Annotated in this window: 50 protein-coding genes, 3 tRNA genes and 2 pseudogenes; 28 read left to right on the plus strand and 27 right to left on the minus strand. The window is 67.8% G+C overall.

Annotated elements, in window-relative coordinates; all coding sequences use genetic code 11:
* From pdhA to BJQ90_RS06320, 4 genes are all read left to right on the plus strand, one after another.
* Positions 1-963, plus strand: a 963-nt coding sequence (pdhA, locus tag BJQ90_RS06305) for a pyruvate dehydrogenase (acetyl-transferring) E1 component subunit alpha (RefSeq protein ID WP_226759449.1), incomplete at its 5' end; no start/stop codon positions are given.
* A complete protein-coding gene (locus tag BJQ90_RS06310) occupies positions 960-1940 on the plus strand; it encodes an alpha-ketoacid dehydrogenase subunit beta (protein ID WP_226759450.1) in 981 nt (326 codons plus the stop codon). The genes pdhA and BJQ90_RS06310, both read left to right, overlap by 4 nt.
* Positions 1933-3393, plus strand: coding sequence for a 2-oxo acid dehydrogenase subunit E2 (locus BJQ90_RS06315; protein ID WP_226759451.1), 1461 nt, complete (start codon positions 1933-1935; stop codon positions 3391-3393). The genes BJQ90_RS06310 and BJQ90_RS06315 overlap by 8 nt, the downstream gene beginning before the upstream one ends.
* A gap of 41 nt (positions 3394-3434) precedes the next feature.
* Positions 3435-3677, plus strand: a complete 243-nt coding sequence (locus BJQ90_RS06320) for an acyl carrier protein (protein WP_226759452.1) — start codon at positions 3435-3437, stop codon at positions 3675-3677.
* A gap of 85 nt (positions 3678-3762) precedes the next feature.
* Here the strand turns inward: BJQ90_RS06320 and BJQ90_RS06325 are convergent, their stop codons facing one another.
* A complete protein-coding gene (locus BJQ90_RS06325) occupies positions 3763-5004 on the minus strand; it encodes an FAD-dependent oxidoreductase (protein WP_226759453.1) in 1242 nt (413 codons plus the stop codon).
* Positions 5005-5221: 217 nt separating this feature from the next.
* Here BJQ90_RS06325 and BJQ90_RS06330 point away from each other — a divergent pair.
* Together BJQ90_RS06330 and nadE are read left to right on the plus strand one after the other, a co-directional pair.
* Positions 5222-5407 (plus strand): annotated as a pseudogene (locus tag BJQ90_RS06330) (substrate-binding domain-containing protein); the annotation flags it as partial.
* Between the two features lie 242 nt (positions 5408-5649).
* Complete coding sequence (gene nadE, locus BJQ90_RS06335) at positions 5650-6471, plus strand: ammonia-dependent NAD(+) synthetase (protein ID WP_226759454.1); 822 nt, start codon at positions 5650-5652, stop codon at positions 6469-6471.
* Between the two features lie 53 nt (positions 6472-6524).
* On the opposite strand, the gene BJQ90_RS06340 is transcribed toward nadE, so the two are convergent.
* On the minus strand, positions 6525-7310 hold the full coding sequence (locus BJQ90_RS06340; RefSeq protein ID WP_226759455.1) for an IclR family transcriptional regulator: 786 nt from the start codon (positions 7308-7310) through the stop codon (positions 6525-6527).
* 198 nt (positions 7311-7508) lie between these two features.
* On the opposite strand from BJQ90_RS06340, the gene BJQ90_RS06345 reads away from it, so the two are divergent.
* From BJQ90_RS06345 to BJQ90_RS06355, 3 genes are read left to right on the plus strand one after another with little or no spacing between them, the layout of a single operon-like run.
* Positions 7509-8252 (plus strand): CoA transferase subunit A, encoded by a 744-nt coding sequence (locus tag BJQ90_RS06345; RefSeq protein WP_226759456.1) that lies wholly within the window; start codon positions 7509-7511, stop codon positions 8250-8252.
* A gap of 32 nt (positions 8253-8284) precedes the next feature.
* On the plus strand, positions 8285-8983 hold the full coding sequence (locus BJQ90_RS06350) for a CoA transferase subunit B (protein WP_226759457.1): 699 nt from the start codon (positions 8285-8287) through the stop codon (positions 8981-8983).
* A complete protein-coding gene (locus BJQ90_RS06355; RefSeq protein WP_226759458.1) occupies positions 8980-10164 on the plus strand; it encodes an acetyl-CoA acetyltransferase in 1185 nt (394 codons plus the stop codon). Before BJQ90_RS06350 ends, BJQ90_RS06355 begins: the two co-directional genes overlap by 4 nt.
* A gap of 103 nt (positions 10165-10267) precedes the next feature.
* On the opposite strand, the gene BJQ90_RS06360 is transcribed toward BJQ90_RS06355, so the two are convergent.
* On the minus strand, positions 10268-11128 hold the full coding sequence (locus BJQ90_RS06360; protein ID WP_226759459.1) for a 3-hydroxyacyl-CoA dehydrogenase family protein: 861 nt from the start codon (positions 11126-11128) through the stop codon (positions 10268-10270).
* Between the two features lie 11 nt (positions 11129-11139).
* A complete protein-coding gene (locus BJQ90_RS22445; protein WP_264197014.1) occupies positions 11140-11268 on the minus strand; it encodes a hypothetical protein in 129 nt (42 codons plus the stop codon).
* A 49-nt stretch (positions 11269-11317) separates the two neighbouring features.
* On the opposite strand from BJQ90_RS22445, the gene BJQ90_RS06365 reads away from it, so the two are divergent.
* The 5 genes from BJQ90_RS06365 to BJQ90_RS06385 all read left to right on the plus strand — a co-directional run bounded on the left by BJQ90_RS06365 (position 11318) and on the right by BJQ90_RS06385 (position 17809).
* Positions 11318-12373 carry a zinc-dependent alcohol dehydrogenase family protein gene (locus BJQ90_RS06365; protein ID WP_226759460.1) on the plus strand — a complete coding sequence of 352 codons (1056 nt, stop codon included), beginning with the start codon at positions 11318-11320 and terminating at the stop codon, positions 12371-12373.
* Between the two features lie 166 nt (positions 12374-12539).
* Positions 12540-12857, plus strand: a complete 318-nt coding sequence (locus BJQ90_RS06370; RefSeq protein ID WP_226759461.1) for a hypothetical protein — start codon at positions 12540-12542, stop codon at positions 12855-12857.
* A 9-nt stretch (positions 12858-12866) separates the two neighbouring features.
* A complete protein-coding gene (locus BJQ90_RS06375) occupies positions 12867-15584 on the plus strand; it encodes a PEP/pyruvate-binding domain-containing protein (RefSeq protein WP_226759462.1) in 2718 nt (905 codons plus the stop codon).
* Between the two features lie 93 nt (positions 15585-15677).
* On the plus strand, positions 15678-16796 hold the full coding sequence (locus BJQ90_RS06380) for an alpha/beta hydrolase (protein WP_226759463.1): 1119 nt from the start codon (positions 15678-15680) through the stop codon (positions 16794-16796).
* A gap of 74 nt (positions 16797-16870) precedes the next feature.
* Complete coding sequence (locus BJQ90_RS06385; RefSeq protein ID WP_226759464.1) at positions 16871-17809, plus strand: alpha/beta fold hydrolase; 939 nt, start codon at positions 16871-16873, stop codon at positions 17807-17809.
* Here the strand turns inward: BJQ90_RS06385 and BJQ90_RS06390 are convergent.
* Positions 17794-18549, minus strand: coding sequence for a glycosyltransferase family 2 protein (locus tag BJQ90_RS06390; RefSeq protein ID WP_226759465.1), 756 nt, complete (start codon positions 18547-18549; stop codon positions 17794-17796). The two genes, BJQ90_RS06385 and BJQ90_RS06390, sit on opposite strands and share 16 nt — an antisense overlap.
* A gap of 158 nt (positions 18550-18707) precedes the next feature.
* Here BJQ90_RS06390 and BJQ90_RS06395 point away from each other — a divergent pair, with 158 nt between their 5' ends.
* A complete protein-coding gene (locus BJQ90_RS06395) occupies positions 18708-18911 on the plus strand; it encodes a cold-shock protein (protein ID WP_013599688.1) in 204 nt (67 codons plus the stop codon).
* Between the two features lie 126 nt (positions 18912-19037).
* Here the strand turns inward: BJQ90_RS06395 and BJQ90_RS06400 are convergent, their stop codons facing one another.
* A complete protein-coding gene (locus tag BJQ90_RS06400) occupies positions 19038-21014 on the minus strand; it encodes an amino acid transporter (protein WP_226759466.1) in 1977 nt (658 codons plus the stop codon).
* 166 nt (positions 21015-21180) lie between these two features.
* On the opposite strand from BJQ90_RS06400, the gene BJQ90_RS06405 reads away from it, so the two are divergent.
* Entirely contained in the window at positions 21181-23877 is a 2697-nt protein-coding gene (locus tag BJQ90_RS06405) for an ATP-binding protein (protein WP_226759467.1), read from the plus strand.
* A complete protein-coding gene (locus tag BJQ90_RS06410; protein WP_226759468.1) occupies positions 23874-24548 on the plus strand; it encodes a response regulator in 675 nt (224 codons plus the stop codon). The genes BJQ90_RS06405 and BJQ90_RS06410 overlap by 4 nt, the downstream gene beginning before the upstream one ends.
* Positions 24549-24584: 36 nt before the next feature.
* Here BJQ90_RS06410 and BJQ90_RS06415 read toward each other — a convergent pair whose 3' ends face one another.
* Entirely contained in the window at positions 24585-25718 is a 1134-nt protein-coding gene (locus BJQ90_RS06415; protein WP_226759497.1) for an acyl-CoA dehydrogenase family protein, read from the minus strand.
* Between the two features lie 265 nt (positions 25719-25983).
* Here BJQ90_RS06415 and BJQ90_RS06420 point away from each other — a divergent pair, with 265 nt between their 5' ends.
* The 3 genes from BJQ90_RS06420 (at position 25984) to BJQ90_RS06430 (ending at position 29198) form a co-directional block, all read left to right on the plus strand.
* Complete coding sequence (locus tag BJQ90_RS06420) at positions 25984-27720, plus strand: AMP-binding protein (RefSeq protein WP_226759469.1); 1737 nt, start codon at positions 25984-25986, stop codon at positions 27718-27720.
* Between the two features lie 36 nt (positions 27721-27756).
* Complete coding sequence (locus BJQ90_RS06425) at positions 27757-28263, plus strand: MarR family winged helix-turn-helix transcriptional regulator (RefSeq protein ID WP_226759470.1); 507 nt, start codon at positions 27757-27759, stop codon at positions 28261-28263.
* Positions 28264-28343: 80 nt separating this feature from the next.
* Entirely contained in the window at positions 28344-29198 is an 855-nt protein-coding gene (locus tag BJQ90_RS06430; RefSeq protein ID WP_226759471.1) for a helix-turn-helix transcriptional regulator, read from the plus strand.
* A 107-nt stretch (positions 29199-29305) separates the two neighbouring features.
* Here the strand turns inward: BJQ90_RS06430 and BJQ90_RS06435 are convergent, their stop codons facing one another.
* Positions 29306-30703 (minus strand): MFS transporter, encoded by a 1398-nt coding sequence (locus BJQ90_RS06435; RefSeq protein WP_226759472.1) that lies wholly within the window; start codon positions 30701-30703, stop codon positions 29306-29308.
* 187 nt (positions 30704-30890) lie between these two features.
* Between BJQ90_RS06435 and BJQ90_RS06440 the strand changes: the two genes are divergently transcribed.
* Positions 30891-31319 carry a DUF1761 domain-containing protein gene (locus BJQ90_RS06440; protein ID WP_226759473.1) on the plus strand — a complete coding sequence of 143 codons (429 nt, stop codon included), beginning with the start codon at positions 30891-30893 and terminating at the stop codon, positions 31317-31319.
* 171 nt (positions 31320-31490) lie between these two features.
* Here BJQ90_RS06440 and BJQ90_RS06445 read toward each other — a convergent pair whose 3' ends face one another.
* The 4 genes from BJQ90_RS06445 to BJQ90_RS06460 form a co-directional block, all read right to left on the minus strand.
* Positions 31491-32270, minus strand: a complete 780-nt coding sequence (locus tag BJQ90_RS06445; RefSeq protein WP_226759474.1) for an enoyl-CoA hydratase — start codon at positions 32268-32270, stop codon at positions 31491-31493.
* Positions 32271-32333: 63 nt separating this feature from the next.
* Positions 32334-33296, minus strand: coding sequence for a 3-hydroxyisobutyrate dehydrogenase (gene mmsB / locus BJQ90_RS06450; protein WP_226759475.1), 963 nt, complete (start codon positions 33294-33296; stop codon positions 32334-32336).
* Positions 33289-34362: an enoyl-CoA hydratase/isomerase family protein gene (locus BJQ90_RS06455; RefSeq protein ID WP_226759476.1), complete on the minus strand. Its 1074-nt coding sequence runs from the start codon at positions 34360-34362 to the stop codon at positions 33289-33291. The genes mmsB and BJQ90_RS06455 overlap by 8 nt, the downstream gene beginning before the upstream one ends.
* Positions 34362-35861: a CoA-acylating methylmalonate-semialdehyde dehydrogenase gene (locus BJQ90_RS06460; RefSeq protein WP_226759477.1), complete on the minus strand. Its 1500-nt coding sequence runs from the start codon at positions 35859-35861 to the stop codon at positions 34362-34364. The genes BJQ90_RS06455 and BJQ90_RS06460 overlap by 1 nt, the downstream gene beginning before the upstream one ends.
* 165 nt (positions 35862-36026) lie before the next feature.
* Between BJQ90_RS06460 and BJQ90_RS06465 the strand changes: the two genes are divergently transcribed.
* Positions 36027-36833: an exodeoxyribonuclease III gene (locus BJQ90_RS06465; protein WP_226759478.1), complete on the plus strand. Its 807-nt coding sequence runs from the start codon at positions 36027-36029 to the stop codon at positions 36831-36833.
* Between the two features lie 31 nt (positions 36834-36864).
* Positions 36865-37776, plus strand: coding sequence for a hypothetical protein (locus BJQ90_RS22865; RefSeq protein ID WP_226759479.1), 912 nt, complete (start codon positions 36865-36867; stop codon positions 37774-37776).
* Positions 37777-37788: 12 nt separating this feature from the next.
* Here BJQ90_RS22865 and BJQ90_RS06475 read toward each other — a convergent pair.
* The 15 genes and pseudogenes from BJQ90_RS06475 to BJQ90_RS06545 all read right to left on the minus strand — a co-directional run.
* Positions 37789-38835: pseudogene (locus tag BJQ90_RS06475) on the minus strand (LacI family DNA-binding transcriptional regulator); the annotation flags it as partial.
* 156 nt (positions 38836-38991) lie between these two features.
* Positions 38992-39246, minus strand: coding sequence for a hypothetical protein (locus BJQ90_RS06480; RefSeq protein ID WP_226759480.1), 255 nt, complete (start codon positions 39244-39246; stop codon positions 38992-38994).
* A gap of 10 nt (positions 39247-39256) precedes the next feature.
* Positions 39257-40144: a carbohydrate ABC transporter permease gene (locus BJQ90_RS06485; protein ID WP_226759481.1), complete on the minus strand. Its 888-nt coding sequence runs from the start codon at positions 40142-40144 to the stop codon at positions 39257-39259.
* Positions 40141-41178, minus strand: coding sequence for a carbohydrate ABC transporter permease (locus tag BJQ90_RS06490; RefSeq protein WP_226759482.1), 1038 nt, complete (start codon positions 41176-41178; stop codon positions 40141-40143). The genes BJQ90_RS06485 and BJQ90_RS06490 overlap by 4 nt, the downstream gene beginning before the upstream one ends.
* Positions 41179-41185: 7 nt before the next feature.
* Entirely contained in the window at positions 41186-42481 is a 1296-nt protein-coding gene (locus tag BJQ90_RS06495) for an ABC transporter substrate-binding protein (RefSeq protein ID WP_226759483.1), read from the minus strand.
* Between the two features lie 248 nt (positions 42482-42729).
* Positions 42730-43341 carry a hypothetical protein gene (locus BJQ90_RS06500; RefSeq protein ID WP_226759484.1) on the minus strand — a complete coding sequence of 204 codons (612 nt, stop codon included), beginning with the start codon at positions 43339-43341 and terminating at the stop codon, positions 42730-42732.
* The gene (locus BJQ90_RS06505) at positions 43338-44012 is read right to left on the minus strand and encodes a hypothetical protein (protein ID WP_413463647.1); all 675 of its coding nucleotides are present in this window, start codon (positions 44010-44012) and stop codon (positions 43338-43340) included. Before BJQ90_RS06505 ends, BJQ90_RS06500 begins: the two co-directional genes overlap by 4 nt.
* A complete protein-coding gene (locus BJQ90_RS06510) occupies positions 44009-44389 on the minus strand; it encodes a hypothetical protein (RefSeq protein ID WP_226759485.1) in 381 nt (126 codons plus the stop codon). The genes BJQ90_RS06505 and BJQ90_RS06510 overlap by 4 nt, the downstream gene beginning before the upstream one ends.
* Positions 44386-44577, minus strand: coding sequence for a hypothetical protein (locus BJQ90_RS06515; protein WP_226759486.1), 192 nt, complete (start codon positions 44575-44577; stop codon positions 44386-44388). Before BJQ90_RS06515 ends, BJQ90_RS06510 begins: the two co-directional genes overlap by 4 nt.
* Positions 44574-45038 carry an Asp23/Gls24 family envelope stress response protein gene (locus tag BJQ90_RS06520; protein ID WP_226759487.1) on the minus strand — a complete coding sequence of 155 codons (465 nt, stop codon included), beginning with the start codon at positions 45036-45038 and terminating at the stop codon, positions 44574-44576. Before BJQ90_RS06520 ends, BJQ90_RS06515 begins: the two co-directional genes overlap by 4 nt.
* A 188-nt stretch (positions 45039-45226) precedes the next feature.
* Positions 45227-45302: transfer RNA gene (locus tag BJQ90_RS06525), tRNA-Phe, on the minus strand.
* 48 nt (positions 45303-45350) lie between these two features.
* Positions 45351-45424, minus strand: a tRNA-Asp gene (locus BJQ90_RS06530).
* A gap of 96 nt (positions 45425-45520) precedes the next feature.
* Positions 45521-45593, minus strand: a tRNA-Glu gene (locus BJQ90_RS06535).
* Positions 45594-45752: 159 nt separating this feature from the next.
* Positions 45753-46391, minus strand: coding sequence for an FMN-binding negative transcriptional regulator (locus BJQ90_RS06540; RefSeq protein WP_226759488.1), 639 nt, complete (start codon positions 46389-46391; stop codon positions 45753-45755).
* A 54-nt stretch (positions 46392-46445) separates the two neighbouring features.
* The gene (locus BJQ90_RS06545) at positions 46446-47048 is read right to left on the minus strand and encodes a LysE/ArgO family amino acid transporter (RefSeq protein ID WP_226759489.1); all 603 of its coding nucleotides are present in this window, start codon (positions 47046-47048) and stop codon (positions 46446-46448) included.
* Positions 47049-47117: 69 nt separating this feature from the next.
* On the opposite strand from BJQ90_RS06545, the gene BJQ90_RS06550 reads away from it, so the two are divergent.
* The 5 genes from BJQ90_RS06550 to BJQ90_RS06570 form a co-directional block, all read left to right on the plus strand.
* Positions 47118-47999: an ArgP/LysG family DNA-binding transcriptional regulator gene (locus tag BJQ90_RS06550; protein ID WP_226759490.1), complete on the plus strand. Its 882-nt coding sequence runs from the start codon at positions 47118-47120 to the stop codon at positions 47997-47999.
* A 97-nt stretch (positions 48000-48096) separates the two neighbouring features.
* Positions 48097-49098: a DMT family transporter gene (locus BJQ90_RS06555; RefSeq protein WP_226759491.1), complete on the plus strand. Its 1002-nt coding sequence runs from the start codon at positions 48097-48099 to the stop codon at positions 49096-49098.
* A gap of 21 nt (positions 49099-49119) precedes the next feature.
* Positions 49120-49608: a metallopeptidase family protein gene (locus BJQ90_RS06560; RefSeq protein WP_226759492.1), complete on the plus strand. Its 489-nt coding sequence runs from the start codon at positions 49120-49122 to the stop codon at positions 49606-49608.
* A gap of 10 nt (positions 49609-49618) precedes the next feature.
* Positions 49619-50551 carry a cation diffusion facilitator family transporter gene (locus BJQ90_RS06565; protein WP_226759493.1) on the plus strand — a complete coding sequence of 311 codons (933 nt, stop codon included), beginning with the start codon at positions 49619-49621 and terminating at the stop codon, positions 50549-50551.
* A 205-nt stretch (positions 50552-50756) separates the two neighbouring features.
* Positions 50757-51741: glycoside hydrolase (locus BJQ90_RS06570; RefSeq protein WP_226759494.1), on the plus strand; the 985-nt coding region annotated here is incomplete at its 3' end.

A 51741-nucleotide genomic window follows, 5' to 3' on the forward strand; every position in this document is an offset into this window, starting at 1 on the left:
CGCGTCCGGCGGCTGGAGGAAAAGTGCGTCGAGCTGTATAGCGCCGCCAAGATCCGCGGCTTCCTGCACGTCTACATCGGTGAGGAAGCGGTGGCGGCCGGCGTCCTGGAAACCCTCGCTCCGGAGGACGCCGTCCTGGCCACCTACCGGGAACACGGCCACGCCCTGCTCCGCGGGGTTGCCGCCGGGGCGATCCTGGCCGAAATGTACGGCCACGTCGAGGGCTGCTGCCGGGGCCGGGGCGGTTCCATGCATCTGTTCGACGCCGCCACCCGCTTCTACGGGGGCAACGCGATCGTTGCCGGTGGCCTGCCGCTCGCCGTCGGCATGGCTCTCGCGGACAAGATGTCCGGCCGCTCCCGCGTCACCGTGTGCTTCTTCGGCGAGGGCGCCGTCGCGGAGGGTGAATTCCACGAGAGCCTCAATCTCGCCGCACTCTGGCAGCTGCCCGTGCTGTTCTGCTGCGAAAACAACCTTTACGCCATGGGGACCGCGCTGGGCCGCTCGGAATCCCAGACGGACATCGCACTCAAGGCCGCGAGTTACGAGATCGCGGCGTGGGCCGTGGACGGCATGGACGTCGTCGCAGTCGAAGACGCCGCCCGCCATGCCGTCGAGGCAGTCCGTGCCGGCGGCGGACCGCATTTCCTGGAGCTGCGCACCTACCGTTTCCGGGCCCATTCGATGTTCGACCCGGAACGGTACCGTGACAAAGCCGAAGTCGCCCGCTGGCTCGAGCGTGACCCCATCAACCTGCTGCGCGCCGCGATGGAGGCCGCCGGCCAGCTCACCGCCCAGGAGTGGGAACAACTGCAGTCCGACGCCGACGCCGAGGTAGCCGCCGCCGTCGACTTCGCCGAGGCCGGGACGCCCGAACCGCTGGAGGACCTCACCCGTTTCGTCTACAGCGAGCGCGCCGGGAACACCGGAACAGGCGCTGGGAGCGGGCGGAGCGGGCCATGAAATCCAGCTACCGCGAGGCGCTCCGTGCCGGGATCCGCGACGCCATGCTCCGCGACGAACGGGTCTTCCTGATGGGCGAGGATGTGGGCTCCTACGGCGGGTCCTTCGCTGTGAGCCTGGGGCTGCTGGAGGAGTTCGGCCCGGAACGCATCCGCGACACTCCACTCTCGGAGTCCGGTTTCGTGGGTGCCGGAATCGGTGCGGCCCTGGCCGGAATGCGCCCCATCGTGGAGATCATGACCGTCAATTTCAGCCTGCTGGCCCTGGACCAGATCGTAAACAACGCGGCGAGCCTGCTGCACATGTCCGGCGGACAATTCAATGTCCCGATCGTGATCCGGATGACCACGGGCGCCGGGCGCCAGCTCGGCGCACAGCACTCGCACAGCCTGGAGGGATGGTTCGCCCACATCCCCGGCCTGCGCATCCTCGCCCCCGCCACGCTGGCCGACGCCCGCGGCATGCTGTGGACGGCGCTGGAGGATCCGGATCCGGTGCTGATCTTCGAACACGGCTCGCTCTACAACGTGACCGGGGAGCTCGACGACGATGCCGGCCCGGTGGACATTGACACCGCCGCGATCCGGCGGACCGGAGCCGACATCACCCTGATCACCTACGGCGGAACGCTTCCCGCCGTGCTCGACGCCGCGGAGCAGCTCGCGGCCGAGGGCATCGACGCCGAGGTGCTGGACCTGCGCACCCTCCGTCCCCTCGACGAGGCCGCCATCCTCGCCTCCGTCCGCAGGACCCACCGCGCCGTCGTCGTGGACGAAGGGTGGCGCAGCGGAAGCATCTCCGCCGAAATCAGCGCCCGGATCACCGAGAACGCGTTCTATGACCTGGATGCCCCGGTGGGCCGGGTCTGCAGCGCCGAAGTGCCGATCCCCTACGCCAAGCACCTGGAACTCGCGGCGCTGCCATCGGTGGACCGGATCATCGCGGCGGCCAGGCAGGCGGTCAGCGCCGGTGGGTGACTTCCTGATGCCCTCCCTCGGGGCGGACATGGAACACGGAAAGATCGTCGAATGGCTGGTCAAGCCCGGCGACTACGTCCACCGCGGCGACCTCGTGGCGGTGGTGGATACGGACAAGACCGTCATGGACGTGGAGTCCTTCCAGGAGGGCGTGGTCGCCGAACTGCTTGTGGACGTCGGCGAAACGGTGCCGATCGGGACCCCGCTGGCCCGGATCACCCAGACCCCGGCCGAGGTCGGCGCTCCGCGCCATGAGGCGCCGGCGCCCCCGCTCCCCAAGGCCGGGACGGCAGGGGCCACCACGACGGGTCCCGCCGCGGCGGCCGCCGCCAAGGAGGCCCCACCAATCGCCCCTCCGGTGCGGCACCTGGCACACCGGCTGGGCGTCGATACCGCCAGGATCCACGGCACCGGCAAGGGCGGCGCCATCACACGCGCAGATGTGGAGCATGCCGTGGCCGCCACCCCGTCCGCCGGACGGGTGCGCTCCTCCCCCCGGGCGCGGAGGCTCGCCGCCGAGCTCGGCGTCGATCTTTCCGCTGTCAGCGGCACCGGCCCGGAGGGCGCCGTCACCGTGGCGGACGTGCAGCACGCCGCGGCCGCACGCCCCCCGGAAGCTGCGGTGCCCGTCGCCGGCGTCCCGGCGGAAGAAACCGCTCCGGAGGCCGGTGCCGAGCGGACGGCGCCGGCAGAACCGGCGGCCCGGCGGGAAGCACCGGCGCCCCTGAGGGAAGAAACGGCTCCGGCGGTTCCGGCCGCGGGGAAGACCGCGGAAGCAAGAGAGCGCGTCGCCAGCCTGCGCCGCGCCATCGGCACCCTGATGTCACGCTCGAAAAAGACCATCCCGCACTACTACCTCAGCACCACGCTGGACCTGCGTGCCGCCGTCGACTGGATGCAGTCCGTCAATGCGCAGCGGCCGGTGGCCTCCCGGCTGGTGCCTTCCGCACTCCTGCTCAAGGCCGCGGCGCTTGCAGCCAAGGAAGTGCCGGAGGTCAACGGCTTTTACGACGACGACGGCGGCTTCCGGCCCAGCGCGTCAGTCCACCTCGGCGTCGCCGTCGCCCTGCGCCAGGGCGGCCTCGTGGCCCCCGCCATCCATGACGCGGACACCCTGGCCGTGGACGTGCTGATGGAGCAGCTCCGTGACCTCGTCAGCCGTGCCCGGGCCGGGCGGCTGCAGCGCGCCGAAATGGCGGACCCCACCATCACAGTGACCAATCTCGGAGACCTGGGCGTGGAGAGTGTCTTTGGCGTCATCTATCCCCCGCAGGTCGCGATGGTCGGCTTCGGCCGGGTGATGGAACAGCCGTGGGCGCAGAACGGGATGCTGGGCGTCCGTCCCGCCGTGATCGCCACCCTCTCCGCAGACCACCGGGTCAGCGACGGGCTGCGCGGCGGCCGCTACCTGACCCGGATCGACGAGTTGCTGCAGAAGCCGGAAGAACTGTGAACCGGGTGGGAACGTGATGGGAACGTGAAACGGGAAGAACCATGAACGAACAGGATGCGCGGGCGGCCGTGGAGGCTGCGATCGGCAAGGTGGCACCGGACGTGGACCTGGCCGAGGTGGACGAGGACGCCCGGCTGCGGCAGGACCTCGAACTCGATTCGCTGGATTTCCTCCGGCTGGTCGAAACGATCGACATGGCCACCGGCGTCGACATCCCGGAGCGGGACTACCCCGCGGTGGCCACGGTGAAAGGGCTGATCAGCTACCTGGCAGCCCACGGCTGAGCACACGGTGCCCGGCCGCCCGACGGAGAGCGTGCGGCGCCGCAGCTGTGCGCGGGGAGGCTGGCTGTGCGCGGGTGCGCCCGGCCTATGAGCGCTGCGGGGCCCGCCGCGCGAAGGCGGGCGCGTGCTCCGGCCGCGGCCCGAACGCGATGAAGCGCGGCATCACCCTGCCGATGGCCGGGATGCGCCGGCCCAGGAACAGCAGGACTGCGGGCGCCCCGGACCGCTGCCCGGTCATGATCGGCCTGAACACCAGGCGGTGCATGATCCGCTGCACGGTCTGGACGATCACCGTGGGCCTCTGCCGCCTTCGTTGGACCTTGGCCAGTTCGGTGCGTGGCACCCGTCCGCGGAGCAGAGCCGGGGCCAGGACATCCGCGGCGGCCACGGCATCCTGGATGGCGAGGTTGATCCCGACACCGCCGGCAGGGGACATGGCGTGCGCGGCATCGCCGATGCAGAGCAACCCGTTGATGTGCCATTGGCGGAGCCGGTCCAGCCGCACGTCCAGCCAGTGCAGCTCCTCCAGCGAAGCGATGGCGTCCACCCGGTCGGCGAGGTCCGGGCGGAGCGCCGCGATCCGGCGCCGGAAGCCCTCGACGCCCTCGGCCCGGATCCGTGCGTCCGTGCCCTTCGGTGCGAGGTACCCCATCTGGTAATAGTCGGTGCGGTTGAGTGCCACCAGGGCCTCACCCCGGCCGAACGCGGGAACGATTCCCGCCACGGCGCCCGGCTCGGAGGCGTGGCGCGGCAGGCGGAACCACCAGGCGTCGAACGGCACCGGGTAGTCCTTCGGGGCCAGCCCGGCCGCGGCGCGCAGGGTGGAATGCCGGCCGTCCGTCGCAACCACGAGATCCGCCCGGAGCTCGCCGTCGGCACCCGCCGCGGTCCGGTAGCGGACGCCGGTCACCCGGCCGCCGTTGCGGACCAGAGCGGTGGCCGCATGATTCATCCGCAGGGTAAATGACGGTTCCCCGGCGGCGGCGTCGGCAAGGAAGTTCAGGAAGTCCCATTGCGGCATCATGGCAACGTAGTTGTAGGGCGGCGGCAGCGAATCGAAGTTGCCCACCGTCACCGGCGGCCCGCCCGGCACCGGGAAGGCGACGTTGCTGAGCCGGCTTTGCGGCAGCCGGCGGAATTCCCCACCGAGGCCCAGCTCATCGATCAGCCGGATGGTCGAGGCGTGGACGGTGTCGCCGCGGAAGTCCCGGAAAAAGTCGGCGTGCTTCTCCAGCACCGTCACGTCCACCCCTGCCCGGGCCAGCAGCAGTCCCAGCATCATCCCGGCCGGCCCGCCGCCGACCACCACGCATCCGGTCTTCTCCATGGCCATACGCTACGCCTGCCCGGGGTGCCGCGGGAGAGGATTTCGCGGCGGATTCAGGCCCGCGCGGCGCAGAAGACCCGACGCTACGGGAATTCCGCAGCGTCGGGTGTTTTGCGCAGCGTCCGTCAGGAACCGCCGCGTCAGAGCCTGGTATCGAAGGAATCGCAGAACACGTTTTCGTTGAACGTGCCCTGGAACTCCGACTTGCCCTGGATCTGGCGCCGACTTCTGCAACCCCCCGCTGACCACCATGGCATCCCCGATCGAGCAGGCAGGCCGGGTGGCCGTGTCCATGCTGCTGGCCCAGCTGAACCCGTTGGCCGGCGGGGGCGCCCGCAGCCGGTCCGTGATGCCCACGCATCTCACCGTCCGCGGCTCCACCGGGCCGGCCCCACTGGTGTAACGGCGGGCCGATTCCGCGGCGGCTTCGGGCGTGCGGCGCCTCGGGCGGCGGCTCCGGCTGAACCCGTGCGTGCGAGCGGCTTTGGCGCACGCCGCGGTTCCAGGCGCACGCCGCGCCAAATACCCTGCGCGCGGGTATTCGCGCAGCGAGAGGCATTCCTGCGCCGCGCGGGCCGAGATCCGCAGCGTCAGGCCGTCAGACACAGTTGAGCCCGGTTGACACTGCTGACTAGGCTGTGAAGCATGCGCGAACTCCAGGCGAAAATCATTGAAGAAATGGGCGTGCAGCCCCGGATCGAGCCCGCCGGGGAGGTGCGCAAACGCGTCACATTCCTCAAGGACTACCTCAAGGCGACCCACACCAAGGGTTTCGTCCTGGGGATTTCCGGCGGGCTGGACTCCTCCCTCGCGGGTCGGCTTGCCCAGCTTGCCGTCGAAGAGCTGGCAGCCGACGGTGTGGACGCAAACTTCGTCGCCGTCCGGCTGCCCTACGGCGTGCAGCACGACGAGGACGACGCCCAGGCCGCCCTGGACTTCATCCGGGCCAAGACCGAGTGGACGTTCAACATCTCCGCCGCAGTGGACGGCTTCGAGGACGAATTCGAGAAGACCGTCGGCAACGGGATCTCCGACTTCCACAAAGGCAACACCAAGGCCCGCACCCGCATGATCGCCCAGTACGCCCTCGCCGGCGAGCACAACTACCTCGTCATCGGAACGGACCACGGCGCGGAATCAGTCACCGGATTCTTCACCAAGTACGGCGACGGCGGGGCCGACATCCTTCCGCTGTTCGGACTCGACAAGCGCCAGAACCGTGCCCTGCTCGCCGAACTCGGCGCCCCGGCCCGGATCTGGGAAAAAGTCCCCACGGCCGACCTCCTCGACGGCCAGCCCGGCCGCACCGACGAGGACGAACTGGGCCTGAGCTACGACACAATCGATGACTACCTCGAAGGCCACGACATCCCCGTGGCCGCAGCCGAGCTGATCGAACAGAAATACCTCCGCACCCGGCACAAGCGCACCGTCCCCGTCACCATCTTCGACACCTGGTGGAAGTAGCCGGCGCCAGGCTGCCCGCCGCCCGCGAAGCGGCGCCCGCTAAACGGCGCCCGCTAAACGGCGCCAGCAGTTCCCTGCAGCAGGGTGGAGATCCGGTGGGCCTCTTCCATCAGGAGGCGGCCCAGCAGCTCCTGCCGTTCCCCCTTGAAGCGCGGCTCAATTCCGGTCAGCGACAACGCCCAGGCGGGCCGGCCGCGTTGGTCAAAGACCGCCGCGCCCATCCCCCAGCTGCCCTCCAGAACCAGCCCGGGATTGACCGAGTAGCCCGCCTGCCGCGTCTTCGCCAGGTTCTCCCGGACCAGGGCCTCGGTGTGCGCGGCCGCGAAATCGCGCGCATGCGCGGCCCAGCCGGCGAGCAGTTCCTCCTGCTCCGCCTCAGGCAGGAACGCCATGATGGCGGTGCCGGCGGACGCGACCCCGAGCGGGAAGCGGACCCCCTCGTGCAGCACGAAGGACCGCACCGGGAAGCTGCCCTCCTCCCGCAACAGGCACACCGTCTCGGCGCCGCGGCGAATGGAGAAGAAGGCGCTTTCGCCGGTCTCCTCGGCGAGCCGGCGGAGGCTGGGCCGGGCGATGTCCTCGAGCGGAAAGCGGGCCGAGGCCACGGAGCCCATCAGCAGGATCTCCGGGCCCAGCACCCAGTTGCCGCTCTGCGGGTCCTGGTCCAGCAGGCCCTCGGAGGCCAGCGAGGAAAGCAGCCGGTGCACGGTGGGACGGGTGAGCCCGGACTCCCTGACGAGTTCCACCAGCGGGGAGCCTTCCGGCTTCCGTCCCACAATGCGCAGCAGGGACGCGACGCGGCTGACGACCTGCGCTCCCTGGACCGGTGTTGAAGTCATATATCCCTCCACTTTGCGTAAGATCCACCCAAACCATCCATATTGTGGACACTCATCAGCCTACCGTCCACACTGTAAAAACGGCACAGTTGAGGCCAAAATCATCCATTGACAGCCCGCATTTCGGCACCGTAAGCTCCATCAGCAGAGGAACAGTCCACAAAGTGGATTGCGTCAAGAGCTCAATGAGGAGATCCGATGTCAAAGTTGAAATCCGGAGCGGCCGCCGCGCTGCAGGACGTACTGCGGGACGGCATGACGCTCGCCGTCGGGGGCTTTGGCCTCAGCGGCATCCCGGCTGACCTGATCGAGGCGGTGCGCGATTCCGGCGTCAAAGACCTCACCGTGGTGTCCAACAACATGGGCGTGGATGGCAAGGGCCTCGGCATCCTGATCGAAGCCGGACAGGTCCGCAAGGTCATCGCCTCCTATGTGGGCGAGAACAAGCTCTTTGCCGAGCAGTACCTGGCCGGCAAGCTGGAGGTGGAGTTCACCCCGCAGGGCACCCTCGCCGAGCGCCTCCGCGCCGGCGGCGCCGGCATCCCGGCGTTCTACACCAAGACCGGGGTCGGGACCCTTGTCGCCGAAGGCAAGCCGCTGGCCGAGTTCGACGGCGAGACTTTCGTCCAGGAGCGCGCCATTAAGGCCGACGTCGCCCTGGTGCACGCACACACCGCCGATACCGACGGCAACCTGATCTACCGTTACACCGCCCAGAACTTCAACCCCGTCGTGGCAACGGCCGGCGCCGTGACGGTGGCCGAAGCCGAAGTGATCGTGGAGCCGGGCCAGCTGGACCCGCACCACATCGTCACCCCCGGCGTCTTCGTCCAGCGCCTCGTGCAGGCCCGCGCCCGGGTCAAGGACATCGAGCAGCGGACGGTCCGCCCCCGCGCCGAAGCCACCGAAGCCGCCGCAGAAACCGCACCCGTTCCGGCCTGAGCGCCGCCCCTACTTTCTTCAGGAGACACATCATGGCTTGGACCCGGAATGAAATGGCCGCCATCGCGGCCGAAGAACTCAACGACGGCGACTACGTCAACCTTGGCATCGGCATCCCCACGCTGGTCGCCAACAACCTGCGCGACGGCGTCCGCGTCGTCCTGCAGAGCGAGAACGGCTTGCTCGGCATGGGGCCGTTCCCCTACGAGGGCGAGGAGGACGCCGACCTTATCAACGCCGGCAAGCAGACCGTCACGGTCCTCCCCGGCGGCAGCATCTTCGACTCCGCCGCCTCTTTCGGCATGATCCGCGGCGGCCACGTCAAGGTCGCCATCCTGGGCGCCATGCAGGTCTCCGGGAACGGGGACCTCGCCAACTGGACCATCCCCGGCAAAATGGTCAAGGGCATGGGCGGCGCCATGGACCTCGTCGCCGGCACCCCGCGCGTCGTGGTCCTCACCGAGCACAACGCCAAGGACGGCACTCCCAAGATCGTCACGGAATGCACCCTGCCGCTCACCGGCCTGAGCTGTGTTGACCGCATCATCAGCGACCTCGCGGTATTTGACCTGGTGAAGCATGAACAAGAAACAGGCGGCGCCCGTCAGCTCACGCTGACCCGCCTCGCCCCCGGCGTCACCGTGGAGGAACTCCGCGGGAAAACCGAAGCCCGCTTCGACGTCGCCCCGTCCCTCGACGCCACCCCCACCCTTGAAGGAGCCACCGCATGAGCCTGCGCGAACAGTTCGGCAAAGACGTCCTGCTGACCGGCTGGGGCCACAGCCGCTTCGGCAAACTCACGGACGAGACCCTCGAATCCCTGATCGTCCAGGTCGCCACGGAGGCGATCGGCAACGCCGGGATCGAGCCGGGCCAGATTGACGAAATCTACCTCGGCCAGTTCAATTCCGGCATGATGCCGCTGGCGTTCCCGTCCTCGCTGGCGCTGCAGGTCTCGGAGCAGCTGGCCAACGTCCCGTCCACCCGGGTCGAGAACGCCTGCGCCTCCGGGTCCGCCGCGTTCCAGCAGGGCACCAAGTCGCTGCTGGCCGGTACCGCGAAGACCGTCCTCGTGATCGGCGCCGAAAAGATGACCCAGGCCGGGGCCGACGTCGTCGGGGCTGCCCTGCTCGGCGCGGACTACGACATGGCCGGCAAGGCCTCCAGCACCGGCTTCACGGGGCTGTTTGCCGAGGTGGCCAAGCATTACGAGAAGCGCTACGGACCGGTCTCGGACGTACTGGGCACCATCGCCGCGAAGAACCACCGCAACGGCGTCGACAACCCCTACGCCCAGCTCCGCAAGGACCTCGGCGAGGAGTTCTGCCGGACCGTCTCGGACAAGAACCCGATGGTGGCGGACCCGCTGCGCCGCACCGACTGCTCGCCCGTGTCCGACGGCGCCGCCGCCGTCGTGCTGAGCGTCGCCCCCACCGGCGGCGCCACCGCCCCCGTCCGGCTCGCCGGTTTCGGCCAGGCCAACGACTTCTTCCCCGCCGCGCGCCGCGACCCCACCGCATTCACCGCGACGCGGGTCTCCTGGCAGCGCGCGCTGGGGATGGCCGGCGTCGGGCTCGATGAGCTGGACTTCGCCGAGGTGCACGACTGCTTCACCATCGCCGAGCTGCTGATGTACGAGGCCATGGGACTGACCGAACCGGGCCAGGGCGCCCGCGCTGTCCAGGAAGGCTGGGTCTTCAAGGACGGCAAGCTGCCCATCAACGTCTCCGGCGGCCTCAAGGCCAAGGGCCACCCCGTGGGCGCCACCGGCGTCTCGCAGCACGTCATCGCCGCGATGCAGCTCACCGGCACCGCCGGCGGGATGCAGCTGGCCAACCCGCGCCGGGCTGCGGTGCAGAACATGGGCGGGGTCGGCATCGCCAACTACGTCAGCGTGCTCGAAGCCCTCTAGAACAACCAACAAGAACCAACGCGGGGTCACATCGCGCCCATAATCCCCGCCGGATGGGCCGCATCTGACCCCGCGTTGCTAGTGGTGTGGGAGGGCGTTGGACTCAGGTGTAGTCGTTGTAGAAGCCGCGTCCGCTCTTGACGCCCAGCCAGCCGTTCGCGATGTATTCCTCCAGCATGGGGGCCGATTTGTTCTCCACCCCGGCCAGTTCGCAATAGTGGTTCTCAATGTCCAGGACCACGTCCAGGCCCACCTCGTCCATGAAACGGAAGGGAGTGGTTTCGGATTTGAAGACGTCTGCGAACAAGGCGTCCACGTCGCGCGGTTCGGCCACGCCCTCGGCCACGACCAGGAGCGATTCGCGCTTGATCGCGGCCCAGATCCGATTGAAGATGAAGCCGGTGCTCTGCTTGCGCACCCGGTGCGGGACCAGCGCGTACTTCGGCAGCTCGGCCATGAGCAGCTCGATGATCCGTGGGTCGGTCTGGCCGCAGGACATCAGCTCCACCGAACGCACGTCCGGCGGCATGTAGAAGTGCATGTTCAGGACACGCTCCGGGCTCTTCACTCCACCAATGAATTCCGCGGAAGCGAACGAGGAAGAGTTGCTGGCCAGCACGGCGTCCGCGGCCGCCAGCTGGTCAAGGTCAGCAAAAATTGCCTGCTTGAGGCCGAGCTTTTCGGGAACCGCCTCGACCACGAGCCACGAATCCCGGAGGGCGTCGACGAGATTGTCCCCCGCCGCAAGACGGACCAACGGGTTACCGCCCAGCTCTTCCACGGCGCGGTGGCGCTGCGTGGCGATGTACTCGATCGCGGCTTTGGCCACCGCGAGGTCCGTGTCGTAGACGCGCACTTCGGCGCCTTGGAGCGAAAGCATCAAGGCGATGCGCCGGCCCAGGGTTCCGCCGCCGATGACGGTAACGGGCCGTTCCGCGATGTTGGCTGGGAGCGTGTAGGTCATGTCAATTCCTCTCAGGAAGCTGCCGGCGATGCGGCGGCCAGGTTGATGGGGTTCATGCGGGTGCCCCTGGCGATCAATACAAGGGCAGGGACGGCAGCAAGCACAAGGGCCGAACCGTAGATCAGGGTGGTGACCGGCAACAGAGGACTAAACTCGGTCCCAGCCCAGCCCGCAACCCGAGGAGCCTCCATGCGCGCCACCATCATCCACGCCCCCGGTGACATCCGGGTCGAGGACCGCGACTACCCCACCCTCCAGCTGCCCACCGACGTCGTCGTCAAGGTCACCGCCTCGTGCGTCTGCGGGTCGGACCTGTGGCCGTACCGCGGCGTGCGCCCCATCCACAAGCCCACCGCGATTGGCCACGAGTTCATCGGCACCGTGGAGAGCGTCGGCTCCGGGATCACCAGCCTGGCGGTCGGAGACCTCGTGATCGCGCCGTTCGTGATCAGCTGCGGCGCCTGCCCCCCGTGCCTCAACGGCGTCACCGTAGCCTGCGAGCACCTGGCCGGCTGGGGAGGCAAGGACGACACGGGCCACGCCGTCGACGGCGGCCAGGGCCAGGCGGTCCGCGTCCCGCTCGCCGACTCCACCCTCGTCAAGGTTCCCGGGATCACGGAACCGGACGATGCCCTCCGGAAAAGCCTGCTCACACTCTCCGACGTCATGGCGACCGGCCACCACGCGGCCCTCGCCGCGAAGGCCGGCCCGGGCCGGACCGTCGTGGTGGTGGGCGACGGCGCCGTCGGGCTCTGTGGGGTGCTGGCCGCCAGGCGGCTCGGTGCGGAACGGATCATCGCGATGTCCCGCCACGCCGACCGGCAGGCGATCGCCCGCGAGTTCGGGGCCACCGACATCGTGGAGGAGCGCGGGGACGATGGCGTCGCCAAGGTCCGCGAACTACTCGGCGGGGTGCTCGCCGATTCCGTCCTCGAGTGTGTCGGGACCAAGGAGTCGATGGAACAGGCGCTGCACAGCACCCGTCCGGGCGGGGCTCTGGGCTTTGTCGGCGTTCCCACCGGCGGCGGAGAGGTCCCGCTGCGCTACCTCTTCGACACGAACATTTCCATCGGCGGCGGCATGGCCCCGGCACGGACCTACATCCCGGAACTGCTGGCTGACGTCCTCGCCGGCACGATCAATCCGGGCCGCGTCTTCGACGTTGTGATGCCGCTGGAGGAAGCCCCGGAGGCCTACCGCGCAATGGATGAACGGCGCGCCATCAAGGTCCTGCTGACCCCCTAAGAGAGCGTCCGACGGCGGCGCGCGGGCAGGTGCGCGGGCCCCGCACCGCCTTGTGCCCGGTCTCCCGCACGGGCTCGTGCGCGTGCCCGTGTTCTGGCTCTTGTACTGCAAATGCGCTGGGTCTAGCGTGAAGCGCATCAGCATCCGCCGCCGTCGAGGAGCCGTCATGGCAAGGTTTGTGCAGATCATCGAATTCCAGACCTCCCGCATCGAGGAAATTGAAGCACTGGGCCGGCCATCCCGGACCGAAGGATCCACAGCGCCCACCTTCCGCCGGATCCTTGCCACCGCGGACCGAGACCGCCCCGGAACGTATTTCACCCTGGTCGAATTCGATTCCTACGATTCGGCCATGGAGAACTCCGCACTGCCCGAGACCTCCGACTTCGCTGAGCGGATGGCGGCTCTCTGCGACGGGCCGCCGGTGTTCCGCAACCTGGACGTGATGTGGGAGGACAACGGCAGTCCAGCGGACCTTCCGTAGGCGCGGGCGATGAATTCCCTCCCGGACACCCCGCCCGCGCACCGTTCCGCCGTTGAACCTCTCGTCCTGGACCTCGGCGGGGCCGGAGCAGCTCCGCTGCGGCTCGTGGGGGGAAAGGCCCTGAACCTTGGCAGACTCGTGGCGGCCGGGCTGCCGGTCCCGTCAGGGTTCTGCCTGACCACTCTCGCCTATGAACTGGCGGCACCACCCGGGCTTGATGCCCTCGCGGCCGAGCTCGACGCGATCGGATCCGGGACCGGGACAGTAACAGACAGGGCGGCCCTGGGCATTGCTGCCGGGCGGGCCCGGGCGTTGATCGGGGAGTCCCCGATCCCGCCCGCGGTGGATGCCGACGTCCGTACCGCCTACCAGGCAATGGGCGGAGCTCTGCCGGTGGCGGTCCGTTCCTCGGCCACGGCGGAGGACCTTCCCTTCGCCAGTTTCGCCGGCCAGCAGGACTCCTACCTCGACGTCGTCGGCGCCGATGCCGTCGTGGAGGCGGTCCGGCGCTGCTGGGCGTCCCTCTGGAGCGACCGCGCGGTGGCCTACCGGTCCGCCAACGGGATCAGCAACCGCGACGTCGGGCTCGCCGTCGTCGTCCAGACCATGGCCGACGCCGCCACCGCGGGGGTGCTGTTCACCGCCAACCCCGTCACCGGGACCCGGACGGAGACGGTCATCAACGCCGCCCCGGGCTCGGGGCAGGCCGTCGTCTCGGGAGCCGTCAACCCGGACCAGTTCGTGCTGGAGACAGCATCCGGCCGGGTCACGTCGCGGACGCCGGGAGGCAAGGAACCCGGTCTGAGTCCTGGTCTGGGCCTTGGCCTGGACGACGCCCGGCTGCAGGAACTCACGGCGCTGGGAGACAGCGTCCAGCGCCTCCTAGGGGCGCCGCAGGACATCGAATGGGCCATCGACTCCGGCGGCAGGCTTTGGCTGACGCAGTCACGCCCGATCACGACGCTGTATCCGCTGCCGGAGCCCGCGCCTGGAGACGCCGCAGCCGGCGCTGCGGCCCCGACCCGGGTGTACCTCTGCGGAACCCTGTTCCAGGGGCTGACCCGGCCCATCACCCCAATGGGCCTGGCCGTCCTCGAGGTGATGCGGAACAGCAAGGGGCCCTGGCGGTACGTCAATCCCGGCTTGCGGATGTACGTGGACCTGACAGCGGTGGCCCGCAACAAGTCCGGACGCGCCTACCTGCTGCGGGTGCTCCCCCTGGCGGACGGCAGGTCCGGTGCCGTGATGCCGGCATTGCTTGAGGACCCCAGGTTCAGCCTCATCAAGCACTCATTCTGGGAGTCCCTCCGCAAAGCCGCGGCCAGGCGCAGGCTCCCACAACCGCCCCGGCGCACTGGCGACACGGAGCAAACGGACATCTTCGTCCTCCTTTTGCGGCTCATTCCCGCCATGCTCCGGCCCGCATTCCGTCCCAATGCCGAGCTGCGCCGGGCCAAGAAGTACGGGAAACAGCTCGAATCCGGCCTCTCGCTCGCCGAACCCGCCAGCGCCGTCCAGCGGCTCGATTACACCCGGGCGATCCTGGACCGGACGATTGGCGGCCTGATCCAGGCCACCCTGCCCGGCCCCTCGCTTGGCTACGTCATGCTGGCCGTGGCCCGCAGGCTGCTCCGCGGCATCGCGGCGCCCCGGGAGCTGGAAGCTGTCCTGCGCGGACTCCCCCACAACATCACGACTGAAATGGACCTGGAACTCTGGCGGCTTGCCGTGTCCATCGGGGACGACCCGGTGTCGCGGGGGGAGTTCCTGACGAAGCCTCCCGAGGAGTTGTCCGCCGCATATCTGGACGGCAAACTGCCGCCGCAGGCCCAGTCCGGAGTGCGCGGCTTCCTCGCCCGCTACGGCCACCGCGCCGTCGCGGAGATAGACCTCGGCATGCCCCGCTGGTCCGAGGAGCCCGACCACATCCTCGGCATGATCTCCAACTACCTCCGCGTCGAGGATCCGGAGCAGGCTCCCGACCGGCAGTTTGCCCGGGCAGCCGAGCACGCTGAGGACAGGATCCGCAGCCTGGTGGAGCGCACGCGGACCCGGAGCCCCTGGCGCGCCCGGGCGCTGGAACTCAGCCTGCGCCGCGTGCGGCAACTGGCGGGAATGCGCGAACTGCCCAAGTTCTACATTGTGCTGGTGCTCGGCGAAATGCACCGGCAGCTGCTGCGGATCGGCGCGGACATGGCCTCGGCCGGCACCATCGCCGCCGCCGACGACGTGTTCTTCCTCGACTTCGACGAGCTCCGGGTCGGCCTGCGCGGGGCGGACCTGCACGGCATCGTCGCGGACCGACGCCGGCTGTACGACGTTGAACTGCGACGCCGGCGCATCCCCCGGCTGCTGCTGTCCGACGGCACCGACGTCGAAGCCGCGATGGTGGCGAAGGAGCCCGTCTCCGGCGCCCTGGCCGGAACACCTGCCTCGGCAGGCACTGCCACCGGACGGGTCAGGGTCATCATGGACCCGGTGGGCGCCCACCTGGAACCCGGCGACATCCTGGTGGCGCCCTCAACGGACCCCGGCTGGACCCCGCTGTTCCTGACCGCCGGCGCCCTGGTCATGGAAATGGGCGGGGTGATATCCCACGGGGCCGTGGTGGCCCGCGAGTACGGCATCCCGGCCGTCGTCGGCGTCCCGGACGCCACGACGCGGCTGCGGACCGGGCAGACGGTAACGGTCGACGGCGCTGCCGGAACCATCCGCGAGGAGCCTTGATCCCGGCGACCCGTGCCGCAGCCGCCACGTGGTTCGAGGCCGGGCAGCCTGGCCTCACAGCTGTAGCACAGTTGTGCCAGATAGAATGGAACCATGACCACACCGGCCCACCAGCCAACGCACCACCAGCCGTCGTTTCCGCTGACCCGGCGCCAGCCGCAACCATCCGGCGGCACGTTCGCACCGGCCCGCAAGGCGAGGAACGTCCTGCGGCGGGTTCCGGTGTGGACTTGGCGGCTGCTGATGCACTCGGTGAAGGCCAGCGAGAACTCCCGCTTCAACGTCGACCCGATTACCGGCGTCGAATACTTCCATGACATCGATTTCGTGGGCGATGGCATCAGGGGGCACCGCCTCGACGTCATTACGCCGTCCCGTCCCGGCGGCACCGCCGCGCCCGGCGCCGCAGCAGCCACCGCCGCAGGAGCCGGCGACGGCGTGCCGGGCGGATTACCGGTTTACGTGTACTTCCACGGCGGCGGCTGGACATCCGGGGACAAGGCTTCGCTGACCAAGTACTGCGCGAGCCAGGCCGAGGGCGGCATGGTGGTGGTCAACGTGAACTACCGGAAGGCACCGCGGTTCCAGATGGCCCACGTCCTGGCGGACGCCAACGCGGCACTGGCCTGGGTCCGGCAGAACATCGCCGGCTATGGCGGCGACGGATCGCGGATCGTGCTCGGCGGCGACTCCGCCGGCGGCCAGATCGCGGCACTCCTGACCGCTGCCAGCTTCCGGCCGGAGCTGGCGCGGCACCACGGCCTGACACCGGCTGTGCCGGCCTCCGATTTCAAGGGCCTGGTCCAGCACTGCAGCGTGGTGGACTTCTCCGTTTTCTTCGAAAAAGGCTTCGTGCTGAGCCTGAACTTCATCCGCATGCTGCTGCCCGGCCTCCGGTCCGACGGCAGGAGCCGAGGCCTTGGCGGGGGCAAGTTGGAGGCCCTCCGCAAGGGTGCGGGCTTCCTTTCCCCGATCGAATGGCTGGATTCCCGCTTCCCGCCGGTCTTTGTCACCACTTCGGAACGGGATTTCTTCTACGCCGCCAACATGAACTTCATAGCCCGGTTGCACGAACATTCCGTCCCCGTGGACAGCCTCATCTACGACTGGGAGAGTTCCAACACCGAACACACCTGGCAGCAGGACTTCCGCTACCCGGAATCGCAGGAAGTGTACCGCCGGCTCCATGCATTCGTGCGCAAAGTGGCCTAGGCCCCGGCGGGCCAAGCGCCGCCACTCCTGCCGGATCCGCCCCAGTAGCAGCCGCACCGGGCTATGTTTAGTCCATGGTGTCTGCCGGCAGCAACGCACAGAACAATCCGGAACCTGAGGGGTTCGGATCGGCGCTGGTTGATGAAGCCGCCCGCCGGGATGCCGCCCTGGGCGACGTGGACTGGGCCGCCCTCCCCGACGGCGCTGTCCGGGGCAGCTTCCATACCCCCAGCGGAACACTCGCCACCGTGTCCATGGGCACCCCGGGAAACCCGCGGGTGCTCCTGGTTCCCGGGGCCACCGGATCCAAGGAAGACTTTGTCCTGATGCTTCCCGAGCTCGCCGCTGCCGGGTATTACGTCCTGAGCTGCGACATCGCCGGCCAGTACGAATCGGCCGCGGCTGGCCCCGAAAACCTGGTGCCCCCCCGCGCCCACTACGATTACGACCTGTTCACCAACGACCTGATCGCCTTGCTCGACGCCGAAGAAGGGCCCGCACACGTCGTCGGGTATTCCTTTGCCGCGATCGTAGCCCAGCTGGCGTTCTCCCGGCGTCCGGAAAAGTTCCGGAGCCTGACGCTGCTCAGCTGCCCGCCCGAGCCTGGCCAGGGCTTCCGCGGCGTCCAGCGCATCGGCCGGTTCAGCCGCTGGGCCAGCCCGCGGGTCGGCGCCGCGCTGATGATCTGGGGCATCCGCGTCAACGTCGTGCACGTCCCGCCCAGCCGGATACGGTTTGTGAAATACCGGTTCCGGTTCACCCGCCGGAACTCCGTGAGCGACATCTTCGGGCTGATGCAGCACGCTCCCGATCTGCGGGCGGCACTGGCCGCGGCGTCGCTGCCGAAGTTCGTCGCCGTCGGCGAACACGACCTCTGGCCGCTGGCGCTCCACCGCCGCTTCGCGCAGTCGATCGGCGCGCGCATTGCGGTCTACCGCGGCGGGCACAGCCCGAGTGAGACCTCGCCGCACCAGATGACCCGGGACCTGATCGCGCTCTACGGAGCTGTGTGACGCGGCTGGTCGCGTTCCCATTGGCGCCGGCGCCGCCGCCGCCGGAACGGGCCCTCCTCCTTAAATTCGATGGCAAAGGTGGTCCGCGCCATCGACAGCCGCTTCCCGACGGAGTGCCAGGTCGCCAGCGGCCGCGCTGAGACCAGCACCCGGAGCGAGGGGTCAGCGATCACCGTCACTTCTGGCGGGATCTGGTAGGAAATGTCCAGATCATCGTGGACCGGCGGAAGGCCGCGATGGATGGAGCCGCGGATGCGGTCCCACACGTCCGAGCGCAGGGCGAAATTCGAGCCGAACAGCGGAGGATGCCCCAGCAGCCAGCCGATGGCCCAGAAATACCCGGGAATGTAAACACTCGTGCCCACCCACCGGGCGAACCGGGTTTCCCCGTAGAAATCGCCGGGACCGGACACGGCGGACAGTGGACCTGCCTTCTCGAGGATGGCTGCAACCCGTTCGAGCCAGTCGGCGGGCGGAACCGAGTCCGTGTCCAGCCTGGCGATCAGCTCGAAGCGCGCCTGGTCGAAGCCATACGCCGTGGACGCGGCGATGCCCGGGAGTTCGACGGCGATCCGCCGCACGCCCGCGGCGGCACAGACCTCTGCGGTGTTGTCCGTGCTGGCGTTGTCTATTACGACGATTTCATCAGCCGGACGGGTCTGCCTGGCGAGTGCGGCGAGGCAGACCGCGAGCATGTCAGCGTCGTTCCGGGTAGGGATAACCACCGAGATTGTTGTCATATTGCCCCGACTATAGTCCGGGGACGGGACGAAATGCCCCCGTTGGCCTCTTGCACCGCGGCCCCCGGCCCCGTAGGTTGGGCAACAGCGGACGAATGTCTCCGCAGCCGTTGGCCTCAGGGCCGCCGGAGATCAGCAGCATTTCAGAAGGATATGGCATGGCTACAGGCACAGTTAAATGGTTCAACGCCGAAAAGGGTTTTGGCTTCATTGCCCCGGATGACGGGTCAGCCGACGTTTTCGCCCACTACTCGGCGATCGCCAGCAGCGGCTACCGCTCGCTGGACGAGAACCAGAAGGTCGAGTTCGACGTCACCCAGGGCCCGAAGGGCCCGCAGGCCGAGAACATCCGCCCGCTCTAAGTACTCCGGATAGCAGCACCGGCCAGCCGGCCGCCATGCTTTCCCCAAGACCACAGACGCCCCACCCGAGGCTTTTCCTCGGGGGGGCGTTTGTTGTTGGGGCTGCCATTTGCCCTGCGGCCGCCGTCAGCCGACGTGCACCCAGGGCCGTTTGGTGACGTCCGGTTCGGCTTCGCGCAGCACCTCGCGGGTCACGGGAGCGATCTCGCCCTCGCCGAAGGCCAGGAACCGCAGGAGGTTGCTGACGGGATTCCCTTCGGTCCAGCGGAAGTAGATGTGCGGCATCAGGCCGGTCACGTCGCGGATGTGCAGCAGGACTGAGGCGATCGTGTTCGGAACCACAGGTCCGTGGACTTCCAGGATCCGGTAGCCGTGCCTGGTGATGCCGCGAACGGCGAGCTCCGTCTCAAAGTCGGAGGAGTCGTCCACAATCACCTCGAGGAAAAGGGCGCGGTAGTCCAGCGGCAAGTGGCTGACCTCCGTGGCGGACTCCAGTTTCTGCCGGTAGGCCTCTGCGCTCATCCGGAGCGGCTCATGGGCGATGATCCGGATGGGCCCCTCCAGCTCATCGGACATGAACTCCAGCGCCGCACGGTCCAGATGGACATGGGTGGCGTGCAGCTCAAACGAGCGCCGGACCCGCGACAGCAGCGAAATCACGATGATCCCCAAAATGAAGACCGAAGCGATCCGGATGCCTTCGGGCCGTTCGATGACGTTCGCCACGGTGGTGTAGACGAACACGACGGCGATGACGCCGAACCCGAGCGTGCGTTTGCGCTGACGCTGACGTCGGGCCGAGAGCGTCACGGCCACCGCCGCCGATGTCATCAGCACCAGCACACCGGTGGCGTAGGCACCGCCCTGCGCGTCGACGTCGGCGTTGAAGATCCAGGTGATCAGGAAGCCGACCAGGGTGAAGACGAGCACCAGCGGCCGGACGGCACGCGCCCAGCCCGGGGCCATACCGTACCGGGGCAGGTAGCGGGGCACCAGGTTCAGCAACCCGGCCATGGCGGAGGCCCCGGCGAACCAGAGGATCGCGATAGTGCTGATGTCATAGACGGTGCCGAACCCCACCCCGAGGTATTCGTGGGCCAGGAACGCCAGCGCGCGCCCGTTCGCCTGGCCGCCAGGCTGGAATTCCTGCTCCGGGATGAGCACCACGGTCGTAAAGCTGCTGACGATCAGGAAGCTGCTCATAATCACGGCAGCAGTCGTCAGGAGCCTGCGGGCGCCCGCGATGCGGCCAGCCGGATTGTCCTCGGTGTCGCTCTCGTGTCCCCGGATCTGCGGCATGACGGCCACCCCCGTCTCGAACCCGGACAGGCCCAGTGCCAGCTTGGGGAAGACGAGCAGGGCAAAGCCGACAGCCAGCAGCGGGTTTCCGTGCGAGGTGGAGATGGCCTGCCACCAGTTGTCCACAGCCATGGGGTGGGTGAAGACTTCAAAGACCGAAGCGGCCAGCACCACCAGGTTCAGTCCCAGATAGACGGCGACGAGGAGGACGGCGACTCCAATGGCTTCCTTGAAACCCCGCAGGAAAACAGCACCCAGCAGCGCCAGGAGAAAGAGCGTGATCAACACGTTTTGTCCCTGCAGCCAGCCCGGGGCCATCGGATTCTGGATCAGGTGCGCCGTGGCGTCCGCAGCCGAAAGCGTCATGGTGATCATGAAGTCCGTTGCGGCGAAGCCCAGCAGGACCAGGACGAACAGCTTGCCGCCCCACCGCGGCATGAGCCGCTCGAGCATCGCGATGGAACCCTCGCCCCGGTGGCTCTCGCCTGCCACGCGCCGGTAGACGGGCAGGGCGCCGAGCAGCGTGATGAGAACGAGCACGAGGGTCGCCAGCGGCGAGATCACGCCCGCGGCGAGCGCGGCGATCGCCGGCTGATAGCCCAGGGTGGAGAAATAATCGACGCCGGTCAGGCACATCACCTGCCACCAGGAGTGTTTTTTCTCGTGGGCCGTGGGCATGCCGCCCGGGCCCTGGTGGCTGCCCTTGCTGTCCTGCAGCCCGAACAACAGCCAGTTCCTCATCGTCGCTCTGGCCCGTGGCCGCGGAGCCGACGGGTCTGCCGGCGGCCTGCTCAGCGTGGTCATGTCTTCCTTCCCTCACGGCGCGGTCTGCTGGTGCGGGCGCCGCACTGCTCCCAGTTGTGAAACTAGCAGCGGCCGGCCGCCGCCTCCCAGCCCCGGCGGGGATCTTGACGAATCCCTGACGCAGCGCGGCACTCCGGGAAGCGGACGTGAATGCAAGAATGGCTCCATGGCACGTGGAACGCTGCGCATCTTCCTGGGGTCTGCACCCGGCGTCGGCAAGACCTACACGATGCTCCGGGAAGGACACCGGCTGCGCGATGGCGGCGAGGACGTCGTCGTCGCGTTCGCCCGGGACCGCGGCCGCCGCGACACACGAGCCCTGCTGGCAGGGCTCGAGCTCATCCCGGCCGCGCGCGTCCCTTACCGGGCGCTCCATCTCGAAGAGCTGGATTTGGACGCGGTGATCCGCCGCGGGCCCGCCACGGCATTGGTGGATGAGTATGCCCACACCAATCCGCCTGGGAGCCGGAATGCCCACCGGTGGCAGGACATTGACGAACTGCTGGACGCCGGCATCAACGTCCTCTCCACACTGGACGTCCAGAACCTTGCATCCCTCAGCGACGTCGTCAGTACCATTACCGAGGACCGGCCGGCGGAGACCGTGCCTGATGAGATCGCCCGGCGGGCCGGACAGATCCAGCTGGTGGACATCGCCCCGGAGCTCCTGCGGCAGCGGCTCGCGGACGGCAAGATCGTCGCCACTGACAGGATCGATGCTGCGCTCGCGGGCTACTACCGTCCGGGCAACCAGGCGGCCCTGCGTGAGCTGGCCCTGCTGTGGCTGGCGGACCGGGTCGACGAGGGGCTCGCAAGCTATCGGGCGGGAAAAGGGATCGAGACCAGCTGGCCGGCCCGGGAGCGGATTGTCGTCGGGTTGCCCGGCGGCCAGGAGGGCGAGATCCTGATCCGCCGCGGGGCGCGCATCCTCAACCGGGTCAACAGCGGGGACCTCCTGGCGGTGCACGTGCGTGCAGCGGACAGGGTGGCCGCGGAACCGCCGCAGGTGCTGGAGTCGCAGCGCCGCCTGGTCCAGGACCTGGGCGGCAGTTACCACGTTGTGGCCGGCGACGATCCGGCCGCCGCGCTGTTGGACTTCGCCCGGAGCGTCAACGCGACCCAGATCGTCATCGGAATGCCACGCCGCGGCAGCGTGTCCGGACTGCTGGCGGGCCTCCGTGGCACGCGCACCGGAGCCAGAGTGGTCCGCGGAGGCGGTGCCATCGATGTCCACATCGTGTCCCGGCCGGCAGAGCGCACAGGCCCGGGGGTGCCACGGCGGCGGGACCTGGGCCGTGTCCGCGTGGCGACTGGGTTTGTGATGGCAGTCTGCCTTCCTGCGCTGCTGGAGCTTCTGCTGGCCGTGATCCCGGAAAAGAGCCTGGCCACCACCGTCCTCGTCCAGCTCACCGGATCCGTCGCCGTGGCCCTGGTCGGTGGCCTGTGGCCCGCGATCCTCGCGGCGCTCTGGAGCAGCCTGCTGGTGAACTACTTCTCCACTGCGCCGGTGGGCAACCTGACCATCAGCGATGCGGAGAACGCGCTGGCCCTTCTGGTGTTTGTCGGCGTGTCCGCCGCGGTCGCCATCGTTGTGGACCTCTCCGCGCGGCGTTCCAAGGAAGCGGCTCTCGCGAGTGCGGAGGCCGCCACCCTCGCGGATCTCTCGCGAGGGGCTGCCGGCTCGGAGGACACCCTTGTCGGCTTGCTGGAACAAGCGCTGGAAGTCTTCCAGGTCCGGGGCGCAGCCCTTTTGGGCCGGGCGGACGACGACGGCGGCCGGGCGGGTGATGGCGCTCGAGCCGCGGGCGGGGGCTGGCAGCTGATCGCCAGTGCGGGCGACGTTCCGGCCCTCGGTTACGGCGCCGGGGGCGGTCCCGGCATGGCGGACATCCTCGGTGACAACGTCGAAAGGATCGACGCCGCGACGTGCCTGGTCCTGACCGGCCGGGTGCTGCCGGCCAGCGACAGGCGGCTACTCGGGGCCTTTGGTGTCCATCTGATGGCCCAGCTGGAACGCCAGCAACTGCAGGCCAGCCGGTCCGAGGTCCTCAAGCTCGCTGAAGGCAACACGATGCGGACCTCGATCCTCCGCGCCGTCTCCCACGATCTCCGCACTCCGCTGGCCGGAATCAAGCTCGCGGTCGGAGCCCTGCGGCAGGAGGGCGTCCGCTACACCCGGGAAGAGGAGCAGGAGCTGCTGGCGACCATCGAGGACTGCTCGGACCGGCTGGAAGTGCTGGTGGGCAACTTGCTGGACATGTCCCGGATCACGTCCGACTCGATCAAGCCGCTGTTGCGCGCGGTGCGCTGGTACGAGATCATTCCCGGCGGACTGCACGGGATCGCTCCGGGCCGGGTGCGCGTTGAGCTCCCTGCCAACATGGCAGAGGTCGATGCGGACGAGGGCATGCTCGAGCGTGTCATCGCGAACATCGTGGAGAACGCCGTCAAATACGCCCCCGGATCCGACATTGTGATTACCGGCTCCGCGGGCGGGCTCGGGGCTGCCAGCGTGAACGGCATCCCGGCCGGGGATCTGCGCATCATCGACCACGGCACGGGCATACCGGCGGATCGGGTCGTGGACATGTTCCGCCCCTTCCAGCGCCTCGACGATGCCACGCACGCAACCGGGGTGGGTCTTGGCCTCGCTGTCGCCAAGGGATTCACCGAGGCGATGGGCGGCAGGCTGACCGCCGAGGCGACGCCGGGCGGCGGACTCACCATGGTGATCAGCCTCCCGCTCTCCGCCGGGGCCCCGTTCCAGGCGGAGCCGGTCCAGGCCCCGCTGCAGCCGCAGTCGGCCGTCGTCGGGCGCCACCATGCACCGCCGATCCTCTCCTCCGGGACGGACGCGGTATGACCTCCGTCCTGGTGGTCGACGACGACAGTTATCTGCTCAGGGCGCTGCGGATCACCCTGCAGGCCCACGGCTACGACGTTGCCACGGCGGCGGACGGGCGCTCGGCGCTGCTCGCCGCCCAGCAGCACCCGCCGGGCCTCGTGATCCTGGACCTTGGGCTCCCCGACATGGACGGGGCCGCCGTGATCCGGAAGCTCCGGACCTGGAGCCGTGTTCCCGTTCTCGTGTTGTCCGCACGCCACGGTTCACAGGACAAGGTGGACGCCCTCGACGCCGGGGCCGACGACTACCTCACCAAGCCGTTCGGGCTGGAGGAACTTCTCGCCCGGCTGCGCGCCCTGCTGCGCCGCAGTGCGGACACGGACCAGCCGGCGGCCATCATGACGGATGCGTTCACCGTGGATCTCGGAAAACACCGTGTCACCCGCGACGGCCAGGACATCCGGCTCACTCCAACTGAATGGAAAATGCTGGAGGTGCTGGTCCGGAATCCGGAGAAACTCGTCACCCAGCAGCAGCTCCTGTCCGAGGTCTGGGGTCCGGCATACGCGAAGGAGACCAACTACCTCCGCGTGTACATGGCACAGCTCCGCCGCAAGCTGGAACCGGAGGCGGCCACTCCACGTCACCTGATCACCGAGGCCGGCATCGGCTACCGTTTCCAGCCCTGACGGGATTCCGCGGCACACGCGGGACCCCGAACCCGGCTAAACGAAAGCCGACTTGCCGGTCACGGCCCTGGCCACGATCAACGAATTGATCTCGTAGCTGCCCTCGTAGGTGTAAAGGATTTCGGCGTCCCCGAAGAGCTTGCCCATCTCGTAGTCGGTGCTGATCCCGTTGCCGCCCATCAGCGAGCGCCCCATCGCCACCGATGCCCGCGCCAGCCGGGTGGTGGTGGATTTGGCCATCGCGGCCTGGACCATCTCCAGCTTGCCGTCTTCCTGGATCCGGGCCAGCTGCGCCATCAGCGACAGCGAGGCCGACGCGTTGCCCAGGATCTCCGCCAGCTGCTGCTGGATCAGCTGGAAGCGCGCCAGTTCCTTGCCGAACTGCTTCCGCTCCAGCGAGTAGGACCGCGCGACGTCGAACGCGGCCAGCTGGATGCCGGCCGCCTGCCAGCCCACCCACGCACGCGAATCGCGCAGCAGTTCGTTGGCCTTGGAGAAGTCCGTGGCACCGGGGAGCATGTTGGTCTCCGGAATTCGGACCTCATCGAGCACGATGTCGGCGTTCTGCATGATCCGCAGCCCGATTTTGTTCGCGATCTTTGTGGCGGTGTAGCCGGCGCGGTCCGTTTCCACGATGAAGCCCTTGATCTGCTGGTCCGCGACATCACGCGCCCAGACCAGGGCAAAGTCCGCAATGGTGCCGGCGCCGATCCAGCGCTTGGCGCCGTTGATGACCCACTCGCCGTCCTCGAGCCGGGCCGTGGTGGCCAGCCCTCCGGCGATGTCCGAGCCGTGGTCCGGTTCGGTCAGGGCGAAGGCACCGATCTGGGTGAAGGCGGTGAGCCCCGGCAGCCAGCGCTCCTTCTGTTCCTGGGAGCCGAGCTGGTCGATCATGCCCACGATCAGCTCGTTGTGGATCCCCACGAGCGCGGAAAGGGACACATCGGCGCGGGCCACCTCGACATACATCAGGCCTTTGAACAGCTTGGAGGTGCCGTCCGTCTGCAAGCCGCCCAGGCCGTACTTGCCGAGCTCGGCGAGCAGCCCGAAGGGGAACTCCTCACGGTTCCAGTAATCGATCGATGCCGCCCGGATCCGGGACTGGAGGAAGTCCCGGATCTCCTGGTAGCGGGACTGTTCCTCCGGTGGCAGGAGATCGACGATGTACATCAGGTCCGCATCCGGAAAAGGTGGCGCCGCCACGCCTTCCAGCGCCGTTCCATCCTCGGTGACCCTCTGTCCGCTGGCACGTCCTTGTGGCTGCACGGGCATGTATCCCTTCGTAGTGATCCGGTCATGAACCGGGTCGGCTCTTCCAAACCCTTGGATGTCCTAGTATATTGCACAGTGATGGGGATCACTAGGCAACTGGTGATCTCCGGGCAACGGCGCCGGGCTTAGAGCGGCTGCGCCACCAGACTTCGAAAGGTGCACCATGACAGTCACTGAGGAATTCCGCGCAGCACGCGACCGCATGCTTGATCTCCGCAAGGACTACGAGGCGGCACGCAGCGAATTCCAGTGGCCACGCTTTGAACACTTCAACTTCGCCCTGGACTGGTTCGACCAGATCGCGGCGGACCCGGCCAAGGCGGACAACCCGGCCCTTGTGATCGTCGAGCAGGACGGCTCCGCCACACGGCGCAGCTTCGCGGACCTGTCCCGGCGCTCCGACCAGGTGGCCAACTGGCTGCGCGGCCAGGGCGTGCGGCGCGGCGACCGGATGATCATCATGCTCGGAAACCAGGTGGAACTCTGGGAACTGATGCTCGCCGGGATTAAACTGGGCATCGTCATGATCCCCACCACCACCCTGATGGGACCCGATGACCTCGAGGACCGGGTGGAGCGCGGCGGCGCGAACTGGGCCGCCGTCGGCAGCGCCAACATCGGCAAGTTCGCTGGGGTCCCCGGCAACTACACCCTGATCGAAGTCGGCGACGGGGCCGGGAATACAGCCGCCCTGCAGTACGCCGGGTCGGCCGGCGCGGCGGAAGGATTCACTCCGGACGCGCCGACCCTGGCCGACGAGACGCTGCTGCTGTACTTCACCTCGGGCACCACCTCCAAGGCCAAGCTTGTGGAGCACACGCACACCTCCTACCCGGTGGGCCATCTGTCCACCATGTTCTGGATCGGGATGGAACCCGGCGATGTGCACCTGAATGTGGCCTCGCCCGGCTGGGCCAAGCACGCCTGGTCGAACGTCTTCACGCCATGGATCGCCGAAGCCTGCGTCTTTATCTACAACTATGAGCGCTTCGACGCCAAGGCGCTGATGGCGCAGATGGACCGCGAGTCCGTGACCAGCTTCTGCGCCCCTCCCACGGTCTGGCGCATGCTCATCCAGGCCGACCTGACCCTGCTCAAGAACCCGCCCACCAAGGTGGTGTCCGCCGGGGAACCGCTCAACGCCGAGGTGATCGACCAGGTCCAGCGCGCCTGGGGGCAGACCATCCGCGACGGCTTCGGCCAGACGGAATCCACGGTGCAGATCGCGAACACACCCGGCCAGCCGATCAAGATCGGGGCCATGGGCAAACCGTTGCCGGGCTACGACGTCGTCCTCGTGGACCCCGCCACCGGCGCCGAAGGCGACGACGGCGAGCTCTGCCTGCGCCTTGACCCCCGCCCCGTCGGGTTGATGAAGGCGTATTACGGCGATCCCGAAAAGACGGCGGAGGCGTTCCGGGACGGTTACTACCACACCGGTGACATGGCCAGCCGGGACGAGCGCGGCATCATCACGTACGTGGGCCGCGGCGACGACGTCTTCAAGTCCTCGGATTACCGGCTGTCCCCGTTCGAGCTGGAGAGCGTGCTGATCGAGCACCCGGCGGTGGCCGAGGCCGCCGTCGTCCCCTCCCCCGACCCGCTCAAGCTCTCGGTGCCCAAGGCGTTTGTGGTCCTGGCGGCCGGGCACGAGCCCGGCCCGGAACTCGCCGAAGACATCCTGCGCTACTGCCGTGACCACCTGGCGCCGTTCAAGCGGATCCGCCGGCTGGAATTCGCCGAACTGCCCAAGACCATCTCGGGCAAGATCCGGCGCGTGGAACTGCGGCACAGCGAGGAACTGCGCCACGGCGGGGGGACGGTCCCGGCCGGACTCGGCACGGAGTACTCCGAAGCCGACTTCCCCGGGCTGAAAAGCGCGACCGAAAAGCTACGCTGAACCTTATGAGATTCAGGCCGAGAAACTGGGGGTGCCGTGGCAACGCCGCTGCCGCGTGATCCGATCGCCGACGCCCGGCTGAACTGGGAGCGGCACGGCTGGTCCGACGTCGCGGCGCCGATGGCTGCCATCACCGCGATCATGCGGACCCAGCAGATCCTGCTCGCCCGGATCGAGGGGGTCCTGAAGCCGTTCGGGCTGACGTTTGCCCGCTACGAATTGCTCGCCCTGCTCAGCTTCGCCCGCAGCGGCGCCCTGCCCATGAACAAGGCCAGCGCGCTGCTGCAGGTCCATCCCACCTCCGTGACGAACGCCGTCGACCGTCTGCAGCAGGCGGGGCTGGTCCTCCGCTCGCCGCATCCGACCGACGGCCGCACCACCCTCATTGAACTCACCCCGGAGGGGCGGACGCTGGCAAAACGGGCGACGGCGGCACTGAACTCTGAGGTGTTCGCCCAGTCCGGCTTCGCGGAACATGACGTTGACCAGCTGATCGGAATCCTGGGCACCTTCCGCCGCAACGCCGGCGACTTCAGCGAGTGACCCCCGGGCTCAAACGACTGACCAAGACTGACGCCCGTCACAAAGCGGTGACTGGGTTCCGCGGCACCAGGAGACGACTCATGCAGCCGAACGCCTATTCCCGCCCCGACGACCGGGAGCTGCTCCGCGCCTCGCTGCGCCTGCTCTCCGGACGGTTCCGGCCGGCCGTGCTCTTCGCCGGGCTGGCCAGCGGTGAGCTGCTGCAGCTGACGGACTTCCTGGGCACCGCCACGTCCAGCCTGCACCAGGTCGTCGTCGTCCCCGGCGCGGGTCTCGGCGGCCGGGTCTTCACGCAGCGGCGCCCGTACCTCGTGGAGGACTACATCGCCTCCGACGGAATCACCCATGAATACGACGTCGCCGTCAGGCGGGAGCGGCTGACCTCGATGGCGGCCGTCCCCGTGGTGGTCCGGGGACAGTCGCGGGCGGTGCTGTACATCGCGAGCCGGGACTGCACGCCGCTGGGGGAAAATGCTGTGTGCGAGGGCATGGAGGCGGCCGCCGAGATCGCCGAGGAACTGCGGGTCCGGGACGAGGTCGACCGGCGGGTTTCGATCATCGATACGGCCCGGGCCGCACCTGCCCTGGTCCTGGACCGGAGCTGGCTGGAGCACGTCCGGGAAGCCCACGCCGAGCTGCGCTCCCTGGCCGGCACGGTTTCCGATCCGCACCTGGCCCGGCAGCTGGACATCATCGGCAGCCACCTGGCGCCGCCGCCCGCCGACGGCGTCCATCCGACGGCCAGGCTGGCCCGCCGGGAACTTGATGTCCTGGCGCAGGTGGCACTGGGATGTTCCTACCAGGAAACCGCGGAGCGCCTCGGCCTGAAGGCCGTGACCGTCAAGAGCTACCTGCAGAACGCCATGGTCAAGCTGTCTGCACACAACCGGCTCGAGGCCGTATCCGCGGCACGCCGCCTGGGGTTTATCCCGTAAAGCGGGGCCGCCGGTGTTTCACCGGAAGCCCCGCTCCCCCCAACAGCGGGACCGCTCGGATCCCCCAAAGCCCGGAATCCGCAGGCTGGATTGCCGTCGGCAGATCCCTAAGGACCGGCGACGGGCTCGATAAATGCTGCGTCGTCCACATGCTTCGAGGAGGTGCGCGGACCGCCGTCTTCCAGTCCCTGCTTTTCGCGGTTCGGCAGAGCCAGGGTGCAGAGCACACTGAATACGCCGATCCCGGCGAGCAGGATCCCGATGGACCACGCACCGGACGTAACGGCGAGCTGCGCCGCCACGAGCGGGACAATGCCTCCGCCGACGACGCCGGCCAGGTTGTAGCCCATGCCGGCGCCGGTGTAGCGGTAGCGGGTCTCAAAGAGCTCCGGCAGCAGGGCCCCGGCGGGGCCGTAGGCGATGGCGAAGATCACCAGGGTGACGGTGAGGCCGAGACCGAAGGCGAAGACGGTGTTCGCGCTGAGGATCGGGAACAGCATGAGCGACCACGGCACGGCGAGGATGCACGAGGTGGCGATGACCTTCTTGCGGCCGAAGCGGTCCGAGAGGACGCCGGAGGCCAGGGTGGCGGCGGCGACAAACAGGGAGGAGACCATGCCCGTGCTCAGCACTTCCACGCGGCTCAGTCCCATGCCGGTGGGGCTCGTGGCAAAGCTGGTGAGGTAGGCGGTGCCAACGTAGAAGAAAGCGAACAGGAGCGTCAGGGAGCCGCCGGCGAGGAGGATTTCGCGCGGCTGGCGCTTGACGGATTCGAGGATGGGCAGTTTGGTGCCGGTATGGGTAACCTTGGCGGCGTTCTTGAATACCGGGGTCTCCTCGATGCTCAGCCGCACCCACAGGCCCACGAGGACGAGCACTGCGCTGAGGATGAACGGCACCCGCCAGCCGATCGTGATGAAGGCCTCGGACTTGTCCCCCAGCGTCAGGTTGGTGAGGAGGAACGTGCCGCTGGCCAGGGCGAAGGCAACGGACGGGCCGAGTTGCGGGAAGGAGCCGAACAGCCCGCGCTTGCCCACGGGAGCATATTCGGCCACGAGGAGCGTGGCGCCGGCCCATTCGCCGCCGACGGCGAGGCCCTGCACGAAGCGGAGCACCACCAGCAGGATGGGGGCGGCCACGCCGATGGTGCTGGCGTCCGGAATCAGGCCGATCGTCACGGTGGCGATACCCATCATGAGCAGCGTGGTGATGAGGGTCTTCTTCCGGCCAATCCGGTCGCCGAAGTGGCCGAAGATGATCGCGCCGACGGGGCGCGCGAAGAAGGCGACGGCGAACGTGCCGAAGGAGGCAATCGTGCCGGCGGCGGCACCCAGGGCCGGGAAGAACACGACCGGGAAGACCAGGGCGGCAGCGGTGCCATAGATGAAGAAGTCGTAGAACTCGATGGTGGTTCCGGCGGCGCTGGCGAAGGCAACCTTGCGCAGCGTCTTCTTGCTGGGCGGCGCTTGCAGCCCTGCCGGCGAGGTCGGTGAAACTGAGCTCATGGCAATCTCCTTTGATGTCAGCCCCAATGCCAGGCTGTGTGACTCAGCTCACCGTAGCCAAAAGCATGGACATCCAACTACCTCCTTAAAGAGGTAGCCGCGGAAGAGGTAGCCGGGGAAGAGGGGGCCGGCCCTGGCCGTCCCCTAGACTTCGGGAGGAACCAACCCTGGACCTGAGGAGAACGCGATGATTCCGGAGATCAACATCTGGGCCGTACTGCTGGCAACCCTGTCCAGCATGGTGGTCGGGTCCGTCTGGTACACGCCGAAGGTGTTCGGCAATTACTGGATGCGCGTCGCCAAGGTGACCCCGAGCGGTGACGCCAAGGACGCCGTCAAGCCCATCCTGATCACGCTGGTGGTCAGCCTGGTCAGCACCTGGGTGCTGGCCGGGGCGGCCGCCATCTCGCAGCACTTCTACGGCGGGAACTTCCTGGTCAACACCCTGGTCACCGCGCTGATCCTCTGGGCCGGCTTCACCGCGGCACGGTTCATCACCCACGATGCCTTCGAGGGCCGGCCCGCCGGACTGACGGCGCTGAACTGCGCGCACGAACTCGTGACACTCATGGTGATGGCCCTAATCATCGGCCTGTTCGGGATCAGCGCGGCCTGATGCGCTGACGGCGTCGGGCAGGTCTGACGAGGCCCCGACGGACTGGCGTGACGATGCGGATGCGGCCCCGCGACTCGCAAAAGCCCTGGCGCTACCGGAATTCGGCGGCGACAGGGCTTTGGCGCGTCACTGGGCGGTTGGCGCGTCACTGGGCGGCGTGCCCGCTCCTGGTTAGCGGTGCGTGAAGTCCGGCTGGCGCTTCTCGGTGAAGGCTGCCATGCCTTCCTTCTGGTCTTCGGTGGCGAACAGTGAGTGGAACACGCGCCGTTCGAAGAGCACCCCCTGGGCCAGCCCGGTCTCAAACGCCGCGTTGACGGCTTCCTTGGCCACCATCGCCACCGGCTTTGACTTGGAAGCAATCACTTCGGCGGCTTTGAGCGCCTCTTCAACCACGTCCGCGGCCGGCACTACGCGGGACACCAGCCCGGCGCGTTCGGCTTCCTCGGCGTCCATAAAACGACCGGTCAGGATCATGTCCATGGCCTTGGCCTTGCCCACCGCGCGGGTCAGGCGCTGCGAGCCGCCCATGCCGGGCAGCACGCCCAGGTTGATTTCCGGCTGGCCGAACTTGGCGTTGTCGCCGGCGATGATGAAATCGCACATCATCGCGAGCTCGCAGCCTCCCCCCAGGGCGAACCCGGACACGGCCGCGACCACCGGGATGCGCAGCCGGGTGAAGTCTTCCCAGCCGCGGAACCAGTCCGCGGCATACATGTCCATGTATCCCTTGGACTGCATTTCCTTGATGTCCGCGCCGGCGGCGAAGGCCTTGGCGGAGCCGGTCACCACGACTGCCCCCACCTCGGGGTCGGCATCCATAGCCGACACTGCGGCCACGATTTCGTCCATGGTGGCCTTGTTGAGGGCGTTCAGCGCCTTGGGCCGGTTGAGCGTCACGAGCCCCACCCGGCCCCGGCGCTCCACCAGAATGTTTGTGTACTGCTCCGTCATGCCTGTCCCCTCAGCTGCTGTTCAGAAATGTCCGCTGCCCTGCTTGTCAGGACCCGGAACCGGCTAGTGTGCGGATTTGTCCCGGATGTCGGTGATGATGCCGGAGAAGTCCCGGCCCGCGCCGCCCTCCGCGGCAAAGCTATCGTAGATCTCGGAAGCGAGCGGCCCCAGCCTGGCGGCAACGCCGGTGCTTTCCAGCGCGTTGAGCGCCAGCTTGAGGTCCTTCGCCATCAGGGCTCCCGCAAAGCCGGGCTGGTAGTCGCGGTTGGCGGGGCTGGTGGGCACCGGTCCCGGCACGGGGCAGTTGGTGGTCAGCGCCCAGCACTGGCCCGAGGCCGCCGACGCGACGTCGAACAGCGCCTGATGTGTGAGTCCCAGCTTCTCGCCCAGGACAAAGGCTTCGCTGACCGCGATCATCGAGACGCCGAGGATCATGTTGTTGCAGATCTTCGCGGCCTGTCCTGCACCGTGCTCCCCGCAGTGGACCACGCGTTTGCCCATCACCTCGAGCATCGGCTTGACCGCCTCGAAGTCCGCAGGAAGCGCCCCCACCATGAAGGTCAGGGTGCCCGCTTCGGCCCCCACGACACCGCCGGACACCGGCGCGTCGACGGCCCGGTGGCCGGCCGCGACGGCGAGTCCGGCGGCCTCGCGCGCCTCATCGACGTTGATCGTGGAGCAGTCCAGGAAGAGGGTGCCGGGGGCTGCGGTGGCGAGCAGGCCCGGCTGGCTGGGGCTGCCGCGGTAGGCATCCAGCAGGTGTTTGCCGCTGGGGAGCATGGTCAGCACCACGTCGGCACCTGCCACGGCCTCGACGGCGGTGTCCGCGGTGGCGATGCCGTGCGCCCGGGCAGTTTCCAGTGCGGCCGGCACGACGTCGAAGCCGGTCACGGCATAGCCGGCTTTGACCAGGTTGATGGCCATCGGCCCGCCCATGTGGCCGAGGCCCAGGAAGGCGACGGTGCCGCCCGGGGCCCCGGGCCGGCCCGGTTCAGACGATCGTTCAGACGGCGATGGTTCAGACATTGTCGCGCTCCTTCGAAAGCATCAGTTCACGGTCGCCCAGCGGCGCAAAATAGGATTCGACGTCGTCACGTCTGACCTCCGCCAGCGTGGCGGGCTGCCAGTGCGGATTGCGATCCTTGTCCACCACCTGGGCGCGGATGCCCTCGCGGAAGTCGGGCCCGGCGAGGAACCGCAGGCCCACCCGGTATTCCTGTTCCAGGGCTTCCTCGAGGCTCAGGCCCCTGACCCGGCGCAGGGATTCCAGCGCCACCTTCACGGCGGTCGGTGACTTGGCTTCGATGGTGTCGGCGACGTCGGAGGCTTCGCCGCCTACGGTGCGCAGCCGGCGCACGATTTCCTCGGCGTCGTCGCTCGAATAGCAGGCGTCGATCCATTCCTGCTGCGCCGCGAGGACGGAGGGCGGGGCCTCCCCGGCAAAGCGGGCGACGGCGGCATCCGCCGCCTCGCTCTCCAGCGCCTGGGCGAGTTCCTCGAGCTTCGCGGACGGAACAAAGTGGTCCGCGAGCCCCAGAAACAGTGCGTCGGCACCGCTCAGGTGCGCGCCGGTGAGGGCCGCATGGGTGCCTGACTCCCCCGGTGAGCGGGAGAGCAGCAGGGTTCCGCCGACGTCGGGCACAAAACCGATGGTGGTCTCCGGCATGCCCATCCGGGTGCGTTCGGTGACGATCCGGACTGAGCCGTGCGCGGAAATCCCCACTCCGCCGCCGAGGACCAGTCCGTCCATGAACGCCACGTACGGTTTGAGGTAGCCCGAGATCAGGGAGTTCAGCTTGTATTCCTCGGCCCAGAAATCGGCCGTCGCGTCGCCGTCGTCGAGCATGTCGCGGTAGATGGCCACGATGTCGCCGCCGGCGCACAGGCCCCGGTCACCGGCGCCGCGGACCAGCACCGCAGCCACGGCGTCGTCGTCCGCCCAGAGCGTGAGCTGCTCCAGCATGGCCGACGCCATGCCCGCGGTGAGCGCATTGACGGCTTTGGGCCGGTTGAGCGTGACCACGCCCAGCCGGCCGCGGCGTTCGAACAGCACCTCCGCCGCCCCGGACTCCTCGGAGTACTTCCCCGCCATCAGCTGCCTTCCGGCATGACGAAGCTGGCACCGGTGCGGATGCCGGACGGCCAGCGGGTGGTGACCGTCTTGGTCTTGGTGTAGAAGCGGAACGCGTCCGCGCCGTGCTGGTTGAGGTCGCCGAAGCCGGAGGCCTTCCAGCCGCCGAAGGTGTAGTAGGCGATCGGCACCGGGATGGGGACGTTGATGCCCACCATGCCCACCTGGACCCGGCTGGCGAAGTCACGGGCGGAGTCGCCGTCGCGGGTGTAGATGGCCACGCCGTTGCCGAACTCATGTTCGCTGCACAGGCGCAGGGCCTCGTCATAGTCCTCCGCGCGGAGCACACTCAGCACCGGGCCGAAAATCTCTTCCTTGTAGATCGTCATGTCCTTGGTGACGTTGTCGAAGAGCGTGGGGCCGACCCAGAAGCCGCCCTCGTAGCCCTCGACCTTAAGTCCGCGGCCGTCGGCCAGCAGGGTGGCACCCTCGTCGACGCCCGCCTGGATGTAGCCTTCGATCCGTTCCTTGGCGGAGGCCGCCACGACCGGGCCGAAGTCCGAGTCCTTGGCGAGGCTGTGGCCGACTTTAAGGTCAGCGATCCGCTCCTGAAGTTTCGCGACGAGCGCGTCGCCGGTGGCTTTGCCGACGGGTACTGCCACCGAGATCGCCATGCAGCGTTCTCCGGCGGAGCCGAAGCCGGCGCCCATCAGGGCATCGGCCGCCATGTCCAGGTCCGCATCCGGCATGATCACCATGTGGTTCTTGGCGCCGCCGAAGCACTGGGCTCGCTTGCCGTTCGCGGCGGCGGTGGCGTAGATGTACTGGGCGATCGGTGTGGAGCCGACAAAGCCGATGGCCTGGACCCGGGGGTCCTCCAGCAGCGCATCCACCGCTTCCTTGTCGCCGTTGACCACGTTGAAGACGCCCGCCGGCAGGCCGGCCTCGGTAAACAGCTCGGCGAGGCGCAGCGGCACCGAGGGGTCCCGTTCGGATGGCTTAAGGATAAAGGAGTTGCCGGCGGCGAGGGCCGGGCCGGACTTCCAGAGCGGGATCATCGCCGGGAAGTTGAAGGGGGTGATGCCGGCGACGACGCCGAGGGGCTGGCGCAGGGAGTGGACGTCGATGCCGGTCCCAGCGTTGTCCGAGAATTCGCCCTTGAGCAGGTGCGGGGCGCCGGCCGCGAACTCCACAACCTCGATGCCGCGCTGGATGTCACCTTTCGCGTCCAGGAAGGTCTTGCCGTGCTCCGAGGACAGCAGGGTGGCGAGTTCGTCCAGGTTCTGGTTGACCAGATCGACAAACTTGAGCAGGATCCGGCCGCGGCGCTGCGGGTTCATGGCCGCCCATTCAAGCTGGCCCTTTTCCGCGTTGGAGACCACGTTGCGGACTTCCTCGGTGCTGGCGAGCGGCACCCTTGCCTGGACCTCGCCGGTGCACGGATCGTAGACATCGCTGAAACGCCCCGAGGTGCCTTCAACATGCTGTCCGTCAATGTAATGGGATAGTTCGCGAACCATGATGGAATGCTCCTTTGCACCGTGTGATTGCCGTAGTGACGGCCGGGTCGCCTGTGACCCACGTCATCTTCCGTTTCTGAATATACTCGGACTTCCTACTAAATTCCAGAGGGCGTGCCCGGTGGGCAGCTTCGTCCGGCAGCCAAGTTCGGTAAGTTAGGGATTGTGAAGATTGCTACCTGGAATGTGAATTCGCTCCGTGCCCGTGCCGACCGCGTTGAAGCCTGGCTTCAGCGCACCGACTGTGATGTCCTGGCCATCCAGGAAACCAAGTGCAAGGATGACAACTTCCCCTGGGAGCTGTTCGAGAACCTGGGCTACGAAGTGGCGCACTTCGGCCTGAGCCAGTGGAACGGCGTGGCGATCGCCTCCCGGGTGGGGCTGGACGACGTCGAGCGCACCTTTCTGGACCAGCCCGCCTTCGGCAAGAACGGCAAGGACGCCGTGCAGGAAGCCCGCGCCATCGGCGCGACCTGCGGCGGTATCAGGGTGTGGAGCCTCTATGTCCCCAACGGACGGGCCCTCGACGATGAGCATATGCCGTACAAAATCAGCTGGCTGGACACACTGCGGTCCCACGCCGAAGGCTGGATCCGGGAGGACCCCCAGGCGCAGATCGCGCTGATGGGCGACTGGAACATTGCCCCGCAGGACGACGACGTCTGGGACATCGACTACTTCCGCTCCGCGGGCCTCACCCACGTCAGCGAGCCGGAACGGGCAGCGTTCCACGCCTTTGAAGAAGCCGGCTTCCTGGATGTGGTCCGGCCGCATACGCCCGGACCCGGCGTCTACACCTACTGGGACTACACCCAGCTGCGTTTCCCGAAAAAGGAGGGCATGCGGATCGATTTTGTCCTCGCCTCCCCCGCACTGGCGGCCCGGGTCACCGGCGCCGCCATCGACCGCGAGGAACGCAAGGGCAAGGGCGCCTCGGACCACGCCCCCGTGATCGTGGAGCTGAGCGACTGATGAGCGCCCGCGAGGGAAACGGCGTGGCCCAATGACCGGCAACCTCTACCGCGGACAGGCCGGGTTGCCGTTCTCCTCGGCGCTGCGGGTTTACGAACCCCTGAAAGCGTTCCCGGCGGAGCAGCAGGAAGCCCTGCGAACGGCGGCCGTCCGGAGCGTCTCCCGCGCAGCCGTCGAAAACGCCGAACTTCTCGCCTCCCTGGGCCGCATCACACGCCCGGGCGGGGACCCGTTTCCCACCGGGGCGACGGACCTGGTCCGTGTCCTTGCCCCACGCCCGAACAACACTCCCCCGGCAGCGCCTCCTGCCGACGGCGGCCCGAAGACTCCCGCCGCCGGGGAGCCGGACAGCCTGCTCTACTGCCCCAGCCAGCTGGTGCTCCGCGCCGGGCTGGCCGCCAACGCCCTGATGGAGGGCATCCATGGGCCGCTGGCCCAGCTGCTGATCCCGGAGGAACAACGCGACAGGCACCAGGAACGCATCAATGAAGTGCGGGCGCAGGCGGGGCTCGGCCGCGTACACACCCGGGCCTCCACCTGGGGCATCCCCTTCAGCTGGTTCTGCCTCTTCAAGGAGTCGGACCCCACGGACGTAGTGGAATCAGAGGGGCACATTGTCACCGTGCGCATCCGCGCGACGATCGGCGAGGCCCTGGAGCGGGTCCGCTACGCGGTGGCCCACCTGTCCCTCGCCGCGCCGGATCTGGACATGCTCGAGGACCTGACCCAGCTCACGGAATGGCTGGAGCTCTTCCACCCGGAGTCGGTGGTGGAACTGGACTACGGCGCGGTGGCGGACAAGGTCTACCCGGACGACTCACCGATGGATGTGCGGCTGGGCATCGAGTGCCTGGCCGAGGGGGACATGACCGGCGCTGCCGCGGCCTACCGCCGGCTGGCGTCCCGCTGGATCCCGATCCGGCAGCTGGCCCGCGCTTCCTGACTGCGGGTCTTTCCGCGGCGGCGCCGTCGTGGTCCGAACGATCAGCTGGTGCGGGGCGACAGTGGATCGCACTGCCCCGGCGATCCCGCCAAGTTCGTCCAGCAGCATCTTAGTGCCCAGTTCGGCTTGCTCGTCCGGTCGCTGCCTGACGGTGGTGAGACCCATGGCCTCGGCAAAGTCGTGGTCATCGATTCCGATCACGGACAGATCCTCCGGGACCCGCACGCCGGCCCGGTGGGCTTCGAAGATGATTCCCATGGCCATCTCATCCGAGGCGCAGAAGATTGCGGTGGGCTTCGGTCCGGGCCGGTCCCAGAGCCGGTGGAAGGCGTCCTGGCCGCTGCGGACGGTGAAGTCCCCCCATTCGTCCCATTCCTTTCGGACGTTCAGGCCGGCTTCCGCCATCACGTCCTGGAAGGCTTTGATCCGGACCCGCGGCACGTCGAAGTTGAGGTCGGTTTCGTCGTCGCCGTGCAGCAGGGCGATCTCGGTGTGGCCGAGGCTGATCAGGTGACGGACGGCCGTTGCGGCGGCGGCGTAATCGTCGATTCCGATGTAGGGGCATTCCTCGACATGGCCGCCGACGACGACCATCGGGATGTCGATTTTTTGGAGGTGTTCGATCTCTTCATGCGTCAGTGCCATACAGAGCACCAGCAGCGCGTCGATCTGCTTGTAGACCATTGTCTTGCTGAAGAGCCGTTCGCGGTTGCTGCCGTGGCCGCCCAGGTTGAACAGTGAGAGGTTGTACTGCCGGGCATGCAGTTCCCGGTCCGCGCCCTCGATGGCCTTGGAGAAAAACCAGCGGCTGACGAACGGTGCCAGAACACCAATGGTCATGGTGCGTCCGGTGGCCAGGCCGGACGCCGAGGAGGAGGCCACATAGCCCAAGTCCTCGGCGATGCCCAGGATCTTCTCCCGGGTGGCCGGCGAAACCCTGGGCAGGCCGCGGACGGCCCGGGACACGGTAGCGGTGGATACTCCGGCGGCCGCGGCCACATCCTCGATGCTGACGCCGGAGTGGCCGCCGCGCTGCGCCCTGTCTGTTGTCTTTGCCACCGTGTTCCCTTGTCGACCGGCTGCGGAGACGGCTCGCGGCCTCCGCAGCACTGGATTAGTCTGCCTTCCCAACGGCAACACATGCCCCGCCCAGGCAACGCGGGGTCACTTACCGCCCATAAATACCCGCGGAACGGGCGCGATGTGACCCCGCGTTCAGTTGCGCCTGGTAGCCGTCCTTTGGGGCAGGCGGCGGCGCAGTCGGATCATTCCGTACAACGCCGCGAGGATGGCCAGCAGGCCCAGGGCCCAGCCCAGCGCCGGCTGGGCCGTTACCTCCATCCAGACGGTGACCACCAGCAGCACGACCGCCCAGAAACCAAGGAAGCCGATGATGATGTCGAAATCTTCCCCGGAACGGACGCGGCGGTGTTCGCGCCGGACCAGTCCGTGGTTGGGCTTTTGGTTCATTGCCAACCCGTCACTTCACAGCGCCGGCCGTGAGGCCCGCGACGATCTTGCGCTGGAAGACCAGCACCAGGACCACCAGCGGAATCGTGACGATCGTTCCGGCGGCCATGATGGCCGTATACGGGATCTGGTTCGGCTGTGCGCCGGCGAAGCTGGCGATCGCAACGGTCACCGGCTGGGTTTTGTCGCTGGAGAGCTGGCTGGCGATCAGGAATTCATTCCAGGAGGAGATGAAGGCCAGGATCGCCGTGGTGAAGATCGCCGGCGCCGCCAGCGGCATGATCACCTTTCGGAAGGCCTGTCCCTGGGTGCAGCCGTCCACCCGGGCGGATTCCTCGAGCTCCCACGGCATTTCCCTGAAGAACGAGGTCATGGTGTAGACCGTCAGCGGGAGGACGAAGGAGATGTTCGGAATGATCAGGGCCTGATACGTGCCCATCCAGCCGATGGTGGTGAACAGCTGGAACAGCGGCGTGATGAGGGCGACTCCGGGGAACATGGAGGCCCCGAGGATGAAGCCCAGCACCAGGTACTTGAACCGGAAGTTCAAGCGTGCCAGCGCGTAGGCGGCAAACACTCCGATCAGCAGCGAAACTATGGTGACGACGGCGCCGATGAACAAGCTGTTGAGGAGCGCCTGGCCGAAGTGGTTGCCGAAGGACGTGTCGAACGCTGTCCTGAAGTTGTCCAGGGTCACGTGGGTCGGCAGCACCGAGGTGTCGTAGGTGAAGCCGACGTCGCGGAAGGCCGTCACCACCATCCAGTAGGCCGGAGCCAGGCACCAGATGAGGATCACGACGGCGCTGATGTAGGTGCGTCCCTGGGCCCACTTTTCGCGGTTCTGCGCCACCTTGCGGCCACGGTCCTGCCTGGCCCTGAGTTCGGTCGCGGCGGTCATTTCTTCCCCTTAGCTGCGCCGGTTTGCTGCTCCACGACGTTCGCTCCGAGGAAGCGCACGAAGATGAAGGCCACAAGAAAGATGATGATGAACGTGATGGTGGACAAGGCCGCGGCGGCGTTGAACCCTTGCCTGATCTGGTTGATCACGAGGATCGAGAGCGTGGTGGTGTTGTTGGCCCCGCCGGTGAGGATATAGGGGAGGTCGAACATCCGGAGGGCATCCAGGGTGCGGAAGAGGATGGCCACCATCAGTGCCGGCTTCACCAGCGGCAGGGTGATCATCCGGAACCGCTGCCAGGCGGAAGCGCCGTCAACCTTGGCTGCCTCGTACACTTCGGCGGGAATCATCTGGAGCCCGGCGAGAATCAAGAGCGCCATGAACGGAGTCGTCTTCCAGACATCCGCGATGATCACTGCCCACCTCGCCGGCCATTCGCTGCCGGTCCACAGGATCGTGGTGTTGAAGAGTTTGTTGCCGATGCCTTCAAAGGCGAAGATGAACAGCCACAGCTTGGCCGTAACGGCGGTGGGGATGGCCCACGGCACCAGGACGGCGGCACGGACCAGGCTGCGGCCCTTGAAGGCCCTCGCCATGATGACTGCCATCCAGAAGCCGAGGACCGTCTCCAGGGTCACCGTGACGATGGTGAAGAAGAAAGTCGTCCCGGTGGCGGACCAGAACTGCGCGCCGAGCGTTCCGGGCGGGCAGGCCACCGTTTCGCCGGCCGGAGCGGCGCACTGCTGGAAGATCCAGTTAGCGTAATTCGAGAAACCTGCCGGACCGCCCGCGGTGAAGAGCCCCGTGACGGGGTCCAGGCCGGCATCCTTCTGGAACGACATGATGATGGCGCTGATGATCGGGTAGACGATCACGATTCCCAGCGCGATGATGGTCGGCGCCAGGAGCCATGCGGCCCACTTGCCCTGGCTCTTGATGGCGTTGTCCTCCCCGACGCCCTTGGGCGGGTGGTGGACCGGAGCCCCGCCCGACGCCGGTTCCTTGACCGGCGTCGGGCCCAATTCGGTTGCCATGATGTACCTACTGTCCCGCGCTAGCGGACTCGATGGACTTCTGCATGTCGGACAATGCCGTTTCAACGGTCTTCTCACCCTTGATGGCTGAGTAGGCATTTTCCTGGATGGCCTTGGTGACGGCCGGGTAGAACGGGGTGACCGGGCGCGGCACGGCGTTCTCGATCGAGGTCTTCAGCACCGGCAGGTACGGGAGCTTGGCGACCAGTTCAGCATCCTCGTACAGCGAGCCGAGAACCGGTGCGAGCGAACCCTGGGTGGCGAAGAACTTCTGGTTCTCTTCAGTGGTGAGGAATTTCAGGAAGTCCAGCGCGGTGGCCTTGTTCTTGGAATAGACGCTCACCGCGGCGCTGTGGCCGCCGAGGGAGGAGGCGCCCGGACCGGCCTTGCCCGGCAGGGCGGTCATGCCCAGGACGTCTTTGACCTTCGAGGAGCCTTCGGTGGTGGCCAGGTTGTACACGTAGGGCCAGTTGCGCAGGAACAGCAGCTTGCCGTCCTGGAACGCCTGGCGGCTCTCCTCCTCCTGGAAGGTGATGGCTTCCTTCGGGATCTGGCCCCCGGCGTAGGCCTTGGCCAGGTTTTCAAGGCCGGCCTTCGCCTCAGGCGTGTTCAGGCTGGGCTTGCCGTCCTTGTCGAGCACGGCGCCGCCGGCGGAGTTGATCGCCTCGGAGGCGTTGACCGTCAGCCCCTCGTACTTCTTGAACTGGCCGGAATAGCAGCCCATGTTGTTGGCCGTGGCGATGGAGCACATGCTCATCATCTCGTCCCACGTCTTCGGTGGTGTGGGGACCAGATCCTTGCGGTAGTACAGGATGCCGCCGTCGGATGATTCCGGCGCCGCGTACAGCGTGCCCTTGTAGGAAGCGGCTTCGACGGTCGGCTTCAACATCTTCGAGGTGTCGAGCGCCATCTTGTCCTTGAGCGGCTGCAGCCAGCCCTTGGCGGCGAATTCGGCGGTCCAGACGACGTCAACGCTCGCAACGTCGTAGTTGGCGTTCTTGGCCTGGAAGTTCTGGACAAGGTCGTCGTGCTGCTGGTCGGCGTTGTCCGTCTGTTCCTTGAACGTGACCTGCTCGTTCGGGTGGGCGGCGTTCCACTTGTCGATCAGCGGACGGACCACGTTGCTGTTGTCCTTGCCCTGGACGTAGGTGATGGGGCCTCGCCCGTCCAGGCCGTTCGCGGCGTCTCCGCCGCCGCTGCCGCCGGCGGCAGTACCCCCGCCGCCCCCGCCGCCACAGGCGGAGAGGGTGATGGCGAGAACGCCTGCTGTGGCTACGGGAAGTAGGAACTTCGATTTCTTCATTCTGGGGGGTCTCCTCGCTGAGTACCGGACAAAAAACGGCGTGCGTTCATGTGGTGCCCATCACAATAATCATCATGCGGTGAGGAATGCAAGCGTTTACACAGAAGCTTTACGGAAAGGAGACCCTTGTGCGGCGCACAGCTTTATGTGCCGATCGGCGCCATTTCAGCGGAACCGGCCCGCGGGGCGGCCCCGGCGGGCAGCGCAAACATCGCGCAAACATATTGCCGGAAGCTCACCCCGACGGGTCAGCGGACCCGCTCGGCCCGCCCGAACCTCGACCGGGCACCGGCGCCGATATGGATGAGCACGGGCGTGCGTCTGCCGATCGCGACGTCGAGCGCCTCCACGAGGGCGGACACCTCGGCCGCAAGGCGGTGCGGGGCCACGCCCTGCCGGGGTTCGATCCTGATTTTCAGGGCCGGCTCGCCGCGGAACTCGTAGGTGGCGACGCTGACGCCGGCCAGGTCGTGACGGTCTGCCAGGGCGGCTCGGAGCGCCTGCTCGGCCACCGCGCTGCCGATCCTGACGTTGCCGGGCACCTCGCCCGGGTCCTCTTCGGAGACAAGGAGGTTGGCCCTGCCCCTGCCCTGCTGGGCGCCCCAGGCCACCATCACGCCAATCACCAGGAGCAGGGCCAGGACCACCACAAGCCACAGCCAGCTTTCCGAGCGCCCCGGGAAGCGCGTGCGTTCGAAGAGGTCACGCCAGATACTCCAGACCCCGGCGGCCCAGTCCTGCCACCACCGTCCCACGGCGGGAACGCTCGCTAGCAGGATGAGCAGGACTCCGATGGCGAGGAGCTTTAGGCCCAGGATGCCGAGCAGAATCCGGTTGAGGAGGCGGGGGGTTCCGTTCACGCGCCAATCACCCCTGCCGAGGAGACACTGACTCGAACGTCCGGCAGGGGGAAAGGACTCATGTCCCGGAGTTCATCCAGCACGGCTGCGCGGACGGCATCCGGGCTCAGCGGCACGCCGGAGGTCGGCCGGACATTGACCTGCACCTGCCGTCTGGACACCGTCACCATCACCTGTTCCTGACTCAAATTGGCCGCCACCCGGGCCCGGCGTGCCAGGGCGGAGGCGATCACCTCGTCGTCCACGACGACGGCGGCGCGGCGGGCCCGCAGCAGGTGGCGGGCCCGCCGTCCGGGCAGTACCGCGTTCAGGAAGAAAAACAGCCCGGCCATCACCAGCACCGCACCGAGGACACCGAGCAAGAGCATCGGGACCCCGTCCGGGAGCGCCACCAGCTGCTCCGCCGCAGTCTGCGGATCCACGAGCCAGGGCGGCTGTCCGACCGCCCGGACGGCGGTTTCGAGGAGGGCATAGCCGCACAGCGCGATTACGAGGACTGCGGCGATGATCGAGGCCACAGCCCTTGAGGAGTGGGTTTCGCGTTTGAGGATCACTGCCATGCCCGCGGCGCCGTTCGCCTCAGGGACGGCACTCGCCGCCGAAGGTGCTGCGCCGGGAGCGGGCGGACCGTAGCCTCCGTGGGCGGAATCGTGATCGGTGTCCTGGCTCAATGGACACGGCCTCCTTCACTCACGCTGGCTCCGCTGATCCGGATGTCCACCCGGCTCAGCTGGGCACCGCTCAGCTCGGTCACGCGGTCCAGGATGCTGGCTTTGGCAGCGACGGCGCGGTCCCAGATGGAACCGCCGAAGGCCGCGACCCGTCCGGCGTCCCGCAGGACTGCCGTGAGCGAGGGGACGGTGATGGGCGCGACAAGTGACAGGGCCAAGAGACCGTCGTCGTCCGACCACTCAGCCCGGACCTCCTGCGGCGTGACACCGAGGGATTCCGCCGCGGCGGCCCGCGCCACGCTGGTAAGCGCCTGGGTGCTGATTCTGGTGTGCCCTGCCATGGCGGCGGCACGGACAGCGCCAGCGGTGCCGCTCATGAGGAGGAACGCCGGCCTGTGAGGGCGTCAAGCACGCTGCGCAGGTCCAGTTTCCCTTCCGCGGCGCGGCCCAGCAGGGCTCCGATCCCCATTAACAGCAGTGCGCCCAGGAAACCCCAGACGCCGAACTGGAAGGCCATGAATGCCACGAAGGCACCCACTGCGACCCCCACAACCGTCAGATTCACTGGATTGCCTCCCTTGCGGTACGGGTGTCGGCCGGGGCGCCGGGCTTCGGCGGGCCGGGCACGTAGACGTCGGTGATTTCGATATTGACTTCGATGACCTGGAGCCCAACAAGCTCCTCAACCGCCGAATACACGGCGGCGCGGATCTGGTCCGCCAGGGCGTGAAGGGGCGTGCCGTAGAGGGCCACCAGATCGATATCGACGGCCACCTGGGTTTCGCCGACCTCGGCGCGGACACCGGCGGCGTGGTCCGAGCTGCCGACGGCGTCACGGAAGGCGCCGAGCGCGCGGGACGGGCCTGTCCCCAGGGAGTAGACGCCGGGAACTGACCGGGCGGCAATGCCCGCGACTTTCGCGACGGCGGCTTCTGAAATGACGGTCCGGCCACCGCCGGGCATCGGCGCGTTGATGGGCAATTCGGGCACCACAGCCGCAACGGGTTGAGAATTCTGGTATTCCATGAGGCGCTCCCCCTTCTCTTTGTGACCACCCTAGTACCTGCCACCGACAAGGCGCCCGTCTGGGGTCCGGTGCGTGCAGTTGGCGGCGAGCGGGTTAGCGGCTAACCCGCGAACCAGCCGCCCCGGCCCGCCGCTGGCCTGGCGTTAAAGAAGAAAAGCACCAGTTCCAAAGAACTGATGCTTCCCAGTGGTGGCTCCGACCGGCGTCGATCCGGTGACCTTTCGATTTTCAGTCGAACGCTCTACCAACTGAGCTACAGAGCCTAGGTGACACGTCACCTTGAGAGCCGGAATTTCTTCTGGCAATCAGAGCGACCCTGACGGGACTTGAACCCGCGACCTCCGCCGTGACAGGGCGGCGCGCTAACCAACTGCGCTACAGGGCCTTGCTAATTTCTTGCTTCTCTGCAGTATCGCTACTGCAATTTTTCAAGGCCTTTAGCCTACCAGACTTTCACATCCGGTTTGACCAGTTCCTTGCGTACCCCCAACGGGATTCGAACCCGTGCCGCCGCCGTGAAAGGGCGGTGTCCTAGGCCGCTAGACGATGGGGGCCAGGACGCCATTCGGATAAAACCCACTGAATCAAAGACAAAAATTAAGGGCCGAAGCCTGTCGTTTTTGTCCTTTCGGGTTGCTCCGAACTGGACTATAAAACTATAAGGGCAGACCCCCGGATTATCCAAAATCGGCGGCGGCTGCCACCGGAAGCGCTCAGCTCCCCCGGGTGCGGTCCTGCTGCGCCCGTTCGACGTCGGCAGCCGATGCCAGGTCCCCCTTGGCGCGCAACCCGGCGATGACGCCGTCGACGTCGGCGGTCGGCCGGTTCTGGCTCAGCTTTCGTTTCGCTTCAACCCGTGTGATGAGAAGTTCGACGCCGACAATCGCCCGGAGCTGACCGGCGAGGTAGCGGGCGGGCGCATCGTCCACGGTCCAGGGCCGTTCCGATGCCGCTTCATGCAGCGTGGTCAGCCGCCGGACCAGGTCCTCAAGCCAGACCGGATCGTCGTGGATGACGAGCCTGCCGTAGACATGCGCGGTGGTGTAGTTCCACGTTGGCACCACCCGGCCGTGTTCGGCCTTGGACGGGTACCAGGTCGGCGAAATGTAGGCATCGGACCGCTGGATGATGACCAGGGATTCACCCGATGCCGGCAGCCGCCACTGGTCGTTGTTGCGGGCAACATGTCCCAGCAGCGCCCCGTGCTCGCCGGCCCCGGGCTCATAGATGAACGGCAGCAGCGTCGCGAGCAGTCCGTGTTCCGTGGAGGTCACCAGGTTGGCCGCGCCGGGAGTGGAGAGCAACTCCGTGACGGCGTCCTGGTCGACGGCGAAATGCGAGGGGACGTACATGGGCGTTTCCTTCGTGAAGATGTTGTGAAGTACCGTGCGGGACGGCTGATCAGCTCAGGCTACGAGCATGACAGCCAGGGTGACCATGACCAAGGCGATGCCGCCGTCGAGCGCGCGCCAGCTGCCCGGCCGGGCGAACACCGGCGCGAGGAACCGGGCTCCGGCGCCGAGCGCGACGAACCACGCGATACTGCCCAGTCCCGCGCCGGCAGCAAACCACCAGCGCCCGTCCGGCCCGTGGGTGCCGGCCAGGGATCCCAGCAGCAGGACGGTGTCCAGGTAGACGTGGGGGTTCAGCCACGTCAGCGCGAGGCAGGTACCCAGCGCGGCCGCCCAGGATCCCGCCTGCCCGGCCGCCGGCCGCGCCGCCTGCGTTCCGCGGATGGCCCGCAGGGCAGCCATCCCGCCGTAGGCCAGGAGGAAGGCGGCGCCGGCCCAGCGCACCACCTCAAGAACCCCGGGCGCCCGCTCGATGAGGACGCCCACCCCGGCCACCCCCAGCCCAATCAGCACGAGGTCGGACAGCGCGCAGACGGCAACCACCAGCAGGACGTGGGCGCGCTGGATGCCCTGGCGGAGCACGAAGGCGTTCTGGGCACCGATGGCGACGATAAGGGACAGCCCGCTTGCGAGGCCTGATACGAGGGAGAGGATCACAGGATTCACGCTAGAGGGAGCGGGCACATGAAACCAGTTAATATTTCTTGGCTAACATAAGATGAACTAATGATCGACATCCACCCGGACCAGGCGCGGACCCTGGCCGCAATCGTGGCGCACGGCAGCTTCGAGGCAGCCGCGAACCACCTCTCGGTCACGGCGTCGGCGGTGAGCCAGCGTGTCCGCGCCCTTGAGGTCGCGGTCGGCCGGCCCGTGCTGAAGCGGACCCGCCCCGTTGAACTCACCCCGTCCGGCCACGCGGTGGTGCGCTTTGCCCGGCAGCTGGACATGCTCTCGGCTGATCTGGCCGAAGAACTCCAGCCGGGCGCGCAGCCCTCCAGCGTCCGGCTGACCCTGGTCATCAACAGTGATTCCCTGCATACCTGGGCACTGCCCGGCCTGGCCGCAGTGGCGGGAAAGGTCCAGCTGGAAATTCTGCGCGAGGACCAGGACTACTCGCTGGAGCTCCTCCGCAGCGGCGCCGCAGCCGCGGCCATCACCACCACGGCCAAGGCCGCCCCGGGCTGTTCCTCCCGGCGGCTGGGTGTGATGCGCTACCTGCCGGTCTGCACCCCGGAGTTCGCCGCCCGGTGGTTTCCCGAGGGGGCAGTGACGAAAACACTCGCCGTCGCTCCGGTCATCGTCTTCGACCACAAGGACGAGCTGCAGGACCGGTATCTGCGGTCAGTGAGCCGCAGGGCACTCCAGCCGCCACGGCATTATGTCCCGGCCGCCCACGAGTTCGGCGAAGCCATCCGTTGGGGGATGGGCTGGGGGCTGCTCCCCGAAATTGAGGTCTCGGAGGAGCTGAGGCGCCGGACGCTGGTCTCCCTGGACCCCGCGGCGCACGTGGATGTGCCGCTCCACTGGCAGCAATGGCGGCACGGATCCGCAGCCCTCGACGAGGTCGCGGCGGCCATCCAGGCCGCCGCCCGCCCGCTCCGGTGAGTGCGCCGGGGCCGGCGCAGCGGCCTTGGCAGGAACTCGACTAGACGTGGCCGATTTCCGCCAGTCCCCGGGGCGCCGCACGGACTAGATTGGCAGCATGGCCACAACCGCCCCGACAGGCTCCCCCCAACCGGACAGCACGCACCACGACAGCATGCACCCGGACGGCACCCACGAAGTGCCGCCGCCCGCTCTTTCACCCCAGCCCGCAAAGCACCCCCTGCAGCCGGGCCAGATCAGCAGGCTCGGCATCGCCGCCGTGGTTGTCACCGTGGTGCTGTGGGCTTCCGCCTTTGTGGGCATCCGGGCCGTCGGACCCAGTTTCTCCCCCGGCGCCCTGACGCTCGGCCGGCTGGCGATTGCCGCCGTCGTGCTGGGCCTGGTGGTGCTGCCGCAAGTCCGGGGCAACCTCCCCCGGGGCGGTGAATGGTGGCCCATCCTGGCCTACGGGGTGATGTGGTTCGGCGGCTACAACGTCGCACTGAACGCCGCCGAACACCTCCTCGACGCCGGTACGGCCGCCTTGCTGATCAACGTCAACCCGATCCTGGTCGCCATCATGGCCGGGGTGATCCTCAAGGAGGGCTTCCCGCGCTGGCTGATCATCGGCAGCCTCGTCGCGTTCGGCGGGGTCGCGGTGATCGCGCTGGGTTCCGGCCAGCGGTCGACGGCGGACGTCGCCGGTGTGCTGCTCTGCCTGCTGGCGGCCGCCCTCGCCGCGGTCAGTGTCATTGTGCAGAAGCCGGTGCTGCGGAAATTCCCCGCGGCGCACGCCACTTGGTTCGGCATCATGGTCGGCGCGCTCTGCTGCCTGCCCTTCAGCGGCCAGCTGGTCAGCGAACTCCAGGCGGCCCCGCTGCCGGCCACCCTGGGACTGGTCTACCTTGGCGTTTTCCCCACCGCCATCGCGTTCACCACCTGGGCCTATGCACTGTCGCTGATCGACGCCGGCCGGCTGGCCGCCACCACTTATCTGGTGCCCGGCACCACGATCCTGATCTCGTGGCTCGTGCTCGGGGAGGTCCCCACCGTCTGGGGACTGGCGGGCGGCGCCATCTGCCTCGTAGGCGTGGGGCTGACCCGGCGGCGGTCCCGCTGATTCGGCGCTAGAGTTTCAGCTATGCCCGCTTCGCTCCCGCCCGGCCTGCCGATCGTTCCGCACGGCCCTAACGGACCGGGCAGTCCGGGCAGCCCGGGCGGCCCGGACGACGGCGGGGCCCGAGCCGGCCACGACCACACACCGTTCCCGATGTCCGAAAACGAGTTCGAAGCGGCGGTGAACGACGCCCTGGACCGGATCCCACCGGACCTCGCCAAGACCATGAGCAACCTGGCTATCTTCATCGAAGACGACTACACGCCGCAGCCCGGCGAGGACCCGGATACCGTTCTGCTGGGCCTCTACGAGGGCGTGCCGCTGACCGAGCGGGACTCGTGGTGGGACGCCGGGTCGCTGCCGGACCGCATCACCATCTACCGACAGCCGATCCTGGACATCTGTGAATCACGCGAGGACGTGATCGAGGAAGTGACGATAACCGTGATCCATGAGATCGCCCACCACTTCGGCATCAGCGACGACCGCCTGCACGAGCTCGGCTGGGGCTAGCCTTGTAGGCATGGGACACGACCACAGCCACTCACACGGCATTTCCGCCTCTGCCACCGGCACTGCCAAGCACCGGAAGCGCCTGATCGCGGTACTGGCCATCACGCTCGCCGTCGTGCTGATCCAGATCATCGGTGCGCTGGTTTCCGGATCCCTGGCGCTGCTGGCCGACGCCGGCCACATGCTTTCCGACGCGGCCGGAGTCTTCATCGCCCTGCTGGCCGCCTGGATCGCCGCCCGGCCGGCGAGCGACCAGCGCACCTACGGCTACCAGCGCGCCGAGGTGCTGGCTGCCCTGGCCAACGCCCTGGTGCTGATCGTCATCTCGGTGGTCATCTTCACCGAGGCGATCCGCCGGATGGGCTCCGCGCCCGAGGTCCACACCGATGTGATGCTCTACGCCGCCGTCCTCGGCGCCGTCGCCAACCTCGTGTCCCTGCTGATCCTGCGCGGCGGCCAAAAGGAGAGCCTCAACGTCCGCGGCGCCTACCTGGAGGTCCTGGGCGACCTGCTCGGCTCCTTCGCCGTGATCGCCGCCGCACTGGTCATCATGGTCAGCGGCTACCAGGCGGCGGACACCATCGCCTCGATCGTGATTGCCCTGATGATCCTGCCGCGGGCCTGGCACCTGCTCCGCGATGTGGTGGATGTGCTGCTCGAGGCGACCCCCAAGGGGGTGGAAGTGCAGCTGATCCGCGAGCACATCCTCGCTGTGGAGGGTGTGGTGTCGGTGCACGACATCCACATCTGGACCATCACCTCCGGCGTGCCCGTGTTTTCCGCCCACGTGGTGGTGGAGGATGGGGCCCTGGGCGCCCGCGGCGCCGATCAGGTCCTGGACAAGCTCGTCAGCTGCCTCGGCTCGCACTTCGACACCGAACACTGCACCTTCCAGCTGGAACCGCTCTCCCACGCGGAGCACGAATCGCACCAGCACGCCTGAGCCGGACGTGACGGCGGCTGCGGCCGACACGCCCCACCGGAATGTGACCAAATGACACAGTTGTTGTTTATGTTATTGATGTGACCAGTGTTGCCAAAGTGGCAATTGGCACGTAGCCTCGACCGTGCTGGGGATCAGCCGAACGTTTCCACGCGCCGGAATCCACACTCCCCGCTCCAGCCCGACACTGCAGCGAGGTTTGCCCATGACTTGGACCGGCTCCGGCCGAAAGACGGCCGCGCTGTGCGCCGCCGTCGTCTTCCTGGGAGCACTGGCCCTGCCCGCGCACGCAGACCCGCTCCCAACGGTCTTTCAGGTCCCCGCTTCACCCGAAATTCCGTCGCCGGAGGATATTGCCGCGGCCAAGACCAGTGAAAGCGCGACGGCGGAGCAGGTCACCGCGATCGACCGCCTCCTGGCGGATGCTTCCACTGCCCAGGAAGCCAGCCTCGCAGCCTCCTTGCAGGCCAACAATTCCTATGGCGAAGCCCTCGTCGAGCTCCAGTCCCGGCGCGACACCGCCGCGGTTGCCGCCGCCAAGGCTTCGGCAGCCGGGGCGGAGGAGCAGAGGATGCGCAAGCAGATCGGCCAACTCGCCGGCGATCTCTACCGCAACGGCGGGCTGAATCCCGCACTGAGCAGCTTTGTCAGCGGGAACGGCAACCCCCTGGAACAGGCCGCCACACTCGAAGCGGTGACGGCCGGGCGCACCAGAGCCTTCCAGTCGGCCGAAACCGCCGCAGTTGCCGCCGAATCGCTGACCGCTGCCGCCGAGGACGCCAACCGGGCGGCCGACGAGGCCGCGCGGACGGCGGAGACCCGCAAGCTCGACGCCGAGCGTGCCAACGATGCCGAGCGGAAGGCGGTGTCCGAGGCGAGCGCGCAGCGGACCGTGCTGGTGGACCAGCTCGCGACCCTCAAGAACACCACCGTCGCTCTGGAATCGGCCCGCGTGGACGCCCTGGACCGCCAGCGCCAGCAGGACCGGCTGGCCGCAGTCACGGCGGCTGCCGCCCAGGGTCCCGGCCAGGGCGCCGCCCGGCAGCCCGACGCCGGGAACCCCACTCCGGGCAACCCGGCCCCGGTAAACCAGAGTCCGCAGGCACCGGCCGCACCGGCCCCCGTTCCGCCGCCCGCACCCGTTGCCCCCGTTCCAGGTCCAGCCGCCCCTGCTCCGGCCCAGCCGGCGC

Origin of the sequence: Arthrobacter sp. SO3, assembly GCF_020532825.1 — a bacterium.
Classification (GTDB): Bacteria; Actinomycetota; Actinomycetes; order Actinomycetales; family Micrococcaceae; genus Arthrobacter.

Bases quoted from the DNA above. Each gene is read 5' to 3' on its own strand.
- BJQ90_RS06310 (WP_226759450.1), top strand. From the start codon at position 960: ATGAAATCCAGCTACCGCGAGGCGCTCCGTGCCGGGATCCGCGACGCC.
- BJQ90_RS06320 (WP_226759452.1), top strand. From the start codon at position 3,435: ATGAACGAACAGGATGCGCGGGCGGCCGTGGAGGCTGCGATCGGCAAG.
- BJQ90_RS06325 (WP_226759453.1), bottom strand. From the start codon at position 5,004: ATGGAGAAGACCGGATGCGTGGTGGTCGGCGGCGGGCCGGCCGGGATG.
- nadE (WP_226759454.1), top strand. From the start codon at position 5,650: ATGCGCGAACTCCAGGCGAAAATCATTGAAGAAATGGGCGTGCAGCCC.
- BJQ90_RS06340 (WP_226759455.1), bottom strand. From the start codon at position 7,310: ATGACTTCAACACCGGTCCAGGGAGCGCAGGTCGTCAGCCGCGTCGCG.
- BJQ90_RS06345 (WP_226759456.1), top strand. From the start codon at position 7,509: ATGTCAAAGTTGAAATCCGGAGCGGCCGCCGCGCTGCAGGACGTACTG.
- BJQ90_RS06350 (WP_226759457.1), top strand. From the start codon at position 8,285: ATGGCTTGGACCCGGAATGAAATGGCCGCCATCGCGGCCGAAGAACTC.
- BJQ90_RS06355 (WP_226759458.1), top strand. From the start codon at position 8,980: ATGAGCCTGCGCGAACAGTTCGGCAAAGACGTCCTGCTGACCGGCTGG.
- BJQ90_RS06360 (WP_226759459.1), bottom strand. From the start codon at position 11,128: ATGACCTACACGCTCCCAGCCAACATCGCGGAACGGCCCGTTACCGTC.
- BJQ90_RS06365 (WP_226759460.1), top strand. From the start codon at position 11,318: ATGCGCGCCACCATCATCCACGCCCCCGGTGACATCCGGGTCGAGGAC.
- BJQ90_RS06370 (WP_226759461.1), top strand. From the start codon at position 12,540: ATGGCAAGGTTTGTGCAGATCATCGAATTCCAGACCTCCCGCATCGAG.
- BJQ90_RS06375 (WP_226759462.1), top strand. From the start codon at position 12,867: ATGAATTCCCTCCCGGACACCCCGCCCGCGCACCGTTCCGCCGTTGAA.
- BJQ90_RS06380 (WP_226759463.1), top strand. From the start codon at position 15,678: ATGACCACACCGGCCCACCAGCCAACGCACCACCAGCCGTCGTTTCCG.
- BJQ90_RS06385 (WP_226759464.1), top strand. From the start codon at position 16,871: ATGGTGTCTGCCGGCAGCAACGCACAGAACAATCCGGAACCTGAGGGG.
- BJQ90_RS06390 (WP_226759465.1), bottom strand. From the start codon at position 18,549: ATGACAACAATCTCGGTGGTTATCCCTACCCGGAACGACGCTGACATG.
- BJQ90_RS06395 (WP_013599688.1), top strand. From the start codon at position 18,708: ATGGCTACAGGCACAGTTAAATGGTTCAACGCCGAAAAGGGTTTTGGC.
- BJQ90_RS06400 (WP_226759466.1), bottom strand. From the start codon at position 21,014: ATGACCACGCTGAGCAGGCCGCCGGCAGACCCGTCGGCTCCGCGGCCA.
- BJQ90_RS06405 (WP_226759467.1), top strand. From the start codon at position 21,181: ATGGCACGTGGAACGCTGCGCATCTTCCTGGGGTCTGCACCCGGCGTC.
- BJQ90_RS06410 (WP_226759468.1), top strand. From the start codon at position 23,874: ATGACCTCCGTCCTGGTGGTCGACGACGACAGTTATCTGCTCAGGGCG.
- BJQ90_RS06415 (WP_226759497.1), bottom strand. From the start codon at position 25,718: ATGTACATCGTCGATCTCCTGCCACCGGAGGAACAGTCCCGCTACCAG.
- BJQ90_RS06420 (WP_226759469.1), top strand. From the start codon at position 25,984: ATGACAGTCACTGAGGAATTCCGCGCAGCACGCGACCGCATGCTTGAT.
- BJQ90_RS06430 (WP_226759471.1), top strand. From the start codon at position 28,344: ATGCAGCCGAACGCCTATTCCCGCCCCGACGACCGGGAGCTGCTCCGC.
- BJQ90_RS06435 (WP_226759472.1), bottom strand. From the start codon at position 30,703: ATGAGCTCAGTTTCACCGACCTCGCCGGCAGGGCTGCAAGCGCCGCCC.
- BJQ90_RS06440 (WP_226759473.1), top strand. From the start codon at position 30,891: ATGATTCCGGAGATCAACATCTGGGCCGTACTGCTGGCAACCCTGTCC.
- BJQ90_RS06445 (WP_226759474.1), bottom strand. From the start codon at position 32,270: ATGACGGAGCAGTACACAAACATTCTGGTGGAGCGCCGGGGCCGGGTG.
- mmsB (WP_226759475.1), bottom strand. From the start codon at position 33,296: ATGTCTGAACCATCGCCGTCTGAACGATCGTCTGAACCGGGCCGGCCC.
- BJQ90_RS06455 (WP_226759476.1), bottom strand. From the start codon at position 34,362: ATGGCGGGGAAGTACTCCGAGGAGTCCGGGGCGGCGGAGGTGCTGTTC.
- BJQ90_RS06460 (WP_226759477.1), bottom strand. From the start codon at position 35,861: ATGGTTCGCGAACTATCCCATTACATTGACGGACAGCATGTTGAAGGC.
- BJQ90_RS22865 (WP_226759479.1), top strand. From the start codon at position 36,865: ATGACCGGCAACCTCTACCGCGGACAGGCCGGGTTGCCGTTCTCCTCG.
- BJQ90_RS06480 (WP_226759480.1), bottom strand. From the start codon at position 39,246: ATGAACCAAAAGCCCAACCACGGACTGGTCCGGCGCGAACACCGCCGC.
- BJQ90_RS06485 (WP_226759481.1), bottom strand. From the start codon at position 40,144: ATGACCGCCGCGACCGAACTCAGGGCCAGGCAGGACCGTGGCCGCAAG.
- BJQ90_RS06490 (WP_226759482.1), bottom strand. From the start codon at position 41,178: ATGGCAACCGAATTGGGCCCGACGCCGGTCAAGGAACCGGCGTCGGGC.
- BJQ90_RS06495 (WP_226759483.1), bottom strand. From the start codon at position 42,481: ATGAAGAAATCGAAGTTCCTACTTCCCGTAGCCACAGCAGGCGTTCTC.
- BJQ90_RS06510 (WP_226759485.1), bottom strand. From the start codon at position 44,389: ATGAGCGGCACCGCTGGCGCTGTCCGTGCCGCCGCCATGGCAGGGCAC.
- BJQ90_RS06520 (WP_226759487.1), bottom strand. From the start codon at position 45,038: ATGGAATACCAGAATTCTCAACCCGTTGCGGCTGTGGTGCCCGAATTG.
- BJQ90_RS06540 (WP_226759488.1), bottom strand. From the start codon at position 46,391: ATGTACGTCCCCTCGCATTTCGCCGTCGACCAGGACGCCGTCACGGAG.
- BJQ90_RS06550 (WP_226759490.1), top strand. From the start codon at position 47,118: ATGATCGACATCCACCCGGACCAGGCGCGGACCCTGGCCGCAATCGTG.
- BJQ90_RS06555 (WP_226759491.1), top strand. From the start codon at position 48,097: ATGGCCACAACCGCCCCGACAGGCTCCCCCCAACCGGACAGCACGCAC.
- BJQ90_RS06560 (WP_226759492.1), top strand. From the start codon at position 49,120: ATGCCCGCTTCGCTCCCGCCCGGCCTGCCGATCGTTCCGCACGGCCCT.
- BJQ90_RS06565 (WP_226759493.1), top strand. From the start codon at position 49,619: ATGGGACACGACCACAGCCACTCACACGGCATTTCCGCCTCTGCCACC.